The organism is Pseudomonas sp. 22490, from assembly GCF_052044465.1.
Taxonomy (GTDB): domain Bacteria; phylum Pseudomonadota; class Gammaproteobacteria; order Pseudomonadales; family Pseudomonadaceae; genus Pseudomonas; species Pseudomonas aeruginosa.
Window position 1 is genome coordinate 1 of record NZ_JBQENS010000042.1, and the last position, 47,500, is coordinate 47,500.

45 protein-coding genes (1 of these 45 cut by a window edge) are annotated in these 47,500 nt (G+C 67.3%); 24 read left to right on the forward strand and 21 right to left on the reverse strand.

Annotated features, from left to right (window positions below):
* The coding region (locus tag ACTJJX_RS30755) for a serine hydroxymethyltransferase (protein ID WP_126869177.1) at nucleotides 1–758 on the reverse strand (758 nt) is incomplete at its 3' end.
* A 215-nt stretch (nucleotides 759–973) separates the two neighbouring features.
* Here ACTJJX_RS30755 and ACTJJX_RS30760 point away from each other — a divergent pair.
* The 3 genes from ACTJJX_RS30760 (at nucleotide 974) to ACTJJX_RS30770 (ending at nucleotide 6,578) form a co-directional block, all read left to right on the forward strand.
* Nucleotides 974–1,615, forward strand: a complete 642-nt coding sequence (locus ACTJJX_RS30760) for a hypothetical protein (protein ID WP_016852272.1) — start codon at nucleotides 974–976, stop codon at nucleotides 1,613–1,615.
* An 80-nt stretch (nucleotides 1,616–1,695) separates the two neighbouring features.
* Nucleotides 1,696–2,736, forward strand: a complete 1,041-nt coding sequence (locus ACTJJX_RS30765; RefSeq protein WP_003105702.1) for a threonine aldolase family protein — start codon at nucleotides 1,696–1,698, stop codon at nucleotides 2,734–2,736.
* 1,412 nt (nucleotides 2,737–4,148) lie between these two features.
* Nucleotides 4,149–6,578, forward strand: a complete 2,430-nt coding sequence (locus tag ACTJJX_RS30770; RefSeq protein WP_016852271.1) for a hypothetical protein — start codon at nucleotides 4,149–4,151, stop codon at nucleotides 6,576–6,578.
* Here the strand turns inward: ACTJJX_RS30770 and gbcB are convergent.
* Complete coding sequence (gbcB, locus tag ACTJJX_RS30775) at nucleotides 6,572–7,672, reverse strand: glycine-betaine demethylase subunit GbcB (RefSeq protein ID WP_003096769.1); 1,101 nt, start codon at nucleotides 7,670–7,672, stop codon at nucleotides 6,572–6,574. The genes ACTJJX_RS30770 and gbcB overlap by 7 nt on opposite strands.
* A gap of 424 nt (nucleotides 7,673–8,096) precedes the next feature.
* Here gbcB and gbcA point away from each other — a divergent pair, with 424 nt between their 5' ends.
* The 3 genes from gbcA (at nucleotide 8,097) to ACTJJX_RS30790 (ending at nucleotide 10,402) form a co-directional block, all read left to right on the forward strand.
* Nucleotides 8,097–9,386 carry a glycine-betaine demethylase subunit GbcA gene (gene gbcA, locus ACTJJX_RS30780; protein WP_003096766.1) on the forward strand — a complete coding sequence of 430 codons (1,290 nt, stop codon included), beginning with the start codon at nucleotides 8,097–8,099 and terminating at the stop codon, nucleotides 9,384–9,386.
* A gap of 274 nt (nucleotides 9,387–9,660) precedes the next feature.
* A complete protein-coding gene (locus ACTJJX_RS30785; RefSeq protein ID WP_003096765.1) occupies nucleotides 9,661–10,221 on the forward strand; it encodes an HdeD family acid-resistance protein in 561 nt (186 codons plus the stop codon).
* A gap of 4 nt (nucleotides 10,222–10,225) precedes the next feature.
* Nucleotides 10,226–10,402 (forward strand): hypothetical protein, encoded by a 177-nt coding sequence (locus tag ACTJJX_RS30790; RefSeq protein ID WP_003096763.1) that lies wholly within the window; start codon nucleotides 10,226–10,228, stop codon nucleotides 10,400–10,402.
* On the opposite strand, the gene ACTJJX_RS30795 is transcribed toward ACTJJX_RS30790, so the two are convergent.
* From ACTJJX_RS30795 to ACTJJX_RS30855, 13 genes are all read right to left on the reverse strand, one after another.
* A complete protein-coding gene (locus ACTJJX_RS30795; RefSeq protein WP_003105708.1) occupies nucleotides 10,399–10,689 on the reverse strand; it encodes a cell division protein ZapA in 291 nt (96 codons plus the stop codon). The two genes, ACTJJX_RS30790 and ACTJJX_RS30795, sit on opposite strands and share 4 nt — an antisense overlap.
* Nucleotides 10,686–10,919, reverse strand: a complete 234-nt coding sequence (locus tag ACTJJX_RS30800) for a hypothetical protein (protein ID WP_003105710.1) — start codon at nucleotides 10,917–10,919, stop codon at nucleotides 10,686–10,688. Before ACTJJX_RS30800 ends, ACTJJX_RS30795 begins: the two co-directional genes overlap by 4 nt.
* Nucleotides 10,920–11,014: 95 nt before the next feature.
* On the reverse strand, nucleotides 11,015–11,248 hold the full coding sequence (locus ACTJJX_RS30805; RefSeq protein WP_003105712.1) for a hypothetical protein: 234 nt from the start codon (nucleotides 11,246–11,248) through the stop codon (nucleotides 11,015–11,017).
* Between the two features lie 13 nt (nucleotides 11,249–11,261).
* Entirely contained in the window at nucleotides 11,262–11,666 is a 405-nt protein-coding gene (locus ACTJJX_RS30810) for a hypothetical protein (protein WP_003114450.1), read from the reverse strand.
* A 31-nt stretch (nucleotides 11,667–11,697) separates the two neighbouring features.
* Nucleotides 11,698–11,904 (reverse strand): helix-turn-helix domain-containing protein, encoded by a 207-nt coding sequence (locus tag ACTJJX_RS30815; RefSeq protein WP_003096753.1) that lies wholly within the window; start codon nucleotides 11,902–11,904, stop codon nucleotides 11,698–11,700.
* A gap of 7 nt (nucleotides 11,905–11,911) precedes the next feature.
* Nucleotides 11,912–12,481: a hypothetical protein gene (locus ACTJJX_RS30820; protein ID WP_003096751.1), complete on the reverse strand. Its 570-nt coding sequence runs from the start codon at nucleotides 12,479–12,481 to the stop codon at nucleotides 11,912–11,914.
* A 124-nt stretch (nucleotides 12,482–12,605) separates the two neighbouring features.
* Nucleotides 12,606–13,379 (reverse strand): electron transfer flavoprotein subunit beta, encoded by a 774-nt coding sequence (etfB, locus tag ACTJJX_RS30825; RefSeq protein ID WP_016852270.1) that lies wholly within the window; start codon nucleotides 13,377–13,379, stop codon nucleotides 12,606–12,608.
* A 35-nt stretch (nucleotides 13,380–13,414) separates the two neighbouring features.
* Nucleotides 13,415–14,647 carry an electron transfer flavoprotein subunit alpha gene (gene etfA / locus ACTJJX_RS30830; protein ID WP_010793632.1) on the reverse strand — a complete coding sequence of 411 codons (1,233 nt, stop codon included), beginning with the start codon at nucleotides 14,645–14,647 and terminating at the stop codon, nucleotides 13,415–13,417.
* 118 nt (nucleotides 14,648–14,765) lie between these two features.
* Nucleotides 14,766–16,727 (reverse strand): dimethylglycine demethylation protein DgcB, encoded by a 1,962-nt coding sequence (gene dgcB / locus ACTJJX_RS30835; RefSeq protein ID WP_003114447.1) that lies wholly within the window; start codon nucleotides 16,725–16,727, stop codon nucleotides 14,766–14,768.
* Between the two features lie 103 nt (nucleotides 16,728–16,830).
* Nucleotides 16,831–18,891, reverse strand: a complete 2,061-nt coding sequence (gene dgcA, locus ACTJJX_RS30840; protein ID WP_003107280.1) for a dimethylglycine demethylation protein DgcA — start codon at nucleotides 18,889–18,891, stop codon at nucleotides 16,831–16,833.
* A 15-nt stretch (nucleotides 18,892–18,906) separates the two neighbouring features.
* Nucleotides 18,907–19,437, reverse strand: a complete 531-nt coding sequence (locus ACTJJX_RS30845) for a DUF5943 domain-containing protein (RefSeq protein WP_003107282.1) — start codon at nucleotides 19,435–19,437, stop codon at nucleotides 18,907–18,909.
* 126 nt (nucleotides 19,438–19,563) lie between these two features.
* On the reverse strand, nucleotides 19,564–20,541 hold the full coding sequence (locus tag ACTJJX_RS30850; protein WP_003106042.1) for a dipeptidase: 978 nt from the start codon (nucleotides 20,539–20,541) through the stop codon (nucleotides 19,564–19,566).
* Between the two features lie 221 nt (nucleotides 20,542–20,762).
* The gene (locus ACTJJX_RS30855; RefSeq protein ID WP_003096740.1) at nucleotides 20,763–21,233 is read right to left on the reverse strand and encodes a nuclear transport factor 2 family protein; all 471 of its coding nucleotides are present in this window, start codon (nucleotides 21,231–21,233) and stop codon (nucleotides 20,763–20,765) included.
* A gap of 154 nt (nucleotides 21,234–21,387) precedes the next feature.
* Between ACTJJX_RS30855 and cls the strand changes: the two genes are divergently transcribed.
* The 5 genes from cls (at nucleotide 21,388) to argE (ending at nucleotide 26,827) form a co-directional block, all read left to right on the forward strand.
* The gene (cls, locus tag ACTJJX_RS30860) at nucleotides 21,388–22,860 is read left to right on the forward strand and encodes a cardiolipin synthase (protein ID WP_003121332.1); all 1,473 of its coding nucleotides are present in this window, start codon (nucleotides 21,388–21,390) and stop codon (nucleotides 22,858–22,860) included.
* Nucleotides 22,861–23,153: 293 nt separating this feature from the next.
* Nucleotides 23,154–24,506 (forward strand): flavin-containing monooxygenase, encoded by a 1,353-nt coding sequence (locus ACTJJX_RS30865; RefSeq protein ID WP_003122387.1) that lies wholly within the window; start codon nucleotides 23,154–23,156, stop codon nucleotides 24,504–24,506.
* Nucleotides 24,506–24,928 (forward strand): RidA family protein, encoded by a 423-nt coding sequence (locus ACTJJX_RS30870; RefSeq protein WP_003096732.1) that lies wholly within the window; start codon nucleotides 24,506–24,508, stop codon nucleotides 24,926–24,928. The genes ACTJJX_RS30865 and ACTJJX_RS30870 overlap by 1 nt, the downstream gene beginning before the upstream one ends.
* A 13-nt stretch (nucleotides 24,929–24,941) precedes the next feature.
* Nucleotides 24,942–25,616: a DUF1028 domain-containing protein gene (locus ACTJJX_RS30875; protein WP_003106037.1), complete on the forward strand. Its 675-nt coding sequence runs from the start codon at nucleotides 24,942–24,944 to the stop codon at nucleotides 25,614–25,616.
* 56 nt (nucleotides 25,617–25,672) lie between these two features.
* Nucleotides 25,673–26,827 carry an acetylornithine deacetylase gene (argE, locus tag ACTJJX_RS30880; protein ID WP_003106035.1) on the forward strand — a complete coding sequence of 385 codons (1,155 nt, stop codon included), beginning with the start codon at nucleotides 25,673–25,675 and terminating at the stop codon, nucleotides 26,825–26,827.
* Here argE and cdhR read toward each other — a convergent pair.
* The gene (gene cdhR / locus ACTJJX_RS30885) at nucleotides 26,757–27,767 is read right to left on the reverse strand and encodes an HTH-type transcriptional regulator CdhR (RefSeq protein WP_003114442.1); all 1,011 of its coding nucleotides are present in this window, start codon (nucleotides 27,765–27,767) and stop codon (nucleotides 26,757–26,759) included. The two genes, argE and cdhR, sit on opposite strands and share 71 nt — an antisense overlap.
* 210 nt (nucleotides 27,768–27,977) lie before the next feature.
* On the opposite strand from cdhR, the gene ACTJJX_RS30890 reads away from it, so the two are divergent.
* The 5 genes from ACTJJX_RS30890 (at nucleotide 27,978) to ACTJJX_RS30910 (ending at nucleotide 32,390) form a co-directional block, all read left to right on the forward strand.
* Nucleotides 27,978–28,916, forward strand: a complete 939-nt coding sequence (locus ACTJJX_RS30890; RefSeq protein WP_003096718.1) for a choline ABC transporter substrate-binding protein — start codon at nucleotides 27,978–27,980, stop codon at nucleotides 28,914–28,916.
* A 72-nt stretch (nucleotides 28,917–28,988) separates the two neighbouring features.
* Nucleotides 28,989–29,873, forward strand: a complete 885-nt coding sequence (locus tag ACTJJX_RS30895; protein ID WP_003096716.1) for a 3-keto-5-aminohexanoate cleavage protein — start codon at nucleotides 28,989–28,991, stop codon at nucleotides 29,871–29,873.
* Between the two features lie 50 nt (nucleotides 29,874–29,923).
* Nucleotides 29,924–30,889 carry an L-carnitine dehydrogenase gene (locus ACTJJX_RS30900; protein WP_003096713.1) on the forward strand — a complete coding sequence of 322 codons (966 nt, stop codon included), beginning with the start codon at nucleotides 29,924–29,926 and terminating at the stop codon, nucleotides 30,887–30,889.
* A 50-nt stretch (nucleotides 30,890–30,939) separates the two neighbouring features.
* Nucleotides 30,940–31,419 (forward strand): thioesterase family protein, encoded by a 480-nt coding sequence (locus ACTJJX_RS30905; protein ID WP_003458005.1) that lies wholly within the window; start codon nucleotides 30,940–30,942, stop codon nucleotides 31,417–31,419.
* 5 nt (nucleotides 31,420–31,424) lie between these two features.
* On the forward strand, nucleotides 31,425–32,390 hold the full coding sequence (locus tag ACTJJX_RS30910) for an acylcarnitine hydrolase (protein WP_004364692.1): 966 nt from the start codon (nucleotides 31,425–31,427) through the stop codon (nucleotides 32,388–32,390).
* Here the strand turns inward: ACTJJX_RS30910 and ACTJJX_RS30915 are convergent.
* A complete protein-coding gene (locus ACTJJX_RS30915) occupies nucleotides 32,364–33,431 on the reverse strand; it encodes a YeiH family protein (protein ID WP_003457999.1) in 1,068 nt (355 codons plus the stop codon). The two genes, ACTJJX_RS30910 and ACTJJX_RS30915, sit on opposite strands and share 27 nt — an antisense overlap.
* A gap of 107 nt (nucleotides 33,432–33,538) precedes the next feature.
* Between ACTJJX_RS30915 and ACTJJX_RS30920 the strand changes: the two genes are divergently transcribed.
* Both ACTJJX_RS30920 and ACTJJX_RS30925 read left to right on the forward strand, forming a co-directional pair.
* Nucleotides 33,539–34,432 (forward strand): LysR family transcriptional regulator, encoded by an 894-nt coding sequence (locus tag ACTJJX_RS30920; RefSeq protein ID WP_003104838.1) that lies wholly within the window; start codon nucleotides 33,539–33,541, stop codon nucleotides 34,430–34,432.
* Between the two features lie 268 nt (nucleotides 34,433–34,700).
* Nucleotides 34,701–34,949, forward strand: a complete 249-nt coding sequence (locus ACTJJX_RS30925) for a hypothetical protein (protein ID WP_003096701.1) — start codon at nucleotides 34,701–34,703, stop codon at nucleotides 34,947–34,949.
* Between the two features lie 46 nt (nucleotides 34,950–34,995).
* On the opposite strand, the gene ACTJJX_RS30930 is transcribed toward ACTJJX_RS30925, so the two are convergent.
* Entirely contained in the window at nucleotides 34,996–36,099 is a 1,104-nt protein-coding gene (locus ACTJJX_RS30930; RefSeq protein ID WP_003096699.1) for a GlxA family transcriptional regulator, read from the reverse strand.
* Between the two features lie 419 nt (nucleotides 36,100–36,518).
* Complete coding sequence (locus ACTJJX_RS30935; RefSeq protein WP_003111339.1) at nucleotides 36,519–37,895, reverse strand: L-serine ammonia-lyase; 1,377 nt, start codon at nucleotides 37,893–37,895, stop codon at nucleotides 36,519–36,521.
* A gap of 463 nt (nucleotides 37,896–38,358) precedes the next feature.
* On the opposite strand from ACTJJX_RS30935, the gene ACTJJX_RS30940 reads away from it, so the two are divergent.
* From ACTJJX_RS30940 to choV, 3 genes are read left to right on the forward strand one after another with little or no spacing between them, the layout of a single operon-like run.
* Nucleotides 38,359–39,297 carry a choline ABC transporter substrate-binding protein gene (locus tag ACTJJX_RS30940; protein WP_003104841.1) on the forward strand — a complete coding sequence of 313 codons (939 nt, stop codon included), beginning with the start codon at nucleotides 38,359–38,361 and terminating at the stop codon, nucleotides 39,295–39,297.
* A 41-nt stretch (nucleotides 39,298–39,338) separates the two neighbouring features.
* Nucleotides 39,339–40,178 (forward strand): choline ABC transporter permease subunit, encoded by an 840-nt coding sequence (gene choW, locus ACTJJX_RS30945; protein WP_003096692.1) that lies wholly within the window; start codon nucleotides 39,339–39,341, stop codon nucleotides 40,176–40,178.
* Between the two features lie 3 nt (nucleotides 40,179–40,181).
* On the forward strand, nucleotides 40,182–41,360 hold the full coding sequence (gene choV, locus ACTJJX_RS30950) for a choline ABC transporter ATP-binding protein (protein ID WP_003096690.1): 1,179 nt from the start codon (nucleotides 40,182–40,184) through the stop codon (nucleotides 41,358–41,360).
* Nucleotides 41,361–41,577: 217 nt separating this feature from the next.
* Here choV and ACTJJX_RS30955 read toward each other — a convergent pair whose 3' ends face one another.
* Nucleotides 41,578–43,128: a BCCT family transporter gene (locus tag ACTJJX_RS30955; protein WP_003104844.1), complete on the reverse strand. Its 1,551-nt coding sequence runs from the start codon at nucleotides 43,126–43,128 to the stop codon at nucleotides 41,578–41,580.
* A 332-nt stretch (nucleotides 43,129–43,460) separates the two neighbouring features.
* On the opposite strand from ACTJJX_RS30955, the gene betI reads away from it, so the two are divergent.
* The 3 genes from betI (at nucleotide 43,461) to betA (ending at nucleotide 47,408) form a co-directional block, all read left to right on the forward strand.
* A complete protein-coding gene (gene betI / locus ACTJJX_RS30960; RefSeq protein WP_003096684.1) occupies nucleotides 43,461–44,054 on the forward strand; it encodes a transcriptional regulator BetI in 594 nt (197 codons plus the stop codon).
* A gap of 60 nt (nucleotides 44,055–44,114) precedes the next feature.
* Nucleotides 44,115–45,587, forward strand: a complete 1,473-nt coding sequence (betB, locus tag ACTJJX_RS30965) for a betaine-aldehyde dehydrogenase (protein WP_003121323.1) — start codon at nucleotides 44,115–44,117, stop codon at nucleotides 45,585–45,587.
* Between the two features lie 135 nt (nucleotides 45,588–45,722).
* Nucleotides 45,723–47,408: a choline dehydrogenase gene (gene betA / locus ACTJJX_RS30970; RefSeq protein ID WP_015649841.1), complete on the forward strand. Its 1,686-nt coding sequence runs from the start codon at nucleotides 45,723–45,725 to the stop codon at nucleotides 47,406–47,408.
* A 45-nt stretch (nucleotides 47,409–47,453) separates the two neighbouring features.
* Here betA and ACTJJX_RS30975 read toward each other — a convergent pair whose 3' ends face one another.
* Nucleotides 47,454–47,500: the 3' end of an acyl-CoA thioesterase gene (locus ACTJJX_RS30975; RefSeq protein ID WP_003096677.1), read on the reverse strand. The gene runs 358 nt beyond the window's last position; only the last 47 of its 405 coding nucleotides appear in the window; the start codon falls outside the window, past its right edge; its stop codon occupies nucleotides 47,454–47,456.

Genomic DNA, 47,500 nt, shown 5'->3' on the forward strand with positions numbered 1-47,500 from the left:
TTGAGCTTCTTCTCGATCTCCTCGTTGGCGCGCGCCAGGATCAGGCCGCCGCGCGGGCCGCGCAGGGTCTTGTGGGTGGTGGTGGTGACCACGTCGGCGAAGGGGATCGGGTTCGGGTAGAGGCCGGCGGCGACCAGCCCGGCGACGTGGGCCATGTCGACGAACAGCAGCGCGCCGACCTTGTCGGCGATGGCGCGGAAGCGCGGGAAGTCGAGGGTCTTGGAGTAGGCGGAGAAGCCGGCGACGATCATCTTCGGCTTATGCTCCACGGCCAGGCGCTCGACTTCGTCGTAGTCGATCAGCCCGGTAGCGGTGTCCAGGCCGTACTGCACGGCGTTGTACAGCTTGCCGGAGGAGGACACCTTGGCGCCGTGGGTGAGATGGCCGCCGTGGGCCAGGCTCATGCCGAGGATGGTGTCGCCGGCGTTGAGCAGCGCCAGGTACACCGCGGCGTTGGCCGAGGAACCGGAGTGCGGCTGGACGTTGGCGTAGTCGGCGCCGAACAGCTGCCTGGCGCGGTCGATGGCCAACTGCTCGACCTTGTCGACGTGTTCGCAGCCGCCGTAGTAGCGCTTGCCCGGATAGCCCTCGGCATACTTGTTGGTCAGGCCGCTGCCCTGCGCCTGCATGACCCGCTTGCTGGTGTAGTTCTCCGAGGCGATCAGTTCGAGATGGTCTTCCTGGCGGGCCTCTTCGGCGTCCATCGCGGCGAGCAGTTCGTCGTCGTAGCCGCGGATCTGGTCATGCTTGCTGAACATCGCTGGGTCTCCCTGCGGCGCCGGAACCGCGCCGGAATGGCTGCAACGGGACACGCGGTCCCTTTGCCAGCGATGGTATGACCGGCCCTGCCGGCCCAGATGCCTATGCACGCCACGGGGAGGTGCGTTTGCGACATGGCGGTGGGATTCGGCAACCGATGCGGAACGCCCCGGGCTGGCGCTAAACTGCGTGCTCTTCGTCTTGCGAGAACACCATGAAACGCCCGCTGATCTTCCTTTCCGCCGTGCTGCTCGGCGCATCCCTGCAAGGGTGCGGGGGCGGCGATGAAAAGCAGGCCGCCGCGCCTGCGCTGCCGGCCGATTCCTGCACCGGCCATGAACTCGAAGTGGCCTTGCCGCCGGCCGGCAAGCCACTGTTCGGCTACGACTTCCTCTCCCGCCAGTGCGGCTACAACGATGCCACCGTGGTCTTCGGCGCCGCCGACGGCAGCAAGCGCCTGGAGATCGTCCTCACCGACACCGGCCTGCCGGCGCCGCCGACCGAGGGCGACGCGGTGGCCTATCGGGCGGCGCAGGACAAGCTGCGCGAGATGACCCAGAGCAACCTGACCCTGCTCCACAAGACCCGCGAGACCGCCCTGAAGAACGGCACCGCCGAGCGCTTCGGCGGCGAGGACTACCTGCCGCTGATCGATACCACGCGGATGGGCGACCCGCTGGGAGTGATGGTCCCGGCCAAGGGCGAGGAGGGCGTCTCGACCCTCAGCGGAGTGATCAAGAACCGCTACGTACTGACCCTCAGCACCCGCGACACGCCCAATGGCGGCAGCGCCACGGCGATGCGCCAGGTGCTGGTGCCGTTCGTCGAGCAGATGAAGCTGACCAAGCTACCCTGACAGACTGTGCCGGCACGTATCCGTGCCGGCACGACCGCATGGAGCCCCACAAGGGCTCGGCAACCGTTCCAGAGGCCCACATGACCGATCACACCCAACAGTTCGCCAGCGACAACTATTCCGGTATCTGCCCCGAAGCCTGGGCGGCGATGGCCGAAGCCAACCGCGGCCACGAGCGCGCCTATGGCGACGACCAGTGGACCGCGCGCGCTTCGGACTACTTCCGCCAGTTGTTCGAGACCGATTGCGAAGTGTTCTTCGCCTTCAACGGCACCGCCGCCAACTCCCTGGCCCTGGCCGCGCTGTGCCAGAGCTACCACAGCGTGATCTGCTCGGAGACCGCCCACGTCGAGACCGACGAGTGCGGCGCGCCGGAGTTCTTCTCCAACGGCTCCAAGCTGCTGCTGGCGCAGACCGAGGTCGGCAAGCTGACCCCGGCGTCGATCCGCGACATCGCTCTCAAGCGCCAGGATATCCACTATCCGAAGCCGCGCGTGGTGACTCTCACCCAGGCCACCGAGGTCGGTACGGTGTACCGCCCGGACGAGTTGAAGGCGATCAGCGCCACCTGCAAGGAACTCGGCCTGCACCTGCACATGGACGGCGCGCGCTTCTCCAACGCCTGCGCCTTCCTCGGCTGCTCGCCGGCGGAGCTGAGCTGGAAGGCCGGGGTCGACGTGCTCTGCTTCGGCGGCACCAAGAACGGCATGGCGGTGGGCGAGGCGATCCTGTTCTTCAACCGCGACCTGGCCGAGGACTTCGACTACCGCTGCAAGCAGGCCGGCCAACTGGCCTCGAAGATGCGCTTCCTCGCCGCGCCCTGGGTCGGCGTACTGCAGGACGATGCCTGGCTGCGCTACGCCGATCACGCCAACCGCTGCGCGCGGCTGTTGGCCGAACTGGTGGCCGACGTTCCCGGCGTCAGCCTGATGTTCCCGGTAGAAGCCAACGGCGTGTTCCTGCAGCTTTCCGAGCCGGCGATCGAAGCCTTGCGCGCGCGCGGCTGGCGCTTCTACACCTTCATCGGTGAAGGTGGCGCGCGTTTCATGTGTTCCTGGGATACCGATATCGAGCGGGTCCGCGAACTGGCGCGGGACATCCGCCTGGTGATGGGCGCCTGAGTCCGCTCTCGGCCGCCTCTATGAACCGGGGCGGCCGCTCTTTCCTCATCTCCTGTGGATAACTCTGTGGGCTAACTGTTCGGGAGCTATGCAAAAGTGCCCCCGGCAACACCCTCCCTATCTCCGCCGGGGGTGTTGAAAGCCTTTATCCACGCGGTTCCACTCCCATGCCAGGAGAACCTGGCCAATCCACAAACACTGTGGAGTCGAATGTGAATAACGTGTTCGCAGTCGCTTCCGCGCGGCGCCCTGCCGGGCTCTTCGGAGGTTGGTCGGTTTTTGAGCGAAAACAGCCGTTTGTGAACAGAGGATGACGGTTCGGGTGAAACGCGCTGACGAAACGGTGACGGGTATTGTCCCCTCCGGGCCCATGCAAGCCTGTGGATAGAAAAGACGGGGAGCGAAGTGGGCGCAAAAGTCGAAAACACCCTGCGTGGACGTAACGGCTTGAGGAAAAAGACAAAATTCTTCCGTTCCGAAGTCGCTGGGACAATGGAAGCAATCGCCGAGGGGAATTTCCCCCAATTCCTGTTGAGGTCGATGTGAAGAGCCTGTTTATAGAGTGCGGAGAGCCCGGTGGGGCGAGCCTTTCAGGGAATTGATCAAGAATTGACCGGATGTTCTGTCAACAGGTGGCGGGCTTGCTTTAGGGAGCTTGTGTATAAATGCAGGGTTGCCCACAAAAGGCCTGGAAAGTCTTGTGGACAACCTGTATGGATAGCGCCAGAAGCCGCATAGGGCTAAGCCTGCGGTGGATTGATCAATAAACGATCGGTGCGCATGGGAAGAGCCGGACTGCCTGAGAAAGCAGAGATTTTTCTTCATGCTGTGAATATTTTTTTGTTTTTCCCCACGGGAAGTGTAAAGCCCTGTGGAAAAGTTGTTCGCTCACGCTTGGGGGGGCCGTACGGCGGGGTCTCTGGCGTATTGATCGTTAAATGAGCAGGAGAGTGCGGCCAGGCCGAGCGTGCGGCGAAGTGCGATTTACCCGGAAGGAAAGCCGGATGGGCTTGCGGAGCTCTCGCGCCACGGAGGAGGTATTGTCGGTATGTTGTTTCTGGACCCGCAGGACATAGAGGAGGCGATGGATTGCACAACTTGTGGATAAGTCTGTGATCAACCTAGCCTGGAAAGGGCTTCCCGGAGGCAGGGACGGGCTGAGTAGCCGGCCCTGAAATGCACTTGAATTTGTAGAATTTATCTTTTATTTCAAATGCTTGAGTGAACACATGGCAGACATCCAGGCGGCGAAGAAACACCTGTATGGAATTCCAGTCCGAATGTGGACAACCTTGGCGCCCTGGTGTTTTCCAGTATGAGAAGGTCAGCTTCGCCTTGGCTCTGGTGGTTGGTCGGAGCCTTGATTACCCTTGGCTTTTGCCAGGAAAGTGGGATGGATCATGGATGATCGGATGTCAGACAAGCCGCTCGGCCGCTTGTTGCTCGAAGGCCTCGGCGAGATCGCCTGGATCGCCGTGCTGGTGGCCCTTGGCGTCCTCCTTCCGTCGCCGCTGGTAGCGCTGGGTTGGGTGCTGCTGCTGGGCGCCGAGTGGGCCACGGATCGTTGGCGCGGCAAGGTGCCGTATCGCCTGCAACAGGCGCTGTTCTTCTGGGTTCTGGGTGGCGGCATCGCCCTGGGCCAGGCACTGCCGGGCTTCTGGCTGGGACTGGGCGGTGGCTTGCTGGCGGTGATCGGCGGCGTGCTGTTGCAGATTCGCTTCGAGCGCGGCCTGCGCCTGGAGCGCCAGGCTCCGCAAGCGCTGGACGTACCCCTGCCGGCCGGAGGTAGCGCATGGGGCGGCGAAGCGCCCGAGCGGACCCCCGAGGGCGAGGCGATCCGCCTGTTCGACGGCGGCGAGATCGCCATGGGCGGCCCGCTGGTATGCCACTACCTGATGCCCGACGGCTGTTTCATCCCCGACTGCAATCCTTCGGCACGCTTTTCCAGCGATGGCCGCCACTTCGTTTCGCCGATACCGAGCCGAGGCGCGTGGGGCCTGGCGATCTTCGACCGGCAGGAGCGGTTGCTCTACCGCTGTGCCGTGGACAACTTCTGGGAGCTGGACAGCGTCACCGAGCGCGAGGTGATCGGGCGGCACAGTCCGCTGACGTCCAACGCACCGCAGCGCCTCGAGCTGCAGGCGCTCAAGGCCGGCAGCGAGGCCGAGGCCTTCGTTGCCATCGGCGACCTCTGGCTGCCCGAAAGCGAATGGCAGCGCTGGAGCGGGGATCTGCGCGCGCAACCGCTACCGTCCCCGCTTGGCGGGCCCGCGCTGGAAATCCGCCCCTGGCTGCCGGCCAGCCTGCTGGCCCTGGACGATCCTTTCGCGCCGCTGCGCGCCAACCGCGGCGAGCTGTGGATAAACGGCGAGGCCAGCGGCCTCTACCTGTCGCGGGAAGCGCCGCCATTGGCTTGGAACGATGACGGCCGGGCGCTGGCGCTGCAGGCAGCAGGCGAGCCGCTGGGGCAGGATGCCTACTGGCTTTGGCGAGAGGACGGCGGCCTGCGTGCGCTGGGCGCGCCGTGGTCGGCGTTGCCCGCCGAGCCCCATGCCGGCGGGCCCGAACTGCTCGGGCTGGAGGATGGCTGGCTGCGTTTCGGCCTGGACCTGGCGCAACCCTGCCTGACCTACGAACGCTACGGCACGCTGGGTTCGTACAGCCATTCCAGCCTCTACCTTCTGCACGCTCGCGATGCGGACGACCGGCCGCGCTGGCGCGAGGCCGACATGCCGCGCCTGGACCTGTTGCTGCCCCTGGATGGCGCGGCCGGCAGGCCGGGATGCCTGTTGCAGAGCGCACCGCTGGCCGATGGCAGCCGGGCCGTCTGGGAGTGGTTGCGCGACGATCAGGAGGCGGAGCGCGGCGCCTATGCCTTGCGCCTGGGCGACTGGCGCCTGGATGGCGAGTGGACGCTCGACCACCGCGTGTCCGATTGCGGTCGCTACCTGGCCGTGGTGGCCTTCGCCGAGGCGCCGACCCTGCCGCAGCGCCTGGCCATACTCGATAGCCGGGAGCGGCGCCTGGAGTGGCTCGCCGAGCCGCTGGCCGATCTACACCTGCAAGGTTTCATCGATGGCCAGGTGCATTTGCTCCACCTGCTCGGCCGCAACGCCTACCAGCCGCCGGGCGGGCCGGGCGAAGGCGACCCCGGCCTGTTGCGCCGCTTCGACGAAGGCTTGCCCGAGCCCGGCGCCTGGCACGCATTCGGCCGCTTCCACGACGACTGGCGGCATTACTACGAGCAGGCGCGGGTGGCGTTCGATGGCACGGCCTGGCGGCTGTGCCCCACGTCGCGCTGGCTGGACGCAGCGCCGCGGCCCTGGAGCGACGGCGACTTCGTCTTGCCGTCGGTGGGCGCGGAAGACGCCGCCTGGGGCTTCGGTTTCCACTACGAGGGCATGCACCGCGACGAGGACGTGCGCGCCGGGTTCAGCCGCGACGGCTACCTGCTGACCGCGTCGGGCATCGGCTTGGGCAACCTGGCGGCGCCAATGATCTGGTCGGCGGACGGTCGCTACCTGGCGCTGACCCGGCACGTCCAGCGCTACGAGGAAAGCGACCTGGAACGGGACCAGTGGCGCCTGCTGCTGCTCGACGTGCAAGAGCGGACGTTGCGTCGCTACCGCGACGACCTCGGCGAGTACCCGTGCTTCGACAGCTTCGACGACGACCTGTGTTTCCGCTGCGCGGGGACGGGGCGCTACGTGCTGGCCCTGGACTCGCTGCTGAAGGCTCCCGCCGAGCCGCTGCAGGCCTGCGCCGGACGCTGGCTGCCGGCCGAGGAACTGCCGCGGCGGCGCTACTGGGAGCGCCTGGCGTTTCCCTCGCGCCCTCAGTAGTCGATGACCACGTCGCCCTTGGGCACGCTGCAGCAGGAGAGGATGTAGCCTTCGGCGACATCCTCGTCGGTGATCCCGCCGTTGTGCTCCATCTCCACCTCGCCGGCGGTCTTCATTACCTTGCAGGTGCCGCAGATGCCCATCCCGCAGGCCTTCGGAATGTGCAGGCCGAGCTTGGCGGCGGCGGCGTGCACGGTTTCCCCGGGGCTGACGCGGATGCTCTTGCCGGTGGCGGTGAATTCCACCTGGTGCTGGTCGGCGACCGGTACCTCCGGCGCCTCGGCGGCTTCCGCGGCCAGTTCCCTGACGTCGGCGCGGACCTCCGGCGGAGTCGGCCCGAAGGCTTCCTCGTGGTAGCGGCTCATGTCGTAGCCGTGGCCCTGCAGCAGGTGCTTCACCGCGCTCATATAGGGCGTCGGGCCGCAGCAGAAGATTTCCCGCTCGAGGAAGTCCGGGGCGATCAGTTCCAGCATGCGCAGGTTCAGGTAGCCACGGTAGCCGGCCCAGGCTTCGCCGAGGCCGTGGCGCTCGCAGATGATGTGCAGGCTGAAGTTGTCGATCCGCGAGGCCATGTGCTCCAGCTCGCGGTGGTAGATGATGTCCTTCGGCGAACGGGCGCTGTGGACGAAGACCATGTCGACGTTGGCGTTGGTGTCGAAGAACCAGCGCGCCATGGACATTACCGGGGTGATGCCGACCCCGCCGGAGAGGAACAGCACCTTGTCGGCCGGGAAGTCGATGGCGTTGAACAGGCCGACCGGACCGTGCACCGGTAGCTCCTGGCCTTCCTTGAGGTTGTCGTGCAGCCAGTTGGAAACCCGCCCGCCCGGCACCCGCTTGATGGTGATGGAGAAGCTGTAGGGCACCGAGGGCGAGCTGGAGATGGTGTAGGAGCGCATCACCGGCTCGCCGTCGATCTCCAGCTCCAGGGTGACGAACTGGCCCGGCTTGAAGAAGAACAGGATCGGCTGGTCGGCCATGAAGCAGAAGGTGCGCACGTCCCAGGTTTCCTGGATGACCTTGACGCAGCGCACGAGGTGCCGGCCGTTGGCCCAGGTCTGGGTGGTGACCGGATTGAGGAAGTTGCTCGACATGATGATCTCTCCGTGCGCACGGGGCCGAACGATGGCCTGATGGGGCGGATTGTGCGCATCGCCGTGGCCGCTCATTTACCTGCCAGCGACATTTACATGCTTATCGCGACCTGCCTGCTGGGGCGCGGCCCGGAGCGTCGGAAACGGATGCGGTCATGTCGCCCATGGATAAGGTCGGCGGCGGGCGCGGGCCCACACTCCAGACCAGCCGAGACGAGGGTTTGCATGAACCCCGGGAGGGTAGAGCCCGGACGTGTAGAGCGACTGACCTTCATTCCCGCCACGGCGGGGCCCGTCCATCGGCAGGGCGGGATTCCGGACGCCGCGCCGGGATGAGGAAGGCTGTGAACGCCACCTTGCGTAGCAACCGTATCAGCCACTTTTTCCGCCGCCACCCGCGCGGGGGCGGCATGAGGAGTTACCGATGGACGTCACTTCCACCCTGAGTCTCGGCGATCCCCTGGAACCGGCCCGCAAGGCCACCGCCGACATGCTGCGCAGCCGCGACCACAGCTTCTCGCTGCCGCAGCCCTTCTACTGCGACCAGCGCCTGTTCGAGATCGACATGCAGGAGATCTTCCACAAGGAATGGCTGATCGCCGGCATGACCTGCGAGATTCCCGCCAAGGGCAATTTCCTCACCCTGCAGATCGGCAAGAACCCGGTCCTGGTGATCCGTGGCGCCGAAGGCCAGGTGCATGCCTTCCACAATGTCTGCCGGCACCGCGGCTCGCGCCTGTGCGTGAGCGAGAAGGGCAAGGTGGCCAAGCTGGTCTGCCCCTACCACCAGTGGACCTACGAACTGGATGGCCGCCTGCTGTTCGCCGGCACCGAGATGGGCGCCGACTTCGACATGAAGGAGTACGGCCTGAAGCCGATCCAGGTGAAGACCGCCGGCGGCTACATCTTCATCAGCCTGGCGGAGAACCCGCCGGCCATCGACGACTTCCTGGCGACGCTCGAGCACTACATGGAGCCGTACGACATGGAGAACGCCAAGGTGGCGGTGCAGACCACCATCCGCGAAGCCGCCAACTGGAAGCTGGTGATCGAGAACAACCGCGAGTGCTACCACTGCAACGGCTCCCACCCGGAACTGCTGAAGACCCTGCTGGAGTGGGACGACGTCACCGACCCGCGCGCCAGCCAGGCGTTCAAGGACCAGGTGGCGGCCTGCACCAGCGCCTGGGACGCCGAGAAGATCCCGTACGCCCATGCCAGCTTCGGCCTGCGCAATCGCATCGTGCGCATGCCGCTGCTGGACGGCACGGTGTCGATGACCATGGACGGCAAGCAGGGCAGCAAGAAGCTCATGGGCCGGATCAAGAATCCCGACCTCGGCTCGATGCGCATCCTGCACCTGCCGCACTCCTGGAACCACTGCATGGGCGACCACCTGATCGTCTTCACCGTGTGGCCGATCAGCGCCCAGGAAACCCTGGTCACCACCAAATGGCTGGTGCACAAGGACGCGGTGGAAGGCGTCGACTACGACGTGGCGCGCCTGCGCGAGGTATGGGACGCGACCAACGACCAGGATCGTCGGCTGGCCGAGGAGAACCAGCGCGGGATCAACTCCGACGCCTACCAGCCTGGTCCATACTCGAAGACCTACGAGTTCGGTGTGATCAATTTCCTCGACTGGTACAGCGAGCGCATGCTGAACAACCTCGGCGAGGAGTCCGCCCACGTGCGCAAGGTGGCCGGCAGCTGAGCCGGACGAGGCGCCCCCTGGCGGGGCGCCGCTGCGGAGGAAAGGTCATGGACAACCTGCTGTTCTACGTCAGTTCCGCTTTCGTCAGCCTGCTGCTGGCCTGGAACCTGTTCGCCTGCTGGCGCCGCCAGCGGCCGCCGGAGAAGTCCCGGCCCTGAGCCCGCGCGCACGCCTTGCCTCCCGCCTCCGCCCCCTGACAGCCTCCCGGCAAAAGGACTAAGGTGGGAGGACTCAACCTGAACGGGCCGCTCAAGGGCGGCCTCTGGAGGCAAGCGTGGAAAACAATCCCCTGTGGGCCGAACTGGGCAAGCACTGGAAACTGGTGGCCCTGCGCGGCGTGGCGGCGCTGGTGTTCGGCGTCCTGACCCTGCTCTCGCCGGCCCTGGCGCTGACCGTGCTGGTGCTGTTCTGGGGCGCCTACGCGCTGGTGGACGGAGCGTTCGCCCTGATCGCCGCGTTCAACATGCGCAGCGATGGGCAGTTCAACTGGCCGCTGGCGCTGGTCGGGGTGATCGGCGTGGCGGCCGGCCTGGTTGCGTTCTTCTGGCCGCAACTGACCGCCATCGGCCTGCTCCTGATCATCGCCGGCTGGGCACTGGCGATGGGCATCTTCCAGATCGTCGCGGCGATCCGCCTGCGCAAGTCGATCCAGAACGAATGGTGGATGATCCTCTCTGGTGCCATCTCGGTGCTGTTCGGCGTGCTGATGATCGCCAACCCCGGCGCCGGGGCGCTGGCGGTGGTCTGGGTGATCGGCGCCTACGCGGTGTTCTTCGGCGTGTTGCTGGTCATGCTCGCGCTGCGCTTGCGCAAGACTTCGACCCTGAAGGCCTGACGCGGTGGCGGCGAAGCCGGCGGAGGAAACGCGCTGGTGCCTGTGGCGCCAGGACGACAACGGCAATGCCTTCGTCATGCGCCGCGACCTGACGCGCGACGAGGCCTGCGCGCTGGTCAAGGACTACCAGGCGCGCGGGCATCGGCAGCTGTATTGGGCGAGTCCGCAGGCGCGCGACTAGCCGGATGCCCCGGCGATCCGCTCGACCAGCGCTTCCAGGCGCTGCTCCACCGCCCGCAGGCGCGGCGACTCGCCGTCGTTCGCGCCGAGCTGGCGGGCGCAGAGATTGAGCGCGGAGAGCACCACCAGCTCGTTGCTGGTGACGTAGGGAAACTTGCGCTTGTTGGCGTCCACTTCCGCTTGCAGCAACGCGGCGGCGTCCGCGAGGGCCCTCTCCTCGCCGGCCGGCACGCGGATCGAATAGTCCCGGCCGAGGATCGACAGGACCTGGACGCCGTCGCGGCTCATGCGCTAACCGGTTGCTGCGCGCTGAGGCGCTCGACCAGGGCTTCCAGGCGGGCCTGGGTGCCGCTCTGCTTTTCTTCCTGCTCGAGCATGGAGAGTTGCAGGGTTTCGTTTTCCTCGGTGGCCTGGCGCAGCTGCTGCTGAAGCTGGTCGTGGCTGTCGCGCAGGGCCTGGTTCTGTTGCAGCAGCTCGGCTACCAGGGTTTCCAGGCGTTCCAGGGTGTTCTCCAGCATGATCTCGTCCCAGTCGTTCAAAGGGCGCGCAGGATAAAGAAAAGCGCCTGCCGAAGCCAGGTCCGTGGTCGGTTGCCAGGCTTCGGCACCCGGCTTCACCAGTGAAAGCTGCCGCCCAGCGAGTAGTGCCCGGGGTCGGCGACGAAGGGATCGCGATCGGTGGCCGGCGGGCAGTTGCGCCGTTTCAGGCAGTCTTCGGCGCGCTCGGCGTAGCTGCGTTCGTCGCCGCTGACGCGGACGTCCGGAAGGATGCCGGAGAAGGAGGGATAGCCCTGGGCGCAGCCGACCAGGAACAGGAACGGCAGGAGAGGGAAGAGGCGTCGGCTCATGGGGATACTCCGATCATTGAGGTTGCTCGACGATGCGGCGGATGGTGCCGCCGCAGATGTCGGTGAAGCAGCGGTCGTAGTCGGAACTGCAGTTGAAGTTGCCGGAGCCGCCGAAGCCGTTGTAGCCGAACGAGGAGGAATAGCCTGGCGCCAGGCATTCCTTGCGCGCCTGCTTCTTGCTCTTGCCCTGGCTGCAATAGTGGTAGCTGCGCCGTTCCGCTTCGCGCAGGCGGTTTTCGTTCTGCCATTCCAGGCGCGCGAGGCTTTCGCACTGGCTCTGTTGCGTGCGGCACTGGGCGACGCAGGTGCGTCCCGCTTCGCTCGGCGGCATCACGTACTGGTAGCGGACGGAGGGGCCGCAGCCCGAGATCAGGGCGAGCGCGAGCGCAACGCCCGAGAGGTTCAGGTGTCTGTTCATGGTTTCTGGTTGGGAAAGGGTGGAGCGGGGATCAGTCGTCCGCGACGTATTCCAGGATGTCGCCCGGCTGGCAGTCCAGGAAGGCGCAGATCTTCTCCAGGGTGTCGAGGCGGATGCCCTTGACCTTGCCGTTCTTCAGCAGGGACAGGTTCTGTTCGGTGATACCGATGGCTTCCGCCAGCTCCTTGGAGCGGACCTTGTTCTTCGCCAGGATGACGTCTAGTCGGATGATGATCATGAGGTCGTCATATGAAGGCTCTTACTTCTTCGTCCAGTTTCCTGGCTTCGCTCATCATCAGGCCGAACGAGCAGAGAAAGATCGCCTTGAGAAACTCGTAGGCCGCTTCGGAAGTGAGTCCTATCGAAACGCTCAGGACACGCTCGCCGTCGGGCAGGTCGAGAGATAGTACAAGACCTTGCAGCGTATTGATAAATGGCTGGAGCAAGAGTGCCAGGAAGGACAGCAGGCCGATGTGCACCAGGGTCCTGGCGTTGCGCTGCGACCAGCGTTCGCCCTTGGCCAGGCGGCGGAAGAACAGGCCGGTGAGCGCCAGGCCGAACGCGGAAAGCAGGGTCGGCAGGTAGTCCAGCAGCATCAGCAGCGCCCGGCTGCTCCAGGACAGGACGAAGCCGTCGCTGGCCAGGCGCGGCATTTCATCGCTCCAGGCCTGCAGGTAGCCCTGCTCGCTGAGGCCGGAGAACCAGAGGTGGGTGTTCGCTCCGAGTTCGATGCAGGCCATGCCCCAGGCCAGGATGGCGCAGAGCATGCCGAGCAGATAGAGCTTGTGGTTGCTGAGATGCGTGGACAGCGCCATGCCGGGTTCCCCTGTGTGTTTCGCGTCTGGATGGCGAAACTAGGGAATAAATTATCGTAATACAATAATTTATCGTCACCACGCCATAACTTGTGATCTGGCGCACAGTGCGTTCTGACCCGCTTCAGCGGATCACGCCTTCCTCGCGCAGGAGCTTGAAGATGGCTTCGGCGCCGGCTTCCGCCGAAAGATCCTTGAGTACCTGCCCGGTACCGCCGGAGGCCTTGGCGGTGGCGGCTTTCATTCGCTCGGCGCCGGTCTTCGCCTTGATTACCTTGAGCCGCTTCGGTCGCGGCCGGGCCGGTTGCAGGCTGTCTTCGGCGAGCAGCGGGTCGTCGACCACCTCCACCTCATGGGCCTCGACCTCGCCACGCCGCGCCGGGCCGAAGGCGCTCTGCCGGGCCGCCGGTGCGGCGTTGTCGACGCTGGCGACGAACGGCAGGCGTACCCGCAGTCGGCGTCGCTGGCCGCGAGGCAGAGCCTGGAGGACCTGAGCGCTGCCGTCTTCGACCTTCTCGACCTCGGCCAGGCCGACCACCAGTGGCCAGCCCAGGCGCTCGGCGAGGAGGAAGGGCAGCATCCCGGAGCCTTCCCCGGTTTCCGCCTGGCTGCCGGTGAGCACCAGTTGCGCGCGGGAGTCGCGCAGGTGCTCGGCCAGTGCGGGCAGGGCGTCGGCGCCGGCCGGCTGTTCCAGCACGGACAAGCGTTCCAGGCCCATGCCGAGATAGCCGCGCAGCGCCTCGGCGTGCGGGTCGCCGGCGTGCAGCACCTGTAGGCGTGGGCCGCTCAGGCGCAGGCCGAGTTCCACCGCGCGGGCGTCCTGTTCGGCACGGCGCGGGCGTCCGGAGGCGGGATGGGCGCCGATGGAGACCAGCGCGACGATGTTCAGCTCAGTCATGGTTCGATACCGATGAAAGGTACGTGGAAGCGGGTTCAGGCCGCATCGCGGGCGGCGCCGTTGCGGTGTGCCTCGGCCAGGCGGATCAGCGCGCGGAGGATTTCCGTCGAGTCGCCGATCACCGAGAGATCGGCGCGCTTGATCATGTCGCAGCCGGCGTCGCGGTTCACCGCCACCACCTTGTCGCAGGCGCCTATGCCCTGCAGGTGCTGGATCGCCCCGGAGATGCCCACCGCCAGGTAGACCCGCGCGGTGACCCAGGTACCGGTGGCGCCGACCTGGCGGTTGCGCGGCATGTGCCCGTCGTCCACCGCCACCCGCGAGGCGCCCTCGGTGGCGCCGAGGACGGCGGCGGCCTGGTGGAACAGCGTCCAGTCCTGCACGCCGTTGCCGCCGGAGAGAATGAATTCGGCCTCGGCCATGGGAATCCGCGCCGGGTCCACGGCCACCGGGCCGAGGTCCTCGATGCGTGGCAGGTTGCGCGCCACCTGCTCGGCCATGTGCAGTTCGCGAACCTCATGGCGGGTCTCGCTGACCGGCTCGGCGCATTCCGCCGCGGCCAGCAGCAGGCGCGGCAGGGCGCGCTGGATGTCCTCGCGGCCGGCGCCGGCGCGGCCGATGCAGCGGCCGTCCTCGACCTGCCAGACGCGACCGGCCGGCCGCTCGCCGAGCGCGGCGGCCAGGCGCCGGCCCAGTTCGCCGCCGCCGTTGCGACTGTCCGGGAACAGCCAGTGGCGCGGGGCGAGCTGGTTCTCCAGGTTGCGCAGGGCGAGTATTCGCTGCTCGGGCGTGTAGCCGTCGTACTCGCCGCCGGAGAGGTGCAGCAGGCGGTCGACGCCGGCGCTGTCGAAGGCGCTTTCCTTGTGTTCGCCGAACACCACGGCGAGCACCGCGCCGTCGTTGCCGGCGAGCTTGCGGGCCAGTCCGAGGAGGTCCTTGTCGTGGCTGGAGAGACGGCCGCCGACCATGTCCGGGACCACCGCGACGAGGAATGCCGGTTGCTCGACCACATGCAGCGGCAACTGCGCTTCCTGCGCTACGCTGGCGCGGCGCACGCCGCTGCCCTGCTGGCCGCCGGAGCGATCGATGCGGCGGATGCCGTTGGGGCCGACGAAGCCGACGGCGTGCGGGTTCTTGCGGATCACGCCGTGGGGGCCCATCCAGCGCACCTCGCCGCCTTGGGCGGACTGCATGGCCGCATGCAGCGGATGCAGGCGGTTGCGGGCGATCCATTCGGCGCGTGGATCGCGACGGACGATATCGTTCATGCGGAATGCTTCCTGTGGCTGCGGCTACCCGATCCTGCGGCCCCCTCCCTGGAGGGAGAGGCCGCTATCCGTGCTGCCCCGGTCAGCAGCGGGTTCGATGTGAAGCTCGACACTCTCATCAATGCACCTCCGCCACGGCTTCACGCCGCAACGGCTTTTTTGCCGGCGCTTCCGCCTGTTCTATCAGCGCTTCCGCTACCAGCTCGGCGATGTCCTTGATCTCCGGCCGCGGCGCCACTACGCCTTCGAGCATCGCGGTGCACTGCGGGCAGCCGACGGCCACCAGCTCGGCGCCGGTCTCGCGGATGTCGGCCATGCGCATGTCGGGAATCCGTTGCTTGCCGGGGATGTCGGTGATCGGCGCGCCGCCACCGCCGCCGCAACAGCGCGAGCGGAAGCCGGAGCGTTGCATTTCCTTGACCTCGATGCCGAGTGCGCGCAGCACGTTGCGCGGCGCCTCGTACTCGCCGTTGTAGCGGCCCAGGTAGCAGGGGTCGTGGTAGGTGACGCTGCCGGCCTTGCTGCGGCCCGGTTGCAGCGTGCCGGCGCGCAGCAGTTCGTCGATGAAGGTGCTGTGGTGCAGTACCTGGTAGTCGCCGCCGAGGGCGCCGTATTCGTTCTTCAGCACATGGAAGCTGTGCGGGTCGCAGCTGACGATGCGGGTGAAGCGGTATTTCGCCAGGGTCGCGATATTGCGCCTGGCCAGGTTCTGGAAGGTCGCCTCGTCGCCCAGCCGGCGCGCCACGTCGCCGCTGTCGCGCTCCTCCAGGCCGAGCACGGCGAAGTCCACCGCGGCTGCCTTGAGGATCTTCACGAAGGCGCGCAGGGTGCGCTGGTTGCGCATGTCGAAGGCGCCATCGCCGACCCAGAACAGCACGTCGGCGCTCTTCTTCTCGCTCATCAGCGGCAGGTTCAGGTCGGCCGCCCAGTTCAACCGGCCGCCGGGGGCGAAGCCTCCGGGGTTGTCGGTGGCGATCAGGTTGTCCAGCACCTCGGCGCCCTTGTTCGGCGTGGCGCCTTTCTCCAGGGTCAGGTGGCGGCGCATGTCGACGATGGCGTCGACGTGCTCGATCATCATCGGGCACTCCTCGACGCAGGCCCGGCAGGTGGTGCAGGACCACAGGGTGTCGGCGTCGACCAGGGCCTTGCCATCCAGCGCGACGATCGGCTGGTGCGGGCCGCCGCCGTGCTCGCCCAGCGGTTTGCCTGGATAGGGGCTGCCGGCGAACTTCGCGTCGTTGCCTCCGGCCAGGCCGATGACCATGTCCTGGATCAGCTTCTTCGGGTTCAGCGGCTGGCCGGCGGCGAACGCCGGGCACATCGCCTCGCACTTGCCGCACTGCACGCAGGCGTCGAACCCGAGCAACTGGTTCCAGGTGAAGTCGCTGGGCTTTTCCACGCCCAGCGGCGCCTGCGGATCGGCCAGGTCGAGCGCCTTGAGGCCGGTGGAGCGGCCGCCGCCGAAGCGTTCGGCGCGGCGGTGCCAGGCCAGGTGCAGGGCACCGGCGAAGGCGTGCTTCATCGGCCCGCCCCAGGTCATGCCGAGGAACAGCTCGGACACGCCCCAGGCCACGCCAATGGCGAGGAGGCCGGCGAGGAACCAGCCGCCGAAGCCTTCCGGCAGGATCCCGGCCACCGGCAGGGTGGCGAGGAAGAAGCTCGCGGCGAACGCCAGCAGGCTCTTCGGCAGGCGCATCCAGGGGCCCTTCGACAGCCGCGACGGTGGGTCGAGGCGGCGGCGGGCGACGAACAGCGCGCCGACGAACATCAGCGCTGTGGCCGCCAGCAGGGCGAAGCCGAGGATCCGGCCGTGCAGCCCGAAACCGTGCACCAGGATCGCCAGCAGCGCCGCCAGGACGAAGCCGCCGGCGGTGGCGACGTGGGTCCTGGACATGTACCTGTCGCGCTCTACCACATGGTGCAGGTCCACCAGGTAGCGACGCGGCATCTGCAAGAGGCCGCCGATCCAGTCGACCTTGGCGGGTCGGCCGCGGCGCCACATGAGGAAGCGCTTCGCGGCGCCGAGCACGGCAAGTGCCAGGGCGGCGAAGAGCAGGACGGGGAGGAGGGTGTCGAGCATTTCTGGTCTCCCTGCGGGACGTCAGGCGGCGCTGGATCGGCCTCCTCTCCCGCTTGCGGGAGAGGGGGGCCGGCCGTGCCGGTCGGATGCCACGAGGCGTGTCTTAGAAATCCTTGCACAAGCGCAGCGCGTCATAGATCGCCGCATGGGTGTTGCGCTGGGCCACGCAGTCGCCGATGCGGAACAGCAGGTAGCCTTCTCCGGACTGGCTGAGGCAGGGCTGCGGCTGGATCGCGAACAGCGCCTCGACGTCGATCTGGCCCTTGTTCCGCGAGCCCTGCTTGAGCGCGTAGTAGAGGCTCTCGTCGGGGCGCACGCCGTTTTCCACCACCACTTGGTCGACCACCCGCTCTTCCCGCGCGCCGGTGTATTCGTTCTCCAGCACCGCCACCAGCTTGTCGCCCTCGCGGTAGACCTTCTCCAGCATGAGGTCGCCGGTCATGATCACTTCCTTGGGATACATGCTGCGGTAGTAGGTGGGGAAGGTGGTGCCGCCGATGGCCACGCCCGGCTTGATGTCGTCGGTGACGATCTCCACCTGGGCGCCCTTGTCGGCGAGGAAGTCCGCCACCGACATGCCGCTGAACTCGCAGATGGTGTCGTAGACCAGCACGTTCTTGCCTGGCTCGACCGTGCCGTCGAGCACGTCCCAGCTGCTCACCACCAGGCCTTCGGCGGCGCCCCAGTGTTCGTTCTGCTCGAGGAACGGATGTCCGCCGTTGGCCAGCACCACCACGTCCGGGCGCAGGTCGAGGATGGTCTCGGGGTCGGCCGCGGTGCCCAGGCGCAGGTCGATGCCCAGGCGCGCCAGCTCCAGCTGGTACCAACGGGTGATGCCGGCGATCTGGTCGCGTTGCGGCGCCTTGGCGGCGGTGGTGATCTGGCCGCCGAGCTGCTCCTTCTTCTCGAACAGGGTCACGTCGTGGCCACGCTCGGCCGCCACGCGGGCCGCTTCCATCCCGGCCGGCCCGCCGCCGACCACCACCACCTTGCGCTTCGGTCCGGCGGACTTCTCGATGATGTGCGGCACGCCCATGTATTCGCGGGAGGTCGCGGCGTTCTGGATGCACAGCACGTCCAGGCCCTGGTACTGGCGGTCGATGCAGTAGTTGGCGCCGACGCACTGCTTGATCTGGTCGACCTGACCCATCTTGATCTTGGCGATCAGGTGCGGGTCGGCGATGTGCGCGCGAGTCATGCCGACCATGTCCACGTAGCCGCCTTCGAGGATGCGCGTGGCCTGGTTCGGGTCCTTGATGTTCTGCGCGTGTAGCACCGGCACGTCGACCACTTCCTTGATGCCGGCCGCCAGGTGCAGGAACGGCTCCGGCGGGAAGGTCATGTTGGGGATGACGTTGGCCAGGGTATTGTGGGTGTCGCAGCCGGAGCCGACCACGCCGATGAAGTCGAGCATGCCGGTATCGCTGTAGTACTTGGCGATCTGCTTCATGTCCTCGTGGGACAGGCCGTCCGGGTGGAACTCGTCGCCGCAGATGCGCATGCCGACGCAGAAGTCCTCGCCGACCTCGGCGCGCACCGCCTTGAGCACCTCGAGGCCGAACTTCATGCGCCCCTCGAAGCTACCGCCCCATTCGTCGGTGCGCTTGTTGACCCGTGGGCTCCAGAACTGGTCGATCATGTGCTGGTGCACGGCGGACAGCTCGACGCCGTCCAGGCCGCCTTCCTTGGCGCGGCGGGCGGCCTGCGCGTAGTTGCCGATGACCCGCCAGATCTCCTCCACCTCGATGGTCTTGCAGGTGGCGCGGTGCACCGGCTCGCGGATACCCGACGGCGACATCAGGGTCGGCCAGTGGTAGCCGTCCCAGCGCGAACGGCGCCCCATGTGGGTAATCTGGATCATGATCTTGGCGCCGTGCTTGTGCATGGCGTCCGCCAGGTTCTGGAAGTGCGGGATGATCCGGTCGGTGGACAGGTTCACCGAACTCCACCACTGCTGCGGGCTGTCGATGGCGACCACCGAGGAGCCGCCACAGATGGCCAGGCCGATGCCGCCCTTGGCCTTTTCCTCGTAGTACTTCACGTAGCGCTCGGTGGTCATCCCGCCGTCGGTGGCGTAGACCTCGGCGTGGGCGGTGGAGAGCACGCGGTTGCGGATGGTCAGCTTGCCGATCTGGATCGGCTGGAACATTGCTTCGAAGGCCATGACCCTTTCCTCGGCTTACAGGGGTTTGACGACGAACAGGCCGTCTTCGTGACCGTCCTCGGCGCCGCTGTAGACCTGTTCGGCCACGGTGCGCAGGCTGCTGCCACGGGCGGCGAGGATCTGGTCCATGGCGCCGGCGAACCAGCCGGTGAACATGTAATCGACCTTGCGATTGACCTTGCCGTAGACGTAGACGAAGGCGGAGTGCCGCAGGCGGACCTCGGCGGTGCCTTCCTCGAGGTTGATCCGCTCGATCTCGAACAGGCCCCAGCCGCGCTGGGACAGGCGCTTCATGTAGTGCTCGAACACCGCCACGCCCTCCAGGCCGTGACATTCGGCTTCCTTCTCGCACCAGTGCCAGGCGGACTTGTAGCCGGCCTTGTAGAGGATCTCGGCGTAGGCGTCGGCGCCCAGCACTTCCTCGATGCCCATGTGGTTGTTGACGAAGAAATGTCGCGGTACGTAGAGCATCGGCAGGGCGTCGGTGGTCCAGACGCCGGTCTCGCTGTCGACCTCGATGGGCAGTTGGGGGGCATGTTTGGCCATGGTGTAAGCTCCGATTCTTTTGACTCCCTCTCTCCCTTCAGGGAGAGAGGCGGGGAGAGGGAAGATGGGTGCGATGCAATGCCCCTCCCTGGAGGAAGAGGCGACGAGTCGGGAGTGGGCCGGGAGTTACTCGCCCCAGACGTCGCGCAGGACCCTTACCCAGTTCTCGCCCATCACCTTGCGCACCACGCGCTCGGGCATGCCGCGCTCGAGCAGGGTCTCGGTGAGGTTGGGGAATTCGCCGACGGTGCGGATGCCCAGCGGGTTGACGATCTTGCCGAAGTTGGTCAGGCGCCGGGCGTAGCCCTTGTCGTGGGTCAGCCACTCGAAGAAGTCGTGGCCGTGGCCCTGGGTGAAATCGGTGCCGATGCCGATGGCGTCCTCGCCGACGATGTTCATCACGTACTCGATGGCCTCGGCGTAGTCGTCGATGGTCGAGTCGATGCCTTTCTTGAGGAACGGCGCGAACATGGTCACACCGACGAAGCCGCCATGATCGGCGATGAACTTCAGCTCCTCGTCGGACTTGTTGCGCGGGTGTTCCTTGAGGCCGGACGGCAGGCAGTGGGAGTAGCAGACCGGCTTCTTCGATTCGAGGATGACCTCTTCGGAGGTCTTGCTGCCGACGTGGGAGAGGTCGCACATGATGCCGACCCGGTTCATCTCCGCGACGATCTCCCGACCGAAGCCGGAGAGCCCGCCGTCACGCTCGTAGCAGCCGGTGCCGACCAGGTTCTGGGTGTTGTAGCACATCTGCACGATGCCCACGCCGAGCTGCTTGAACACCTCGACGTAGCCGATCTGGTCCTCGAATGCGTGGGCATTCTGGAAGCCGTAGAGGATGCCGGTCTTGCCCTGCTCCTTGGCCTTGCGGATGTCCGCGGTGCTGCGCACCGGGATCACCAGGTCGCTGTTGTCGCGGATCAGCTTGTTGCTGGCGACGATATTGTTCACCGTCGCCTGGAAGCCTTCCCATACCGATACGGTGCAATTGGCGGCGGTCAGGCCGCCCTTGCGCATGTCCTCGAACAGTTCGCGGTTCCACTTGGCGATGATCAGACCGTCGATGACGATGCTGTCGGCGTGCAATTCGGCTGGGCTCATCTGGCATACCCCTTTCAGGCTGGGCGCGCCGGGACTTGTGCCGACGCTTTGGGGGCAGCATATCGTCGGGGCCCGGCGCGACCCGGCCCGAAAACGACCAGGGTCGTGCCGAAAGCGTCAAGCGTGCGACCGCAACGACGGAGGGCAATGTCGCGGATGGAACAGGCGCTGGCCGCCCGGGGCCGGCAACGGGGAGTGCGCGCGCCCCTGCCGGCGCGGGTTCAGAGGCCGAGTTCGCCGAGCGACGGATGGTCGTCCGGCCGGCGCCCCAGCGGCCAGCGGAACAGCCGCTGGTCCTCGCGGATCGGCAGGTCGTTGATGCTGGCGTGACGTTCGTACATCAATCCCTGCTCGTCGAACGCCCAGTTCTCGTTGCCGTAGGAGCGGAACCAGTTGCCCGAGTCGTCGTGCCATTCATAGGCGAAGCGCACGGCGATGCGGTTGCCGGTAAACGCCCAGAGTTCCTTGATCAGCCGGTACTCCTGCTCGCGCTGCCACTTGCCGCTGAGGAATTCGACGATCCGCTCGCGGCCGCGGACGAAGGTCGAGCGATTGCGCCAGACGCTGTCGGGACTGTAGGCCAGCGAGACGCGCTGCGGGTCGCGGCTGTTCCAGCCGTCCTCGGCGGCGCGGACCTTCTGCGCGGCGGTTTCGGCGGTGAAGGGGGGAAGCGGGGGACGGACGTCGCTCATGGCGGGCTCCTCGGTCTGCGGTGGTTTTCGATGGGAGCAGCGTAGGGCAGGGCGAGCGCGGCCGAATGACGTCGATCCCACGGATCCTGCCAATCCCGCCTCGCCCCCCTGGCTGTTTGCCAGGCTGGCCAGACCTACCCCGGAGAGGGCTATGATGGCCGCCACCGGAGTGGACAAGGATCGACCTCGCGCAATGACCTCCACCACCTACCTCGGCCTGCTGTTGGTCGGTATCCAGGTACTCGGCTTCGTCGCCGCCATCCATGCCGTGCTCACCGTGCGCACCGCCCAGGGCGCGATCGCCTGGGCCACCTCGTTGGTATTCATGCCGTACCTGACCCTGCTGCCGTACCTGGTGTTCGGTCGCAGCCGTTTCGACGCCTACATCGAGGCGCGGCGCCAGGCCAACCGCGAGATGCACCTGGCGGCCGCCGAGCTGGACTGGCGTCCCTGGGTCGAGGAGGCCCTGGCGGCCCGCCAGGTCAGCGGCTACAAGGGGCTCAAGGCGCTGGTGCGGATGACCCGCACGCCGACCCTGGCGAACAACCGGGTGCGCCTGCTGGTCAACGGCGAGGCCAGCTTCGAGGCGATGTTCAAGGCGATTTCCGCCGCCCGCCAGGTGATCCTGGTGCAGTTCTTCATCGTCCGCGACGACGCCCTCGGCCAGCGCCTCCAGCAACTGCTGCTGGAACGTGCGGCCAACGGCGTCGAGGTGTTCTTCCTCTATGACGCCATCGGCAGCCACGCGCTGCCGCACCGCTATGTCGAGCGGCTGCGCCAGGGCGGCGTGCAGATGCATGGCTTCAGCACCGGCAGCGGCATGCTCAACCGCTTCCAGGTGAATTTCCGCAACCACCGCAAGGTCGTGGTGGTGGATGGCGAGTGCGGTTTCGTCGGCGGGCACAACGTCGGCGTCGAGTACCTCGGCGAGAAGCCGCCGCTGGCGCCCTGGCGCGACACCCACATGGAACTGCGCGGGCCGGCGGTGGCGTGCCTGCAGGAAAGCTTCGCCGAGGACTGGTACTGGGCGACCCACAGCCTGCCGCCGCTGATCCTGCCGCCGCAGTACGACAGCGAGGGCGCGCTCTGCCAGGTAGTCGCCAGCGGTCCGGCGGATGCCCAGGAAACCTGCTCGCTGTTCTTCGTCGAGATGATCAACGCCGCCCACGAGCGGGTCTGGATCACCTCGCCGTATTTCGTTCCCGACGAAGCGGTGATGGCCGCCCTGCGCCTGGCGGTGCTGCGCGGCGTCGACGTGCGCCTGCTGATACCCTCGCGCCCGGACCACCGCACGGTGTATGCCGCGTCCAGCCTCTACGCGCTGGAGGCGATCCGTGCCGGGGTCAAGGTGTTCCGCTACCAGCCCGGCTTCCTCCACCAGAAGGTGGTGCTGGTGGACCGCGACACCGCCGCCGTCGGCAGCGCCAACCTGGACAACCGTTCGTTCCGGCTGAATTTCGAGGTGATGGTGGTGACCGTCGACGAGGGCTTCGCCGGCGAGGTGGAGGCGATGCTCGAGGCGGACTTCGCCGAGTCGCTCGAATTCACTCCGGAAGACCGCCGCAGCGTGCGCCGCCTGCAGCAACTGGGGATGCGCGTGGCGCGGCTGGTCTCGCCGATCCTCTGAAAACCTTCGCGAACTCTGTACGTCGGCAAAACCGCGTTGGAAACGGCTTCGGAAAGCTCGGTTGCCGTTCGGGGACTCCGCTTCCCCGTCCGTTTTCGCCCGGTTTCTCCAGCTCGCCAGATCGTCGGCAGGTCCTGAGCGACGCCTCTGCCGCCCGCCGACCGCGCGGGCGTGCAGCTTTTCCCTAGCCAGCGACTACAAAAATCATAATTTCGCTATTCCCCGGCTCTGAACAGAATGCGGCCATCACGCAACCGCAGAACAAGAACGACCAGAGTCCGAGGAACCGAGCCATGACCGACCTGAATCGCACCGCCTTGCCCTCGCGCACGGACGGGACCGTGGAAAAGACCGACACCCTCGTCGTCGGCGCCGGCCAGGCCGGCGTGGCGATGAGCGAGCACCTGAGCCGGCTCGGCGTGCCGCACCTGGTCCTGGAGCGCAACCGCATCGCCGAGGCCTGGCGCAGCGGACGCTGGGATTCGCTGGTGGCCAACGGCCCGGCCTGGCACGACCGTTTCCCGGGAATGGAATTCGACATCGATCCCGACGGTTTCCCCGGCAAGGACCAGGTGGCGGCCTATTTCGAGGCCTACGCGAAGAAATTCGACGCGCCGATCCGTACCGGCGTCGAGGTGAGGAAGGTGGTGCGCAATGTCGGCCGCCCCGGCTTCACCGTGGACACCTCCGCAGGGACCATCGAGGCCAACCGCGTGGTCGCCGCCACTGGCCCGTTCCAGCGTCCGGTGATCCCGCCGATCGCGCCGCGCGACGAGCGTATCCGGCAGATCCACTCGGCCCACTACTACAACCCGCAGCAGCTGCCCGAAGGTGCGGTACTGGTGGTCGGCGCCGGTTCGTCGGGGGTACAGATCGCCGACGAGCTGCAACGTGCCGGGCGCCAGGTCTACCTCTCGGTGGGCGCTCATGACCGTCCGCCGCGTTCCTACCGCAACCGCGACTTCTGCTGGTGGCTGGGCGTGCTCGGCGAATGGGATGCGGAAGTCGCCAAGCCCGGGCGCGAGCATGTGACCATCGCCGTGAGCGGTGCCCGCGGCGGACATACCGTGGACTTCCGCGCCCTGGCGCATCAGGGCGTGACCCTGGTCGGACTGACCGAATCCTTCGTCGACGGCGTCGCGACCTTCCGGCCGGACCTGGCGGAGAACCTGGCGCGCGGCGACGAGAACTACCTGGCGTTGCTCGACGCCGCCGACGCCTATATCGCCCGCAACGGCCTTGACCTGCCGGAAGAGCCTGAGGCGCGCCGCCGGCTGCCGGACCCGCAGTGCGTGACCGATCCGATCCTCGAACTGGACCTGGCCGAGGCCGGGGTGGGCAGCATCATCTGGGCCACCGGCTATGCCGTCGACTTCGGCTGGCTGCAGGTCGATGCCTTCGACCGCGACGGCAAGCCGCGCCACCAGCGTGGCGTGTCCAGCGAACCCGGCGTGTATTTCATCGGCCTGCCCTGGCTGTCGCGGCGCGGCTCCTCGTTCATCTGGGGCGTCTGGCACGACGCGCGCCATGTCGCCGACCACATCGCCATCCAGCGCAAGTACCTCGCATACCGCGACGCTGCCCAGCGCCAGGAACAGGACCGCGCCTCGCAAGCTCCGCAAACCAGCCTCCAGGAAGTCAGCTGATGCCTACCCATACCCGCATTCGCATGTTCAACACCAAGGACACCTACCCCAACCAGTCCCTGGACAACGATCTCTGCCAGGCCGTGCGCGCCGGCAACACGGTGTACGTGCGCGGCCAGGTCGGCACCGACTTCGACGGCAACCTGGTCGGCCTCGGCGACCCGCGCGCCCAGGCCGAGCAGGCGATGAAGAACGTCAAGCAACTGCTGGAGGAAGCCGGCAGCGACCTCTCGCACATCGTCAAGACCACCACCTACCTGATCGATCCGCGCTACCGCGAGCCGGTCTATCGCGAGGTCGGCAAGTGGCTCAAAGGGGTGTTCCCGATCTCCACCGGACTGGTGGTCTCGGCCCTCGGCCAGCCGCAGTGGCTGATGGAGATTGACGTGATCGCGGTGATTCCCGACGACTGGCAGCAATGAGGAGGCGCGCGCCATGACCTTTTCCATCGTCGGCCGCTGCGCCGAAACCGGCCAACTGGGCATCGCCATCAGCTCGTCGAGCATCGCCGTCGGCGCCCGTTGTCCCTGGCTGCGCGCCGGCACCGGCGCGGTGGCTACGCAGAACATCACCCTGCCGGCGCTCGGCCCGCAGATCCTCGACCGCCTCGACCAGGGCCTGGCCCCTGGCGAAGCGCTGGACCAGGCGCTGAGCAGCAACGGCTATGGCCAGTATCGCCAGGTCACGGTGATCGACCAGCACGGCCGCACCGCGTTGTTCACCGGCCGCGAGGCGCTCGGCGTCCACCATGCGCGGGCCGGCGAACAATGCGTGGCGGCCGGCAACCTGCTGGCCGCGCCGGAAGTGATCGAGGCGATGGTGGATGCCTTCGAGAACGCCGAAGGCCTGCTCGCCGAGCGCCTGCTGGCGGCGATGCGTGCCGCGCTGGCCGCTGGTGGCGAAGCCGGGCCGGTGCATTCGGCGGCGCTGTCGGTGGTCGGCGACCTGCTCTGGCCGGTGGTCGACCTGCGCGTCGACTGGGCCGAGCACGACCCCATCGGCCAGCTCGAGCGACTGTGGCTCGCCTACAAGCCGCAGATGCAGGACTATGTGACCCGCGCCCTCGACCCGACCCGTGCGCCGAGCTACGGCGTGCCCGGCGACGAGTGAGCGGGTCGTTCCCTTCCTCGACGGCGCAGCGCGAGACCTGCGCCCTGGAGCCCGACATGCCCGGCAGCCGCGACATCCTCGCCGACCTGGTGGCCTTCGACACCGTCAGCCGCGAGTCCAACCTGGCGCTGATCGACTACGTCCGCGACTACCTGGCGGGTTTCGGCGTCGACAGCGAACTGTTCTTCGACGCCGACGGCCGCAAGGCCAATCTCTATGCCACCATCGGCCCCAGCGACCGTGGCGGCGTCTGCCTTTCCGGGCATACCGACGTGGTGCCGGCGGACGGCCAGGCCTGGAGCGTGCCGCCGTTCCGGCTCAGCGAGCGCGATGGCCGCCTCTACGGGCGTGGCACGGCGGACATGAAGGGCTACCTGGCCTGCGTGCTGGCGGCCGTCCCGGCGTTCCTCGCCGCGCCGTTGCGCCTGCCGGTGCACCTGGCGTTCTCCTACGACGAGGAAGTCGGCTGCCTGGGCGTCCGTTCGCTGCTCGCGGCGCTGGAGCGGCGTCCGCACAAGCCGTTGCTGTGCATCATCGGCGAGCCCACCGAGCTGAAGCCGGTGCTCGGCCACAAGGGCAAGCTGGCCATGCGCTGCGAGGTGCACGGCGCGGCCTGCCATTCGGCCTACGCGCCGCAGGGGGTGAATGCCATCGAATACGCCGCGCGGCTGATCGGCCGCCTCGGCGAGATCGGCGCGCGCCTGGCGGTGCCGGAGCGCCACGACCGGCGTTTCGACCCGCCCTATTCGACGGTGCAGACCGGACTGATCCAGGGCGGCCGGGCGCTGAACATCGTGCCCGCCGAGTGCCGCTTCGACTTCGAGGTCCGCGCGCTGCCGGCGGACGACCCGCGGCAGGTCGCCGAGGAACTCCGCGACTATGCCGAAAGCGAACTGCTGCCGCGGATGCGCGCGGTGGAGCGAAGTACCGATATCCGCTTCACGCCGCTATCGGCCTATCCCGGCCTGCTCACCGCAGACGACAGCCAGGCGGCGGAGCTGATCGGCCTGCTCAGCGGTTCGACGGATTTCTCCACCGTGGCCTTCGGCACCGAGGGCGGGCTGTTCCACCAGGCCGGTATCCCGGCGGTGATCTGCGGTCCCGGCAGCATGGACCAGGGCCACAAGCCGGACGAGTTCGTCAGCCTCGCTCAGCTCGAGGCGTGCGATGCCCTGCTGGCGCGCCTGGCGGCGTGGCTGCGGGAGCCTTGAGCGGCAGCACCGCGCGATCCTGGCTGGGACTGGCGGCGAAGCGCGCGCGGTAGCTGCGGGAGAAGTACGACGGCGACTCGAAGCCGCAGGCCAGGCTCACCTGTAGCACGCTGAGGTCGGTCTGGCGCAGCAACTGGCGGGCCTTGTCCAGGCGCAGGCCGAGGTAGAAGTTCGAGGGCGTGTCGTCCAGGTGCACGCGGAACAGCCGTTCCAGCTGGCGGCGGGTGACCTGGATGCGCTCGGCCAGCTCCAGGGTGGTCAGTGGCGGCTCGGTATGCCGCTCCATCTCGCCGATCACCTGCACCAGCTTGCGGTTGCTCACGCCATAGCGGGTCGCCACCTGCAGGCGCTGGTGGTCCTGGCGCGGGCGGATGCGGCCGAGCACGAACTGCTCGGAAACCTGCACCGCCAGTTGCGGACCGTGGGCCTGGGCGATCAGGTCGAGCATCAGGTCGATGGAGGCGGTGCCGCCGGCCGAGGTGATGCGCGGACCGTCGATCTCGAACAGCTCCTGGGTCACGCTCAGTTGCGGGTAGGACTCCTGGAAGGCGTCGATGGCTTCCCAGTGCAGGGTCGCGCGGCGCCCGTCGAGCAGACCGGCCTCGGCCAGCACCACGCTGCCGGTATCGATGCCACCGAGGGTCACGCCGTTGCGATCGAGCTTGCGCAGCCACTGCACCAGTGCCGGGGTGACCGCCCGCAGCGGCTCGAAACCGGCCACCACGAACAGCAGGTCGCCTTTCTTCAACGGCTCCAGCGCGCCGTCGCTGTTCACCGACATGCCATTGCTGGCCAGCACCGGACCGCCGTCGGCGCTGAGCACGTGCCAGCGGTAGAGGTCGGCGTGGAAGCGGTTGGCCACTCGCAGTGGCTCCACGGCGGAAACGAAGCCCATTACCGAGAAGCCGGGCAGCAGGAGAAACCAGAAGTCCTGGGACATGGGGCGCTCCGGGGTTGAGGTTGCGCAGCCTGTGTGTAGCGCAGGCCCGCCGCGCTTGGCAATGGCCAGGTCGCTGCAGTGCAAGAGCTGGTCGCCGCAGTGCGCTTCGCCGCCGTCCCGGCTGCGTACCTTGGTCGCCAGGGTCGGTCTCGCAAGGGGCCGGCGCCCACCTCGCAGAAAAACAATCAATAGCCGCACGAGGGGAGACCGATGAAGACGACGATTCGCCAGCTGGGCTGCGCCCTGCTGATCCTGGCCAGTGGCGCCGCCCTGGCCGCCGAACCCGAGCAGTGCCGCACGGTGCGCCTGGGCACGGTGAACTGGACCGACGTGGTCGCCAGCAGCGCCGTGGCCGAAGCCTTGCTCGACGGCCTGGGCTACCAGGTGAAGCAGACCAGCGCCTCGCAACAGATCGTCCTGGCCGGCCTGGCCGACAAGCAGCTGGACCTGTTCCTCGGCTACTGGCAACCGACCATGCAGCCGGTCGCCAGGCCTTACCTGGACAAAGGCCGGATCGAAGTGATCGAGCCGCCGACCCTGGCCGACGCGCAGTCCACCTATGCGGTGCCGAGCTACGTCGCCGAGGGCGGGCTGAAGACCTTCGCCGACATCGCCCGCTTCAAGGACAAGCTTGGCGGCCGCATCTACGCTATCGAGCCGGGCAGCGGCTCGAACCGCATCACCCGGAAGATGATCGACGACAACCGTTTCGGCCTGAAGGGCTTCCAGCTGGTGGAGTCCAGCGAGGCCGGGATGCTCACGGCGGTGAAGCGGGCGATCAAGCGCAAGCAGTGGGTGGTGTTCTTCGGCTGGAAGCCGCATCCGATGAACCTGCAGATCGACATGACCTACCTCACCGGCAGCGAGGATGTGTTCGGTCCCGACGAAGGCGCGGCCACCGTCTCCACCATGACCGCCGCCGGCTACCAGGCGCAGTGCGGCAACGTCGCCCGGCTGCTGCACAACCTGCGCTTCAGCAGCGCCCAGGTCAGCCAGGTGATGGCGCCGATCCTCGATCGCACCCAGCCCCTCGACGCCGCGCGGCAGTGGCTGAAGGCCAACCCCGAGCCGCTGAAGGCCTGGCTGGATGGCGTGAGCACCTTCGACGGCAAGGACGGCCTGGCCGCGCTCCAGGCCTCGCTGAAGTAACCCGCACCTATCCGTTCCGCCCGGCGCGGCCGGGCGGGGCTTCGTACACCCCGAATACAGGAAGCTACCACCGTGAACCATGAAGTCATCGTCACCTGCGCGGTGACCGGCGCCGGCGATACCGTCGGCCGGCATCCGGCGATCCCGGTCACTCCGAAACAGATTGCCGAGGCCGCCATCGAGGCGGCCAGGGCCGGCGCCACCGTCGCCCACTGCCATGTCCGCGACCCCGCCACCGGCAAGCCCAGCCGCGACGTGGCGCTGTACCGCGAAGTGGTCGAGCGTATCCGCGAAAGCGACACCGATGTGATCATCAACCTCACCGCCGGCATGGGCGGCGACCTGGAGATCGGCAAGGGCGAGCAGCCCCTGGAGTTCGGTGCCGGCACCGACCTGGTCGGCCCGCTGGAGCGGCTCAGGCATGTCGAGGAGCTGCTGCCGGAAATCTGCACCCTGGACTGCGGCACCCTCAATTTCGGCGACGGCGACTACATCTACGTCTCCACCCCTGCGCAACTGCGCGCCGGCGCCCGGCGCATCACCGAGCTGGGGGTCAAGGCCGAGCTGGAAATCTTCGATACCGGCCACCTCTGGTTCGCCAAGCAGATGCTCAAGGAAGGGCTGCTGGAGGATCCGCTGTTCCAGATCTGCCTGGGCATTCCCTGGGGCGCGCCGGCCGATACCACGACCATGAAGGCGATGGCCGACAACCTGCCGCCGGGGGCGACCTGGGCCGGCTTCGGCATCGGCCGCACGCAGATGCCGATGGTCGCCCAGGCCATGTTGCTGGGCGGCAACGTGCGGGTCGGCCTGGAGGACAACATCTGGCTGGACAAGGGCGTGCCGGCGAGCAACGGCAGCCTGGTGGAGCGCGCCATCGAGATCATCGAGCGCCTCGGCGGGCGCGCCCTGAGCCCGGCGGAAGGGCGCCGCAGGATGAACCTGAAGCCGCGCTGATTTCTTCCTCCCCGCCCCGTCGGGGGCGGGAACAACTTCTGGAGATGTCCATGTCCTTCGTCACCGAGATCAAGACCTTCGCCGCCCTCGGTAGCGGCGTCATCGGCAGCGGCTGGATCGCCCGCGCCCTGGCCCACGGCCTCGACGTCGTCGCCTGGGATCCGGCGCCGGGCGCCGAAGCGGCGTTGCGCGCGCGCGTCGCCAATGCCTGGCCGGCCTTGCGGAAACAGGGCCTGGCGCCCGGCGCGGCGCAGGAGCGCCTGCGCTTCGTCGCGAGCATCGAGGAATGCGTGGGCGACGCCGATTTCATCCAGGAGAGCGCCCCCGAGCGGCTCGACCTGAAGCTCGACCTGCACGCCAGGATCAGCGCCGCGGCGCGGCCCGACGTGCTGATCGGTTCGTCCACCTCGGGCCTGCTGCCCAGCGAGTTCTACGCCGAGGCGAGCCACCCCGAGCGCTGCCTGGTCGGCCACCCCTTCAATCCGGTCTACCTGCTGCCGCTGGTGGAGGTGGTCGGCGGCGAACGCACCGCTGCCGAGGCCGTGCGGGCGGCGATGCGGGTCTACGAGTCGCTGGGCATGCGTCCGCTGCACGTACGCAAGGAAGTGCCCGGCTTCATCGCCGACCGCTTGCTCGAGGCGCTCTGGCGCGAGGCGCTGCACCTGGTCAACGACGGCGTGGCCACGACCGGCGAGATCGACGATGCGATCCGCTTCGGCGCCGGCCTGCGCTGGTCGTTCATGGGCACCTTCCTGACCTACACCCTGGCCGGTGGCAACGCCGGCATGCGCCACTTCATGGCGCAGTTCGGCCCGGCGCTGCAATTGCCCTGGACCTACCTGCCGGCGCCGGAACTCACCGAAGCCCTGATCGACCGGGTGGTGGAGGGCACCGCCGAGCAGCAGGGCGCGCGCAGCATCGCCGAGCTCGAGCGCTACCGCGACGACTGCCTGCTGGCGGTGCTCGGGGCGATCAGGGAAACCAAGGCCCGGCACGGCTTCGCCTTCGCCGAGTGACATGACGCGCCTTCCGCCCCGCCGGGCGGAGCGCAACCACGGAGCCTGCCATGAGCCAAGCCCTGACGACCTACGAGACGCCGGTCCTGCCCGAGTGGGTGGACTACAACGGCCACTTGCGCGATGCCTTCTACCTACTGGTGTTCAGCTACGCCACCGATGCGCTGATGGCGCATATCGGCCTGGACAGCCAGAACCGCGACGCCAGCGGACACTCGCTGTTCACCCTGGAATGCCACCTGAACTTCCTCCACGAGGTGAAGGAGGGCGCCAGGGTCGAGGTGCGCACGCAACTGCTCGGTCACGATCGCAAGCGTCTGCATATCCACCATGCCCTGTACCTGCCTGGCAGCGGGCAGGCGCTGGCGCTGAGCGAGCAGATGCTGCTCCACGTCAGCCTCGACGGCCCGCGCTCGGTACCGTTCGCAGGCGAGGTGCTGGCGCGGGTCGAGGCGCTCGCCGAGGCACATCGCGCGCTCCCCGTGCCGGAAGGTGTCGGTCGGGTGATCGGCCTGCCGCCGGTGCGCTGAGCGCGATGGCTGCGAAGTATCCGCTGTCTCCGGCGATGTGGCGCTTCGTCGAGCACAGCCGGGCGTTCGCCAGCGACAGTCCGCGCCTGGATGCGCAACGTGCGGCCTACGCGCGGATGTGCCAGGCGTTCGCGCCGCCGCGCCCGGCCGGTTTGCGGGTGCTCGACTCCTGCTTGCCGGCCGCGCCGCCGGTGCGCGTGCGCCGCTATCGCCCCGACCGCCCGGCACCGCCCGGCGGTTGGCCGGCGCTGCTCTACCTGCACGGTGGTGGCTGGATGCTCGGCGGCCTCGATTCACACGATTTCATCTGCGCCGACCTGGCGGCGCGCCTGGGCCTGCTGGTGCTGGCGGTGGATTACCGACTGGCGCCGGAGCATCCGTTCCCGGCGGCATTGCAGGATTGCCTGCGTGCCTGGCAGGCGCTGAGCCTGGGCGAGCTGGACGAAGCGCTGGATGGGCGACGCCTGCTGGTGGCCGGCGACAGCGCCGGCGGCAACCTGGCGGCGGCGCTGTGCCTGGCCCTGCGCGATGGCGGCGCGCCGTCGCCGGCTGCGCAGATATTGCTCTATCCCTTGCTGTCCGCCGCGCCATCGCCCTCGCGGATCGACTGCGTCGACGCGCCGTTGCTCGGCCTCGGCGATGTGCAGGCGTGCCTGGACGCCTACCTGCCGCTGGCGGCGCTGCACCGACAGCCGCTGGCGCTGCCCCTGGAGGCCGCTGATTTCACTGGCCTGCCGCCGGCCTTCGTGGCGGTCGCCGAATTCGATCCGCTGCGCGACGACGGCGAGCGCTATGGCGCAGCGCTACGCGCGGCGGGTGGCGAGGCAGGGTTCTATCCGGGAAACGGGCTGGTCCATGGCTGCCTGCGCGGCCACGGCATCGACGAGGTGGAAGCCCTGCACGAGGCCTTGCGGCGGGCCGTGCAGGGCTTCCTGGCGGAGGACTCAGGCGAGCGCCAGGCGGGTGAGTAATCCACCGCCGAGCACCAGCCAGGCGAATAGCAGGGCGGCCAGCAGCAGCGGTTTGAGGCCGGCGCGGCGGATCGCCGAGAGGTGCGTGCCGAGGCCGAGGCCGGCCATCGCCATGGCCAGGAGGAAGGTGTCGAGGTCGTTGACGTGGCTGACCAGCGCCGGCGGCAGGCTGACCAGCGAGTTGAGCCCGGCGACCAGTACGAAGCCGACGGCGAACCAGGGAATGGTGATCTTGGTCGCGCCGCTGTGCTGCCGGCGGTGCGCCTTGTCGCGTGCCAGCCAGGCCGAGAGCAGGATCAGGAAGGGCGCCAACATCATTACCCGGACCATCTTGGCGATCACCGCGGTATCCGCTGCCTCGATGCCGATCGAACGACCCGCGGCGACCACCTGGGCCACCTCATGCACCGTGGCACCGATGTACACGCCCCAGGGGCCAGGGTCGCGCGGTAGCAGCCCCCAGTCCTGGTCGAGCTGGAACAGCGCCGGATAGAGGAAGATGCCCAGGGTGCCGAACACCACCACGGTGGAAACCGCCACCGCGACCTGTTCGGCGCGGCCACGCACCACCGGCTCGGTGGCCATCACCGCGGCGGCGCCGCAGATCGAACTGCCGGCGCCGATCAGCAGGGTGGTGGTGCGGTCCAGGCCGAACAGCCGGGTGCCGAGCAGGCACGCCAGGCCGAAGGTGCTGGCGAGCATCAGGGCGTCCAGCAGCACGCCGTGCAATCCGACGCCGGCGATGTCCTGGAAGGTCAGGCGCAGGCCGTAGAGGATGATCCCGGCGCGCAGCAGGATCTGCTTGGAGAAGCCGACGCCGGCGGCGCTGCCGGCGGCGATCCGAGGGTACAGGGTGTTGCCGACGACGATGCCGAGCACGATGGCCAGGGTCAGCGCGCTGATGCCGTTGTGCTGCAACCATTGCGAACGACCCAGGAGGATCGCCGCGCCGGCCAGGGCGGCGCTGAGCAGCAGGCCGGGGATGAGTTTCTGGACCTGGGCCAGGGGTCTGGTACCGGTCTTGACGGGGAGGGTGTGCATCCTTCGCTCCTCAGGTGAGGTCACGGGACGCAGGTTAGGTAGCGGGAATGAATTTGTGAAACGAATAGTTTCTGTATTAAATACCTGAAAAACAGGTAGGTGAGTCCATGGCCCTCAGTTTCCGTCAGCTCCAGATCTTCTGTGCGGTGGCTCGCTGCGGCAGTACCACGGCGGCGGCGGAATCCATCTCGCTGTCGCAGTCGGCCACCAGCGCCGCGCTCAACGAGCTGGAGTCGCAGCTTTCCACGCGCCTGTTCGACCGGGTCGGCAAGCGCCTGCAACTGAACGAGGTCGGCCGCCGCTTCCTGCCCCAGGCATTGCGCCTGCTCGACGGGGTGGCGCAACTGGAGCAGCAGTTCGCGGTTTCCGCCGCGCCCCAGGCGAGCCTGACGGTGGCGGCCAGCAGCACCATCGGCAACTACGTGCTGCCACGCCTGCTGGCCTCCTTCGAGCGGGAGCAGCCGGGCGTGAGGGTCAACGCCAGCATCGGCAACACCGGTTCGGCGGTGCAGGACGTGGTGACCTTCGCGGCGGACATCGGCCTCATCGAAGGCCCCTGCCACGAGCCGGGCCTGCGGGTGGAGCCCTGGCTCGAGGACAGCCTGATCGTGGTGGCGGCGCCCGGCCACCCGCTGGCCTCGCGCACCCAGGTCTCCCGCGAGGCCCTGCGCCGCGCGCGCTGGCTGCTGCGCGAGCCCGGCTCGGGCACGCGCGAGGAGGTCAGCCACGCCCTGCTGGGCCACCTGCATTACCTGGAAGACAGCCTGGACCTGGGCAGCTCCGAGGCGATCAAGCACAGCGTCGCCGCCGGGCTGGGCATCAGTTGCCTGTCGCGCTGGGTGGTCGAGGAACAGTTGGCCTCCGGCGCGCTGGTCGAACTGCGCAGCAGCCTGCCGCCGTTGCGCCGGCGCTTCTACATGCTGCGCCAGCGCGACAAGTTCCTCTCGCCGGGCTTCGAGCGTTTCTGGGAACACTGTCGGGCGGGACTCGGCGCCGGCTAGCTGGCTTCCGGCAAAAAAATCCCCCTGCCGCGCCCGACGCGCGGAGGGGGATGAAAAAGGAGCCAGGAACGGCCCTCAGTGTGAGTCTGGCGTTTTCCGGAAGCCGTCCGCTGCATTCCGCAAGCCGCTGGAGGCGATTGTGGCGGTGTCGCTGGCGGTCGAATTAGCCGAAAACGACCTGCCCATGTCCAGGCGGGACAGCCCCCTTGCCGGGAGCGACGTGGGCTCAGCAGAATCGATGGCAATCCCCATCGAAGGAGCTGCCGCGATGATGCACGCCGATCTGATCGACCAGGACGATTTCCGCGAACGCCTGCAGGCGCTGGGCTTCAGCGTGCCGCCGGACTCGACTCCGGAGCAGGCCTGCGAATACGCCGTGCGCGGCCTCAGCCCGGAGCGCGCCCAGGCGCTGCGGCGGCTGGTGGAGGACATGCTCGGCGGGCACGCCACGCTGCTCCCGGCGGTGCGCGAGGCGATTTCCCGGCAATTGCTGCCGGCGCTGGTGCCGCGGGGCTGACAAGGCCCTGCCCGCTCCCGTGGACGGGGCGGGCAGGGACGCGCCGTCAGATCCGCACGCTGGCGAAGGTCGACTCGCCCTGCGCCTGGCTCAGGGCCGACAGCGCCGAGGAGTTGGGCATCAACGCCAGGTCCTGCGGGATCGGCATCAGCACCACCGGCTGGCCCAGCGGCTGGCCCTGGCGCTCGTCGCGCGGCGGGATGCCGAAGTACTCGCGGTAGCACTTGGAGAAGTGCGGGGTGGAGACGAAGCCGCAGACCGAGGCCACCTCGATGATCGACATGGACGTCTGCTTGAGCAACTGGCGGGCGCGGATCAGGCGCAGCTTCAGGTAGTAGCGCGACGGCGAGCAGTGCAGGTACTTCTGGAACAGCCGCTCGAGCTGGCGACGCGAGACGTTGACGTAGACCGCCAGTTCGTCGAGGTCGATCGGTTCCTCCAGGTTGGCCTCCATCAGCGCGACGATCTCCTGCAACTTCGGCTGGTTGGTGCCGAGCATGTGCTTGAGCGGCACGCGCTGGTGGTCCTGCTCGTTGCGGATGCGCTCGTAGATGAACATCTCGGAGATCGCCGCCGACAGCTCGCGGCCATGCTCGCGGCCGATCAGGTGCAGCATCATGTCCATCGGCGCGGTGCCGCCGGAAGAGGTGAAGCGGTTGCGGTCGATGGAGAACAGGCGGGTGCTCATGGCCACCCGGGGGAAGGCTTCCTGCATCGCCGCCAGGCATTCCCAGTGCACGCTGCAATCGTAGCCGTCGAGCAGGCCGGCGCGGGCCAGCGCCCAACTGCCGGTGCACACCGCGCCGAGGCGCCGACCCTGGCGGGCCTGGGCCTGGAGGAAAGTGACGTGCTCGCGGGTGACGCTGCGCTGGATGCCGACGCCGCCGCAGACGATCACGCAATCCACCGCCGGGGCGTTGTCGGTACCGGCGTCGGGGGTGATCTGCAGGCCGTCGCTGGCCCAGACCTGGCGGCCGTCCAGGCTCAGCGTATGCCAGCGGTAGAGTTCGCGTCCCGAGAGCTGGTTGGCCATGCGCAACGGTTCCACCGCCGAGGCCAGGGAGATCAGGGTGAAGTTGTCCAGCAGCAGGAAGCCGATGGACTGCGGATTTCGGTTCTGTGGTGGGACTCCGGGCGCGTACGTGGTCATGGGTGTATCTCCTCACGCTGAGCAAGCAGGCCTCTCACGAGGCTTTTTTTATGATTGTTGGAATTTCCGGGTGGCTGCTTGGGCCACGCCGTCGGCGTTGCTTGTAACCAGAGCAAGGCAAATGCCATGCCTATATTGATTGGGCGTTCAATCAAAAAAGCCGGAAGGCTTTAGCCCGGTATTTCCCCTCGGACCTGGCACAACGACAGCATGGGCGACGGCTGGCGGCGCGCCGCGCGCCTGGGCATTTCGGTAGCACCAGGGCGGCCCCCGGCGAGAAGGCGGGGCAGCGGCCGTGGCGACAAAGGTAACGACGGGCGGCGAGCCGTTACTCCGCAGTGTGACGGATGACGACCGCCCGGTCACGCGTCATATGCGCCAAAAAGTGGCGTCTCGATCGTTTCGTGAGCAATTCCGGTTCAGCACTCGATGGCGTTCACCGCCAGGCCCCCGCGCGAGGTTTCCTTGTACTTGTCGTGCATGTCGGCACCGGTGTCGCGCATGGTGCGGATCACCTTGTCCAGCGAGATGAAATGCTGGCCGTCGCCGCGCAAGGCCATTTGCGCCGCGTTGATGGCCTTCACCGCGGCGATCGCGTTGCGCTCGATACAGGGCACCTGGACCAGCCCGCCGACCGGGTCGCAGGTCAGCCCGAGGTTGTGCTCCAGGCCGATCTCGGCGGCGTTCTCGACCTGCGCCGGGGTGGCGCCGAGGACTTCCGCCAGTCCGGCGGCGGCCATCGCGCAGGCCGAGCCGACCTCGCCCTGGCAGCCGACCTCGGCGCCGGAGATCGAGGCGTTCTTCTTGCACAGGATGCCCACCGCGGCGGCGGCCAGCAGGTAGTCGACGACGTCGCGGTCCTGGGCGTCGGGATTGAACTTCATATAGTAGTGCAGCACCGCCGGGATGATCCCCGCCGCGCCGTTGGTGGGCGCGGTGACCATGCGCCCGCCGGCGGCGTTCTCCTCGTTCACCGCCAGGGCGAACAGGTTGACCCATTCCATGGCGCTGAGGGTCGAGCCGATCACGTTGGGCTTGCCGATCTCCTGCAGGTTGCGGTGCAGGCGCGCGGCGCGGCGTTGCACGTTGAGCCCGCCGGGAAGGATGCCTTCGTTGCGCAACCCGTTGTCGACGCAATCGCGCATCGCCTGCCAGATGCGCCGCAGGCCTTCGCGGATGTCGGTCTCGCTGCGCCAGATGCGTTCGTTGGCCAGCATCAGCTCGGATACCCGCAGGTTGTGGCGCTTGCACAGCAGCAACAGTTCCTCGGCGCTGGAGAAGTCGTAGGGCAGCACCGTGTGGTCCTGGTCGAGCTGTCCCGAGGCGGCCTGTGCCGCATCGACCACGAAGCCGCCACCCACCGAGTAGTAGGTCTCCTGGTGCAGTTCGCCTTGCTCGCCGTAGGCGACCAGGGTCATGGCGTTGGGGTGGTAGGGCAGGTTCTCGTCGAGCAGGCGCATGTCGCGCACCCAGTCGAACGGTACCGCCACGCGGCCGTCCAGTTGCAGCAGGCCGCTATCGAGCAGCGCGGCCATGCGTGGGGCGATCTGGGTCGGGTCGATACGATCCGGCCATTCGCCCATCAGGCCCATGATCACCGCGCGATCGGTGCCGTGGCCGACGCCGGTGGCGGACAGCGAGCCATACAGGCGCACTTCGAGACGCCGCACCGCCGACAGCGCCTGGCGTTGGCGCAGGGCAGCGGTGAACAGCGCGGCGGCGCGCATGGGGCCGACGGTATGCGAACTGGACGGGCCGATACCGATCTTGAAAAGGTCGAACACACTGATAGCCATGCCGGCCTCCGGGATTGCCGCGGCATCCGTGCCTGCGTAGTGGGGGTGGCGGCTCCTCCGCCCGCGATTCCTGCGCATCATCGGGCTTTCCCCGGGGCGGGCCGCATCCGCCACCGACCCGGCCATGTCCAAAAGCGCCGCGTCCGCGCCCGGATCGGGGAACCTCTGCGGCCGAGGGGCGTCTGCACCTGCACGGCGTCGGAATGAGAACGGGCTCGCGCCGCTCCGAAAACGGCATCCGCTGGTCGCCGGCAAAGACCACTATGATTGAATGCGACACAGCGGGTACTGAATGCGACCCCGCCTGCACTGGTTGCGACCCACCCTGTAGGCGACGGATGCGTCCTGTTTCATGATCGTTCACGAATTGCCCGCTGAGGGCCGCTACCGGTCGGCCCGATACAGACAGACCGCCGCGCCCTTCGGGGTAGCGCCGGCGCCTTACCCTGCAGAGGAGTTCGCTATGAAAGGTTGCAAGTCTTGGCTGCTGGCCGTGTCTCTGTGCGCACCGCTGGCAGCCCAGGCCGCGGAGCCCGAATCCTGTGCGTCGGTGCGTTTCGCCGACGTCGGCTGGACCGACATCACAGTGACCACTGCGGTCACCCGCCAGGTCCTCGAGTCCCTCGGCTACAAGACCAAGGTCAATCTGCTCTCGGTGCCGGTGACCTACCGCTCCCTGGCCAACAACGACCTCGACGTATTCCTGGGCAACTGGATGCCCACCATGACCAACGACATCAAGCAGTACGCCGAGAAAGGTACGGTCGAGACACTGCGCGCCAACCTGGAGGGCGCCAAGTACACCCTGGCGGTTCCCCAGTACGTCTACGACGGCGGCCTGCGCAGCTTCGCCGATATCGCGAAGTTCTCCGACAAGCTGGGCAACAAGATCTACGGCATCGAGCCGGGCAACGACGGCAACCGCGTCGCCCAGAGCATGATCGACAAGAACGCCTTCGAACTGGGCAAGTTCAAGTTGGTGGAATCCAGCGAGGCGGGCATGCTCTCGCAGGTGCAGCGGGCCATCCGGCGCAACCAGTGGGTGGTGTTCCTCGGCTGGGAGCCGCACCCCATGAATACCCGCTTCCAGATGAAGTACCTGGAAGGCGGCGACGACTTCTTCGGCCCCAACTATGGCGGCGCGACCATCTACACCAACGTGCGCAAGGGCTACGCCCAGGAGTGCGCCAACGTCGGCCAACTGCTGAAGAACCTCAGCTTCACCCTCGAGATGGAGAACAAGCTGATGGACGCGGTACTCAACGAAAACAAGAAACCCGAGGAAGCCGCTAAGGCCTGGTTGAAGGATCACCCGGAACAGCTGGATGCCTGGCTGGCCGGTGTCACCACCCGCGACGGGCAGCCTGCCGCAGCCGCGGCCAAGCTGGCGTTCGCCAAGTAGGCGACCGGTCGTTCATTTCCCGCTCTTGATGGACCCTGATTATGTTCCTGACTGATCACAAGCTCCCGCTGGGAGAGCAGATCGCCGGTTTCGTCGACTGGCTGACCCTGCATGGCGCATCGTTCTTCGACAAGATCTCCGACACCCTTGAGTTCCTCATCCATGGCGTCACCAACGGCTTGCTCTGGTTCAACCCGCTGGTGCTGATCGCCTTGCTGGTAGGGCTGGTGCATTTCATCCAGCGCAGCTGGGGGCTGACCGTGTTCGCCCTGGCCTCGTTGCTGCTGATCCTCAACCTGGGCTACTGGCAGGAGACCATGGAAACCCTCGCCCAGGTGATATTCGCCACCCTGGTGTGCATCGCCGTAGGCGTGCCGCTGGGCATCGTCGCCGCGCACAAGCCGTGGTTCTACACCGCGCTGCGGCCGCTGCTGGACCTGATGCAGACGGTGCCGACCTTCGTCTACCTGATCCCGACCCTGACCCTGTTCGGTCTCGGCGTGGTGCCGGGCCTGATCTCCACGGTGATCTTCGCCGTCGCCGCGCCAATCCGCCTGACCTGCCTGGGTATCCAGGACGTTCCGGCGGAGCTGCTCGACGCCGGCAAGGCCTTCGGCTGCTCGCGCTGGCAACTGCTGACGCGCATCGAGCTGCCGCACGCGATGCCGAGCATCGCCGCCGGCATCACCCAATGCATCATGCTCTCCCTGTCGATGGTGGTGATCGCCGCGCTGGTCGGCGCCGATGGCCTCGGCAAGCCGGTGGTGAACGCGCTGAACACCGCCGACATCTCCCTCGGCTTCGAAGCCGGCCTGGCCATCGTCCTGCTCGCCATCCTGCTCGACCGGGTGTGCAAGCAGCGCGCCGTGAAGGGGAAATAAGCCATGACCGCGATCCGATTCGACCATGTGGACGTCATCTTCGGCACCCACACCAAGGAAGCCCTGAAGCTCCTCGACCAGGGCCTCGGCCGCGCCGAGATCCTCAAGCGCACCGGCCAGGTGCTCGGCGTCGAGGACGCCTGCCTGGACGTCAACCGCGGCGAGATCTGCGTGCTGATGGGACTTTCCGGCTCCGGCAAGTCGAGCCTGCTGCGCTGCATCAACGGCCTGAACAAGGTCAGCCGCGGCAAGCTGCTGATCGAGCACGAAGGTTCGCAGGTGGACATCGCCAACTGCTCGCCGGCGACCCTCAAGGCCATGCGTACCAAGCGCATCGCCATGGTGTTCCAGAAGTTCGCCCTGATGCCCTGGCTGACGGTGGCCGAGAACGTCGGCTTCGGCCTGGAGATGCAGGGCCGCCCGGCCGCCGAGCGGAAGAAGCTGATCGACGAGAAGCTCGAGCTGGTCGGTCTCTCGCAGTGGCGCGACAAGCGTCCCGACTCGCTCTCCGGCGGCATGCAGCAGCGCGTCGGCCTGGCTCGCGCGCTGGCGATGGATGGCGACATCCTGCTGATGGACGAACCGTTCTCGGCCCTCGACCCGCTGATCCGCCAGCAATTGCAGGACGAACTGCTGGTGCTGCAACGGCAACTGCACAAGACCATCGTGTTCGTCAGCCACGACCTCGACGAGGCGCTGAAGATCGGCACCCGCATCGCGATCATGAAGGACGGCCGGATCATCCAGCACGGCAAGCCGGAAGAGATCGTGCTGAGCCCCGCGGACGACTACGTGCGTACCTTCGTCGCCCATACCAACCCGCTCAACGTGCTGTGCGGCCAGAGCCTGATGCGTGGCCTCGACCAGTGCATCCGGCAGAACGACGAGATCTGCTTCGACCAGGGCCGCGACTGCTGGATCGGTCTCAGCGAAGGCGACGTGCTCAAGGGCGCGCGCCAGGGCAGCAACGTCATCGACCTGCAACGCTGGCGCCAGGGCGATCCGGTGGAGAAGCTGCGCCGCGAACCGACCCTGGTGGATGTCAGCATCCGTATGCGCGATGCCCTGCAGATTCGCTACCAGACCGGCCACAAGCTGGTCCTTCAGGAGCAGGACAGGGTGGTCGGGGTGCTCGGCGACAGCGAGCTGTACCACGCGCTGCTGGGCAAGAACCTCGGCTGATCCCCCTCGGCCCGCTCGGGGCCGCTGCGAATGCCCGGCGCTGCCGGGCATTCGCGTTTACCCTCCGCGCTTTTTCCGCCTGCTCTTCCTGTCCCACACTTCCGCGCGCCGGTTCCTGCGGCATGCGCCGGGCGCCGGGTGGCAGAAAAGAAAGGCCCGGCGAAACGCCGGGCCAAGTACGCACCTGATTGGCAAGGGCGCCCTAGCGGCGCCAGGTTCAGGTCTGGGGCTGGGTTGGCGCCGGCACCGGCTGGTAGGTGCGGCGGTCGCCGACCTGGGCCTCGTAGTCGGCGCGCATGGCCTTGTGCAGGCCGAACATGAACAGGATCAGCACCGCCGAGAACGGCAGCCCGGCGAGCACCACGACGGTTTGCATCGCCGTGAAGTTGCCGGCGAACAGCAGGCCGATGGTGACTAGCGTGACGACGGCCGACCAGAGGATACGCAGCCAGTTCGGCGCGTCCTCGTCCAGCTCGCCGCCGCTGCGCGAGAGATTGGCCAGCATCACCGAGCCGGAATCCGCCGGGGTGAGGAACAGCACGAAGCCGACGAAGATCGACAGGCCGATGACGATCTTCGACAGCGGATAGTGTTCCAGCAGCAGGTAGATCGACATCGACGGCTGTTCCAGCGCGGCCTTGCCCAGGTCGGTCGCGCCGTGGTTCATCACCAGGTCCAGGGCGCTGTTGCCGAATACCGACAGCCAGGCCAGGGTGAAGCCCAGCGGGATCAGCAGCACCCCGCAGACCAGTTCGCGCACGCTGCGACCGCGGGAGATGCGGGCGATGAACATACCGACGAAGGGCGCCCAGGAAATCCACCAGGCCCAGTAGAACAGGGTCCACAGGCCCAGCCATTCCTCGCTCTTGCCGGCGCCGGCACCGGTGTAGACGTAGAGGTCGAAGGTCTTCAGCACCAGGCCGTCGAGATAGTCGCCGAGGTTCTGTACGAAGCCGTTGAGCAGTTCCAGGGTCGAACCGCAGACCAGCACGAACAGCAGCAGCGAGCTGAACAGCACGATATTCAGGTTGGACAGCCGGCGGATGCCTTTCTCGACACCGGAGACCGCCGCCAGGGTGGCGACCAGGCTCATCGCCAGGATCACCGCCAGCAGGGTGCCTTTGCTGTGCGGCATGCCGGTCAGGTACTCGAGACCGGACGACACCTGCAAGGCGCCGATGCCCAGGTTGGTCACCAGCCCGAGAAGGGTGACGAAGATGCCGAAGCAATCCACCGCGTGGCCCGCGGCGCCTTTCACCCAGCGCTCGCCGAGGATCGGATAGAGCGCCGAGCGCAACGCCAGCGGCTGGCGATGGCGGTAGGCGAAATAACCGACGGCGAGGCCGACCAGGGCATAGATCGCCCAACCGTGCAGGCCCCAGTGGAGGAAGGTCAGTTGCAGCGCCTGGCGCGCCGCCTGAGGGCTGCCGGGAACGCCTTCGGGTGGATGGTAGAGGTGGTCGATCGGCTCGGATGCGGCGAAGTAGAGCAGCGAGATGCCGATCCCGGAGGAGAACAGCATGCCGGCCCAGGCGCCGTAGCTGAAGTCCGGCTTTTCATGCTCCTCGCCGAGCTTGAGGGTGCCGAAGCGCGAGAAGGCCACCCAGGCGACGAAGAACAGGTAGGCGCCGATGGCCAGCATGTAGTACCAGCCGAAGCTGTGCGACAGCCACGCCTGGATGCGGCCGAGCAAGGCTCCGGCGCTGTCGGGATAGAGGATGAGGGCGGCGGTCAGAACCAGGATCAGTGCGGTCGAGCCGAAGAACACGATCGGATTCAGACGTACCTGCTCGTTTGTTTTTATTGGCGAAGCAGTACTCATTGGAGGATGACCCCATGGCAGTGAAAGCATGGCGGCTTATGGCCGCGGACTACAGACACAGCATTGCCACCCCACTTGAAGCCCGGATTCTGCGATCCTTGGCGGACTTCGGCGACGAGGTGATGAACGGCGCGGGCCAGGTTGCACGCAGGCTGGGAGCCGCTCATGGACGCCGAGCTTATTCTTAGTTGATTGAACGTTCAATAAAAACAAAATAGACTGGCCACCAATGACGTCGGTCGGTGCCCGCACGCACCCATCGACGAGAGGAGATAGCAATGCCCAAGGTCGGTATGCAGCCCATCCGCCGCTCGCAACTGATTCACGCCACCCTGGAGGCGGTCGATCAGGTCGGCATGGGAGACGCCAGCATCGCCCTGATAGCCCGCCTGGCGGGTGTTTCCAACGGCATCATCAGCCACTACTTCCAGGACAAGAACGGCTTGCTGGAAGCGACCATGCGGCACCTGCTCAGCGCCTTGAGCAAGGCCGTACGCGAACGCCGCGCGGCGCTCTACGACGACAGTCCGAGGGCGCACCTGCGAGCGATCGTCGAAGGCAACTTCGACGACAGCCAGGTCAATGGTCCGGCGATGAAGACCTGGCTGGCGTTCTGGGCGACCAGCATGCACCAGCCGGCACTGCGTCGATTGCAGCGGGTCAACGACCATCGCCTGTATTCGAACCTGTGCTACCAGTTCCGCCGCCAGCTCTCGGCGGACGACGCCCGCGCCGCGGCACGCGGCCTGGCGGCCCTGATCGACGGCCTGTGGTTGCGTGGCGCGCTGACCGGCGACGCCTTCGATACCGACGAGGCCCTGAACATCGCTTACGACTACCTCGACCAGCAGTTGGCAAAACAGTCGGGGTAGGGACGAAAACCCCCGCGGCGCCGCCTTGCGCCTGCGATACCGATAAGAGAGGACTGCAACATGGCCCGATTCGAAGAACAGAAGCTCTACATTGGCGGTCGCTACGTGGAGGCCAGCAGTGGCGCCACCTTCGAGACCATCAACCCGGCCAACGGCGAAGTGCTCGCCAAGGTCCAGCGGGCTTCCAGGGAAGACGTCGAGCGGGCCGTGCAGAGCGCCGTCGAGGGGCAGAAGGTGTGGGCGGCGATGACCGCCATGCAGCGCTCGCGCATCCTCCGTCGCGCCGTCGACATCCTCCGCGAGCGCAACGACGAACTGGCCGCCCTGGAAACCCTGGATACCGGCAAGCCGCTGGCGGAAACCCGCTCGGTGGACATCGTCACCGGCGCCGACGTGCTCGAGTACTACGCCGGCCTGGTCCCGGCCATCGAAGGCGAGCAGATTCCCCTGCGCGAAACCAGCTTCGTCTACACCCGCCGCGAGCCGCTGGGCGTGGTCGCCGGCATTGGCGCCTGGAACTACCCGGTGCAGATCGCCCTGTGGAAATCCGCCCCGGCCCTCGCTGCCGGCAACGCGATGATCTTCAAGCCCAGCGAAGTCACCCCGCTGACGGCCCTCAAGCTGGCCGAGATCTACACCGAGGCCGGCGTGCCGGACGGCGTGTTCAACGTGCTCACCGGCAGCGGACGCGAAGTCGGCCAGTGGCTGACCGAGCACCCGCTGATCGAGAAGATCTCCTTCACCGGTGGCACCTCCACCGGCAAGAAAGTCATGGCCAGCGCTTCCAGCTCGTCGCTGAAGGAAGTGACCATGGAGCTGGGCGGCAAGTCCCCGCTGATCATCTTCCCCGACGCAGACCTCGACCGCGCCGCCGACATCGCCGTCATGGCCAACTTCTTCAGCTCCGGCCAGGTCTGCACCAACGGCACCCGGGTGTTCATCCACCGTTCCCAGCAGGCCCGCTTCGAAGCCAAGGTACTGGAGCGCGTGCAGCGCATCCGTCTCGGCGACCCGCAGGACGAGAACACCAACTTCGGCCCGCTGGTCAGCTTCCCGCACATGGAAAGCGTGCTCGGCTACATCGAGTCCGGCAAGGCGCAGAAGGCTCGCCTGCTGTGCGGCGGCGAGCGTGTGACCGATGGAGCGTTCGGCAATGGCGCCTACGTCGCGCCGACCGTGTTCACCGATTGCAGCGACGACATGACCATCGTCCGCGAGGAAATCTTCGGCCCGGTGATGAGCATCCTGGTCTATGACGACGAAGACGAGGCGATCCGCCGCGCCAACGATACCGAGTACGGCCTCGCCGCCGGCGTCGTGACCCAGGACCTGGCCCGCGCCCACCGCGCCATCCATCGCCTGGAAGCCGGCATCTGCTGGATCAATACCTGGGGCGAGTCGCCGGCGGAAATGCCGGTCGGCGGTTACAAGCAATCCGGTGTCGGTCGCGAGAACGGTCTCACCACCCTGGCTCATTACACTCGCATCAAGTCCGTGCAAGTGGAGCTGGGCGACTACGCCTCGGTGTTCTGAGCCTCGACGCAGCGCTCGAACCCCTAACCAGGCCGGTCCCAGGCAACGCTCCCTGACACCGGCCATTCCGAACTTCCAGACACCGGCGCGCCAGCGTCGCGGCCGGTGTCATGCCGAGAAAAGAGGAAGGCCTGCATGTCCCAGGAATTCGACTACATCATCATCGGAGCCGGCTCTGCCGGTAACGTACTCGCTACCCGCCTCACCGAAGATGCCGACGTCAGCGTCCTGCTGCTCGAAGCCGGCGGTCCCGACTACCGCTTCGACTTCCGCACCCAGATGCCGGCGGCCCTTGCCTTCCCGCTGCAGGGGCGGCGCTACAACTGGGCCTACGAGACCGACCCCGAGCCCTACATGAACAACCGCCGCATGGAGTGCGGTCGCGGCAAGGGCCTGGGCGGCTCCTCGCTGATCAACGGCATGTGCTACATCCGCGGCAACGCCCTGGACTTCGACGGCTGGGCCAAGGAGCCGGGCCTCGAGGACTGGAGCTACCTCGACTGCCTGCCGTACTTCCGCAAGGCGGAAACCCGGGACATCGGCCCCAACGACTACCATGGCGGCGACGGCCCGGTCAGCGTGACCACGCCGAAGGCCGGCAACAACCCACTGTTCCATGCGATGGTCGAGGCCGGCGTGCAGGCCGGCTACCCGCGAACCGATGACCTCAACGGTTACCAGCAGGAAGGCTTCGGCCCCATGGACCGGACCGTCACCCCGGAGGGCCGTCGCGCCGCCACCGGGCGCGGCTACCTGGACCAGGCCCGCGGCCGGCCCAACCTGACCATCGTCACCCACGCCCTGAGCGACCGCATCCTGTTCAGCGGCAAGCGCGCCATCGGCGTCTCCTACCTGGTGGGCAACGGCGACAACCCGGTCACCGCCCACGCCCGCCGCGAAGTATTGGTGTGCAGCGGCGCGATCGCCTCGCCGCAATTGCTGCAACGCTCCGGCGTCGGCCCGGCGGCCCTGCTGCGCGACCTGGACATCCCGGTGGTGCATGACCTGCCGGGCGTCGGCGCCAACCTGCAGGATCACCTGGAACTCTACCTGCAGTACGCCTGCAAGCAGCCGGTGTCGATCTACCCGGCGACCAAATGGTGGAACCAGCCTGCCATCGGTGCCCAGTGGCTGTTCCTCGGCAAGGGCCTCGGCGCCAGCAACCAGTTCGAGGCTGGCGGCTTCATCCGAACCCGCGAAGCGTTCGAATGGCCGAACATCCAGTTCCATTTCCTCCCGGTGGCGATCAACTACAATGGCAGCAAGGGCGTGCAGGAGCACGGTTTCCAGGCGCACATGGGCTCGATGCGCTCGCCGAGCCGCGGGCGCATCCACCTGAAATCCAGGGACCCGCGCCAGCATCCGAGCATCCTGTTCAACTACATGTCCCACGAGCAGGACTGGCAGGAGTTCCGCGACGGCATCCGGCTGACCCGCGAGATCATGAACCAGCCGGCGCTGGACCCCTATCGGGGCCGCGAGTTGAGCCCTGGGGTGAGCGTGCAGTCGGACGCCGAACTCGACGAGTTCATCCGCAACCATGCTGAGACCGCTTTCCACCCATCCTGCTCGTGCAAGATGGGCAGCGACGACATGGCGGTGGTCGATGGCCAGGGACGGGTCCATGGCATGGAAGGACTGCGAGTGGTGGATGCGTCGATCATGCCGCTGATCATCACCGGCAACCTCAATGCCACCACCATCATGATGGCCGAGAAGATCGCCGACAGGATCCGCGGTCGCCAGCCGCTGCCGCGCAGCACGGTGAAGTACTACGTGGCCGGGGATGCGCCGGTACGCGGCAACCCCGTGCGGGCCTGAGGAACGCGCAAACAAGAACGCCGGCGATAGCCGGCGTTCCTGCGTCTAGCCCCGGCGTGGCGGGACCGGGCGGGTGCGCCCGCTGCCATCGA

Coding starts and splice junctions, on each gene's coding strand:
- ACTJJX_RS30920 (WP_003104838.1), top strand. CDS start 33,539: ATGGCCCTCAGTTTCCGTCAGCTCCAGATCTTCTGTGCGGTGGCTCGC.
- ACTJJX_RS30875 (WP_003106037.1), top strand. CDS start 24,942: ATGACCTTTTCCATCGTCGGCCGCTGCGCCGAAACCGGCCAACTGGGC.
- choV (WP_003096690.1), top strand. CDS start 40,182: ATGACCGCGATCCGATTCGACCATGTGGACGTCATCTTCGGCACCCAC.
- ACTJJX_RS30910 (WP_004364692.1), top strand. CDS start 31,425: ATGGCTGCGAAGTATCCGCTGTCTCCGGCGATGTGGCGCTTCGTCGAG.
- ACTJJX_RS30855 (WP_003096740.1), bottom strand. CDS start 21,233: ATGAGCGACGTCCGTCCCCCGCTTCCCCCCTTCACCGCCGAAACCGCC.
- ACTJJX_RS30870 (WP_003096732.1), top strand. CDS start 24,506: ATGCCTACCCATACCCGCATTCGCATGTTCAACACCAAGGACACCTAC.
- betI (WP_003096684.1), top strand. CDS start 43,461: ATGCCCAAGGTCGGTATGCAGCCCATCCGCCGCTCGCAACTGATTCAC.
- etfA (WP_010793632.1), bottom strand. CDS start 14,647: ATGAACGATATCGTCCGTCGCGATCCACGCGCCGAATGGATCGCCCGC.
- betA (WP_015649841.1), top strand. CDS start 45,723: ATGTCCCAGGAATTCGACTACATCATCATCGGAGCCGGCTCTGCCGGT.
- ACTJJX_RS30800 (WP_003105710.1), bottom strand. CDS start 10,919: ATGCTGGAGAACACCCTGGAACGCCTGGAAACCCTGGTAGCCGAGCTG.
- cls (WP_003121332.1), top strand. CDS start 21,388: ATGGCCGCCACCGGAGTGGACAAGGATCGACCTCGCGCAATGACCTCC.
- ACTJJX_RS30890 (WP_003096718.1), top strand. CDS start 27,978: ATGAAGACGACGATTCGCCAGCTGGGCTGCGCCCTGCTGATCCTGGCC.
- betB (WP_003121323.1), top strand. CDS start 44,115: ATGGCCCGATTCGAAGAACAGAAGCTCTACATTGGCGGTCGCTACGTG.
- etfB (WP_016852270.1), bottom strand. CDS start 13,379: ATGACTGAGCTGAACATCGTCGCGCTGGTCTCCATCGGCGCCCATCCC.
- ACTJJX_RS30925 (WP_003096701.1), top strand. CDS start 34,701: ATGATGCACGCCGATCTGATCGACCAGGACGATTTCCGCGAACGCCTG.
- ACTJJX_RS30770 (WP_016852271.1), top strand. CDS start 4,149: ATGTCAGACAAGCCGCTCGGCCGCTTGTTGCTCGAAGGCCTCGGCGAG.
- ACTJJX_RS30850 (WP_003106042.1), bottom strand. CDS start 20,541: ATGAGCCCAGCCGAATTGCACGCCGACAGCATCGTCATCGACGGTCTG.
- ACTJJX_RS30765 (WP_003105702.1), top strand. CDS start 1,696: ATGACCGATCACACCCAACAGTTCGCCAGCGACAACTATTCCGGTATC.
- ACTJJX_RS30935 (WP_003111339.1), bottom strand. CDS start 37,895: ATGGCTATCAGTGTGTTCGACCTTTTCAAGATCGGTATCGGCCCGTCC.
- ACTJJX_RS30805 (WP_003105712.1), bottom strand. CDS start 11,248: ATGAGCCGACGCCTCTTCCCTCTCCTGCCGTTCCTGTTCCTGGTCGGC.
- ACTJJX_RS30815 (WP_003096753.1), bottom strand. CDS start 11,904: ATGATCATCATCCGACTAGACGTCATCCTGGCGAAGAACAAGGTCCGC.
- ACTJJX_RS30900 (WP_003096713.1), top strand. CDS start 29,924: ATGTCCTTCGTCACCGAGATCAAGACCTTCGCCGCCCTCGGTAGCGGC.
- ACTJJX_RS30845 (WP_003107282.1), bottom strand. CDS start 19,437: ATGGCCAAACATGCCCCCCAACTGCCCATCGAGGTCGACAGCGAGACC.
- dgcA (WP_003107280.1), bottom strand. CDS start 18,891: ATGGCCTTCGAAGCAATGTTCCAGCCGATCCAGATCGGCAAGCTGACC.
- gbcA (WP_003096766.1), top strand. CDS start 8,097: ATGGACGTCACTTCCACCCTGAGTCTCGGCGATCCCCTGGAACCGGCC.
- ACTJJX_RS30930 (WP_003096699.1), bottom strand. CDS start 36,099: ATGACCACGTACGCGCCCGGAGTCCCACCACAGAACCGAAATCCGCAG.
- gbcB (WP_003096769.1), bottom strand. CDS start 7,672: ATGTCGAGCAACTTCCTCAATCCGGTCACCACCCAGACCTGGGCCAAC.
- ACTJJX_RS30915 (WP_003457999.1), bottom strand. CDS start 33,431: ATGCACACCCTCCCCGTCAAGACCGGTACCAGACCCCTGGCCCAGGTC.
- ACTJJX_RS30865 (WP_003122387.1), top strand. CDS start 23,154: ATGACCGACCTGAATCGCACCGCCTTGCCCTCGCGCACGGACGGGACC.
- ACTJJX_RS30820 (WP_003096751.1), bottom strand. CDS start 12,481: ATGGCGCTGTCCACGCATCTCAGCAACCACAAGCTCTATCTGCTCGGC.
- dgcB (WP_003114447.1), bottom strand. CDS start 16,727: ATGCTCGACACCCTCCTCCCCGTCCTGCTCTTCGCCGCCCTGGCACTT.
- ACTJJX_RS30905 (WP_003458005.1), top strand. CDS start 30,940: ATGAGCCAAGCCCTGACGACCTACGAGACGCCGGTCCTGCCCGAGTGG.
- choW (WP_003096692.1), top strand. CDS start 39,339: ATGTTCCTGACTGATCACAAGCTCCCGCTGGGAGAGCAGATCGCCGGT.
- argE (WP_003106035.1), top strand. CDS start 25,673: ATGCCCGGCAGCCGCGACATCCTCGCCGACCTGGTGGCCTTCGACACC.
- ACTJJX_RS30810 (WP_003114450.1), bottom strand. CDS start 11,666: ATGAACAGACACCTGAACCTCTCGGGCGTTGCGCTCGCGCTCGCCCTG.
- ACTJJX_RS30795 (WP_003105708.1), bottom strand. CDS start 10,689: ATGAGCCGCGACGGCGTCCAGGTCCTGTCGATCCTCGGCCGGGACTAT.
- cdhR (WP_003114442.1), bottom strand. CDS start 27,767: ATGTCCCAGGACTTCTGGTTTCTCCTGCTGCCCGGCTTCTCGGTAATG.
- ACTJJX_RS30940 (WP_003104841.1), top strand. CDS start 38,359: ATGAAAGGTTGCAAGTCTTGGCTGCTGGCCGTGTCTCTGTGCGCACCG.
- ACTJJX_RS30760 (WP_016852272.1), top strand. CDS start 974: ATGAAACGCCCGCTGATCTTCCTTTCCGCCGTGCTGCTCGGCGCATCC.